The sequence below is a fragment of the Sphingomonas astaxanthinifaciens DSM 22298 genome (assembly GCF_000711715.1).
GTDB lineage: Bacteria > Pseudomonadota > Alphaproteobacteria > Sphingomonadales > Sphingomonadaceae > Sphingomicrobium > Sphingomicrobium astaxanthinifaciens_A.
The window spans coordinates 333,143-387,253 of record NZ_JONN01000002.1 but is presented as its reverse complement, the minus strand read 5'-3'; the positions used below and the strand labels follow the sequence as shown (position 1 = coordinate 387,253).

Annotated in this window: 47 protein-coding genes and 2 tRNA genes (1 of these 49 running past the window's edge); 16 read left to right on the top strand and 33 right to left on the bottom strand. The window is 67.9% G+C overall.

From position 1 onward, the window contains the following. Positions 1-121: 121 nt before the first annotated feature. From BS69_RS0112925 to BS69_RS0112915, 3 genes are all read left to right on the top strand, one after another. Complete coding sequence (locus tag BS69_RS0112925; RefSeq protein ID WP_029940781.1) at positions 122-598, top strand: hypothetical protein; 477 nt, start codon at positions 122-124, stop codon at positions 596-598. A 124-nt stretch (positions 599-722) separates the two neighbouring features. Next, positions 723-1,724, top strand: coding sequence for an LLM class flavin-dependent oxidoreductase (locus BS69_RS0112920; RefSeq protein WP_029942369.1), 1,002 nt, complete (start codon positions 723-725; stop codon positions 1,722-1,724). Positions 1,725-1,782: 58 nt separating this feature from the next. Beyond that, positions 1,783-2,595 carry a DUF4274 domain-containing protein gene (locus BS69_RS0112915; protein WP_029942368.1) on the top strand — a complete coding sequence of 271 codons (813 nt, stop codon included), beginning with the start codon at positions 1,783-1,785 and terminating at the stop codon, positions 2,593-2,595. A gap of 6 nt (positions 2,596-2,601) precedes the next feature. On the opposite strand, the gene mazG is transcribed toward BS69_RS0112915, so the two are convergent. The 10 genes from mazG to BS69_RS0112865 form a co-directional block, all read right to left on the bottom strand. Next, the gene (mazG, locus tag BS69_RS0112910) at positions 2,602-3,333 is read right to left on the bottom strand and encodes a nucleoside triphosphate pyrophosphohydrolase (protein WP_051676844.1); all 732 of its coding nucleotides are present in this window, start codon (positions 3,331-3,333) and stop codon (positions 2,602-2,604) included. A gap of 139 nt (positions 3,334-3,472) precedes the next feature. Continuing rightward, on the bottom strand, positions 3,473-4,063 hold the full coding sequence (locus BS69_RS13860) for a retropepsin-like aspartic protease family protein (RefSeq protein ID WP_169738092.1): 591 nt from the start codon (positions 4,061-4,063) through the stop codon (positions 3,473-3,475). 4 nt (positions 4,064-4,067) lie between these two features. After that, complete coding sequence (locus tag BS69_RS0112900; protein WP_029942365.1) at positions 4,068-4,655, bottom strand: retropepsin-like aspartic protease family protein; 588 nt, start codon at positions 4,653-4,655, stop codon at positions 4,068-4,070. 7 nt (positions 4,656-4,662) lie between these two features. After that, the gene (locus BS69_RS0112895; protein WP_029942364.1) at positions 4,663-5,427 is read right to left on the bottom strand and encodes an MBL fold metallo-hydrolase; all 765 of its coding nucleotides are present in this window, start codon (positions 5,425-5,427) and stop codon (positions 4,663-4,665) included. Then, positions 5,424-6,206: a TatD family hydrolase gene (locus BS69_RS0112890; protein WP_029942363.1), complete on the bottom strand. Its 783-nt coding sequence runs from the start codon at positions 6,204-6,206 to the stop codon at positions 5,424-5,426. Before BS69_RS0112890 ends, BS69_RS0112895 begins: the two co-directional genes overlap by 4 nt. Next, the gene (metG, locus tag BS69_RS0112885; RefSeq protein ID WP_029942362.1) at positions 6,206-7,711 is read right to left on the bottom strand and encodes a methionine--tRNA ligase; all 1,506 of its coding nucleotides are present in this window, start codon (positions 7,709-7,711) and stop codon (positions 6,206-6,208) included. The genes BS69_RS0112890 and metG overlap by 1 nt, the downstream gene beginning before the upstream one ends. A gap of 35 nt (positions 7,712-7,746) precedes the next feature. Beyond that, positions 7,747-8,724, bottom strand: coding sequence for an AAA family ATPase (locus BS69_RS0112880; protein ID WP_029942361.1), 978 nt, complete (start codon positions 8,722-8,724; stop codon positions 7,747-7,749). Further along, positions 8,721-9,341 carry a dTMP kinase gene (tmk, locus tag BS69_RS0112875; RefSeq protein WP_029942360.1) on the bottom strand — a complete coding sequence of 207 codons (621 nt, stop codon included), beginning with the start codon at positions 9,339-9,341 and terminating at the stop codon, positions 8,721-8,723. The genes BS69_RS0112880 and tmk overlap by 4 nt, the downstream gene beginning before the upstream one ends. Before the next feature lie 4 nt (positions 9,342-9,345). Further along, positions 9,346-10,524, bottom strand: coding sequence for a D-alanyl-D-alanine carboxypeptidase family protein (locus tag BS69_RS0112870; protein ID WP_029942359.1), 1,179 nt, complete (start codon positions 10,522-10,524; stop codon positions 9,346-9,348). Between the two features lie 128 nt (positions 10,525-10,652). Then, positions 10,653-11,822, bottom strand: coding sequence for a lytic murein transglycosylase (locus BS69_RS0112865; protein ID WP_245605166.1), 1,170 nt, complete (start codon positions 11,820-11,822; stop codon positions 10,653-10,655). A gap of 134 nt (positions 11,823-11,956) precedes the next feature. Here BS69_RS0112865 and BS69_RS0112860 point away from each other — a divergent pair. From BS69_RS0112860 to BS69_RS0112850, 3 genes are all read left to right on the top strand, one after another. Next, positions 11,957-12,046, top strand: a tRNA-Ser gene (locus tag BS69_RS0112860). A gap of 161 nt (positions 12,047-12,207) precedes the next feature. Continuing rightward, positions 12,208-14,256 carry a TonB-dependent receptor domain-containing protein gene (locus tag BS69_RS0112855; protein WP_169738091.1) on the top strand — a complete coding sequence of 683 codons (2,049 nt, stop codon included), beginning with the start codon at positions 12,208-12,210 and terminating at the stop codon, positions 14,254-14,256. 20 nt (positions 14,257-14,276) lie between these two features. Beyond that, positions 14,277-15,494, top strand: coding sequence for an acyl-CoA dehydrogenase (locus tag BS69_RS0112850; RefSeq protein WP_029942356.1), 1,218 nt, complete (start codon positions 14,277-14,279; stop codon positions 15,492-15,494). A 133-nt stretch (positions 15,495-15,627) separates the two neighbouring features. Here BS69_RS0112850 and BS69_RS0112845 read toward each other — a convergent pair whose 3' ends face one another. From BS69_RS0112845 to BS69_RS0112815, 7 genes are all read right to left on the bottom strand, one after another. Beyond that, positions 15,628-16,287, bottom strand: coding sequence for an ATP-dependent Clp protease proteolytic subunit (locus BS69_RS0112845; protein WP_029942355.1), 660 nt, complete (start codon positions 16,285-16,287; stop codon positions 15,628-15,630). A 136-nt stretch (positions 16,288-16,423) separates the two neighbouring features. After that, positions 16,424-19,318: a TonB-dependent receptor gene (locus BS69_RS0112840; RefSeq protein ID WP_037504877.1), complete on the bottom strand. Its 2,895-nt coding sequence runs from the start codon at positions 19,316-19,318 to the stop codon at positions 16,424-16,426. Positions 19,319-19,441: 123 nt separating this feature from the next. Continuing rightward, positions 19,442-20,671, bottom strand: a complete 1,230-nt coding sequence (locus tag BS69_RS0112835; RefSeq protein ID WP_029942353.1) for a glutamate-5-semialdehyde dehydrogenase — start codon at positions 20,669-20,671, stop codon at positions 19,442-19,444. After that, positions 20,668-21,762 (bottom strand): glutamate 5-kinase, encoded by a 1,095-nt coding sequence (gene proB, locus BS69_RS0112830; protein ID WP_029942352.1) that lies wholly within the window; start codon positions 21,760-21,762, stop codon positions 20,668-20,670. Before proB ends, BS69_RS0112835 begins: the two co-directional genes overlap by 4 nt. After that, on the bottom strand, positions 21,762-22,700 hold the full coding sequence (locus BS69_RS0112825) for a glycosyltransferase family 2 protein (RefSeq protein ID WP_029942351.1): 939 nt from the start codon (positions 22,698-22,700) through the stop codon (positions 21,762-21,764). The genes proB and BS69_RS0112825 overlap by 1 nt, the downstream gene beginning before the upstream one ends. 112 nt (positions 22,701-22,812) lie before the next feature. Further along, positions 22,813-24,408 (bottom strand): trigger factor, encoded by a 1,596-nt coding sequence (gene tig, locus BS69_RS0112820; RefSeq protein WP_029942350.1) that lies wholly within the window; start codon positions 24,406-24,408, stop codon positions 22,813-22,815. Between the two features lie 70 nt (positions 24,409-24,478). After that, positions 24,479-24,563 (bottom strand) — tRNA-Leu (locus BS69_RS0112815). Positions 24,564-24,652: 89 nt separating this feature from the next. Here BS69_RS0112815 and BS69_RS14355 point away from each other — a divergent pair. After that, the gene (locus BS69_RS14355; RefSeq protein WP_156957043.1) at positions 24,653-24,826 is read left to right on the top strand and encodes a hypothetical protein; all 174 of its coding nucleotides are present in this window, start codon (positions 24,653-24,655) and stop codon (positions 24,824-24,826) included. Between the two features lie 12 nt (positions 24,827-24,838). Here BS69_RS14355 and BS69_RS0112805 read toward each other — a convergent pair whose 3' ends face one another. From BS69_RS0112805 to BS69_RS0112795, 3 genes are read right to left on the bottom strand one after another with little or no spacing between them, the layout of a single operon-like run. Next, positions 24,839-25,462, bottom strand: a complete 624-nt coding sequence (locus BS69_RS0112805) for a hypothetical protein (protein WP_029942349.1) — start codon at positions 25,460-25,462, stop codon at positions 24,839-24,841. Between the two features lie 12 nt (positions 25,463-25,474). Further along, positions 25,475-26,686 (bottom strand): M48 family metallopeptidase, encoded by a 1,212-nt coding sequence (locus tag BS69_RS0112800; RefSeq protein WP_029942348.1) that lies wholly within the window; start codon positions 26,684-26,686, stop codon positions 25,475-25,477. Next, the gene (locus BS69_RS0112795; protein ID WP_051676826.1) at positions 26,683-27,471 is read right to left on the bottom strand and encodes a hypothetical protein; all 789 of its coding nucleotides are present in this window, start codon (positions 27,469-27,471) and stop codon (positions 26,683-26,685) included. Before BS69_RS0112795 ends, BS69_RS0112800 begins: the two co-directional genes overlap by 4 nt. A 232-nt stretch (positions 27,472-27,703) precedes the next feature. On the opposite strand from BS69_RS0112795, the gene BS69_RS0112785 reads away from it, so the two are divergent. Both BS69_RS0112785 and BS69_RS0112780 read left to right on the top strand, forming a co-directional pair. Further along, a complete protein-coding gene (locus BS69_RS0112785; RefSeq protein WP_156957042.1) occupies positions 27,704-28,375 on the top strand; it encodes a DUF6975 family protein in 672 nt (223 codons plus the stop codon). A gap of 29 nt (positions 28,376-28,404) precedes the next feature. After that, positions 28,405-29,247, top strand: a complete 843-nt coding sequence (locus tag BS69_RS0112780; RefSeq protein ID WP_029942345.1) for an AAA family ATPase — start codon at positions 28,405-28,407, stop codon at positions 29,245-29,247. A 24-nt stretch (positions 29,248-29,271) separates the two neighbouring features. Here BS69_RS0112780 and BS69_RS0112775 read toward each other — a convergent pair whose 3' ends face one another. Together BS69_RS0112775 and BS69_RS13855 are read right to left on the bottom strand one after the other, a co-directional pair. After that, positions 29,272-30,669 (bottom strand): methyl-accepting chemotaxis protein, encoded by a 1,398-nt coding sequence (locus BS69_RS0112775; RefSeq protein ID WP_029942344.1) that lies wholly within the window; start codon positions 30,667-30,669, stop codon positions 29,272-29,274. A 134-nt stretch (positions 30,670-30,803) separates the two neighbouring features. Further along, positions 30,804-31,982 (bottom strand): tetratricopeptide repeat protein, encoded by a 1,179-nt coding sequence (locus tag BS69_RS13855; protein ID WP_029942343.1) that lies wholly within the window; start codon positions 31,980-31,982, stop codon positions 30,804-30,806. A gap of 164 nt (positions 31,983-32,146) precedes the next feature. Here BS69_RS13855 and BS69_RS0112765 point away from each other — a divergent pair, with 164 nt between their 5' ends. From BS69_RS0112765 to BS69_RS0112755, 3 genes are all read left to right on the top strand, one after another. Beyond that, the gene (locus tag BS69_RS0112765; RefSeq protein ID WP_029942342.1) at positions 32,147-32,902 is read left to right on the top strand and encodes a YaaA family protein; all 756 of its coding nucleotides are present in this window, start codon (positions 32,147-32,149) and stop codon (positions 32,900-32,902) included. Positions 32,903-33,140: 238 nt separating this feature from the next. After that, positions 33,141-35,858 carry a DNA gyrase subunit A gene (gene gyrA / locus BS69_RS0112760; RefSeq protein WP_156957041.1) on the top strand — a complete coding sequence of 906 codons (2,718 nt, stop codon included), beginning with the start codon at positions 33,141-33,143 and terminating at the stop codon, positions 35,856-35,858. Between the two features lie 68 nt (positions 35,859-35,926). After that, positions 35,927-36,397: a host attachment family protein gene (locus BS69_RS0112755; protein ID WP_029942340.1), complete on the top strand. Its 471-nt coding sequence runs from the start codon at positions 35,927-35,929 to the stop codon at positions 36,395-36,397. Positions 36,398-36,485: 88 nt separating this feature from the next. Here the strand turns inward: BS69_RS0112755 and BS69_RS0112750 are convergent, their stop codons facing one another. The 6 genes from BS69_RS0112750 to BS69_RS0112725 all read right to left on the bottom strand — a co-directional run bounded on the left by BS69_RS0112750 (position 36,486) and on the right by BS69_RS0112725 (position 44,124). After that, positions 36,486-36,917, bottom strand: a complete 432-nt coding sequence (locus tag BS69_RS0112750; RefSeq protein WP_029942339.1) for a DUF488 domain-containing protein — start codon at positions 36,915-36,917, stop codon at positions 36,486-36,488. 36 nt (positions 36,918-36,953) lie between these two features. Then, a complete protein-coding gene (locus BS69_RS0112745; RefSeq protein ID WP_037504874.1) occupies positions 36,954-37,943 on the bottom strand; it encodes a sensor domain-containing diguanylate cyclase in 990 nt (329 codons plus the stop codon). A 63-nt stretch (positions 37,944-38,006) separates the two neighbouring features. Next, entirely contained in the window at positions 38,007-38,411 is a 405-nt protein-coding gene (gene apaG, locus BS69_RS0112740; RefSeq protein WP_029942337.1) for a Co2+/Mg2+ efflux protein ApaG, read from the bottom strand. 4 nt (positions 38,412-38,415) lie between these two features. Beyond that, on the bottom strand, positions 38,416-39,027 hold the full coding sequence (gene recO, locus BS69_RS0112735) for a DNA repair protein RecO (RefSeq protein ID WP_029942336.1): 612 nt from the start codon (positions 39,025-39,027) through the stop codon (positions 38,416-38,418). A gap of 2 nt (positions 39,028-39,029) precedes the next feature. Beyond that, a complete protein-coding gene (gene uvrC, locus BS69_RS0112730) occupies positions 39,030-40,976 on the bottom strand; it encodes an excinuclease ABC subunit UvrC (RefSeq protein ID WP_029942335.1) in 1,947 nt (648 codons plus the stop codon). 103 nt (positions 40,977-41,079) lie between these two features. Continuing rightward, positions 41,080-44,124, bottom strand: a complete 3,045-nt coding sequence (locus BS69_RS0112725) for a TonB-dependent receptor plug domain-containing protein (RefSeq protein ID WP_029942334.1) — start codon at positions 44,122-44,124, stop codon at positions 41,080-41,082. Between the two features lie 266 nt (positions 44,125-44,390). Here BS69_RS0112725 and BS69_RS0112715 point away from each other — a divergent pair, with 266 nt between their 5' ends. Both BS69_RS0112715 and BS69_RS0112710 read left to right on the top strand, forming a co-directional pair. Further along, entirely contained in the window at positions 44,391-44,846 is a 456-nt protein-coding gene (locus BS69_RS0112715; protein WP_029942333.1) for a GreA/GreB family elongation factor, read from the top strand. A gap of 72 nt (positions 44,847-44,918) precedes the next feature. Next, positions 44,919-46,019, top strand: a complete 1,101-nt coding sequence (locus tag BS69_RS0112710) for a phosphatase PAP2 family protein (RefSeq protein ID WP_084184660.1) — start codon at positions 44,919-44,921, stop codon at positions 46,017-46,019. Here BS69_RS0112710 and BS69_RS0112705 read toward each other — a convergent pair whose 3' ends face one another. The 3 genes from BS69_RS0112705 to BS69_RS0112695 form a co-directional block, all read right to left on the bottom strand. Then, positions 46,020-46,739 (bottom strand): aspartate/glutamate racemase family protein, encoded by a 720-nt coding sequence (locus BS69_RS0112705; protein ID WP_029942331.1) that lies wholly within the window; start codon positions 46,737-46,739, stop codon positions 46,020-46,022. A 171-nt stretch (positions 46,740-46,910) separates the two neighbouring features. Further along, positions 46,911-48,455 carry an NAD(P)(+) transhydrogenase (Re/Si-specific) subunit beta gene (locus BS69_RS0112700; RefSeq protein ID WP_084184658.1) on the bottom strand — a complete coding sequence of 515 codons (1,545 nt, stop codon included), beginning with the start codon at positions 48,453-48,455 and terminating at the stop codon, positions 46,911-46,913. Beyond that, entirely contained in the window at positions 48,455-48,736 is a 282-nt protein-coding gene (locus BS69_RS0112695; protein ID WP_029942329.1) for an NAD(P) transhydrogenase subunit alpha part 2, read from the bottom strand. The genes BS69_RS0112700 and BS69_RS0112695 overlap by 1 nt, the downstream gene beginning before the upstream one ends. A gap of 146 nt (positions 48,737-48,882) precedes the next feature. Between BS69_RS0112695 and BS69_RS13850 the strand changes: the two genes are divergently transcribed. Next, positions 48,883-51,171, top strand: a complete 2,289-nt coding sequence (locus tag BS69_RS13850; protein ID WP_051676822.1) for an EAL domain-containing protein — start codon at positions 48,883-48,885, stop codon at positions 51,169-51,171. A gap of 603 nt (positions 51,172-51,774) precedes the next feature. On the opposite strand, the gene BS69_RS0112685 is transcribed toward BS69_RS13850, so the two are convergent. After that, entirely contained in the window at positions 51,775-51,984 is a 210-nt protein-coding gene (locus BS69_RS0112685) for a hypervirulence associated TUDOR domain-containing protein (protein ID WP_029942327.1), read from the bottom strand. Positions 51,985-52,064: 80 nt separating this feature from the next. Here BS69_RS0112685 and BS69_RS0112680 point away from each other — a divergent pair, with 80 nt between their 5' ends. Beyond that, the gene (locus BS69_RS0112680) at positions 52,065-53,798 is read left to right on the top strand and encodes a cation:proton antiporter domain-containing protein (protein ID WP_029942326.1); all 1,734 of its coding nucleotides are present in this window, start codon (positions 52,065-52,067) and stop codon (positions 53,796-53,798) included. Here the strand turns inward: BS69_RS0112680 and alaS are convergent. After that, a protein-coding gene (gene alaS, locus BS69_RS0112675) for an alanine--tRNA ligase (RefSeq protein ID WP_029942325.1) crosses the window boundary here: on the bottom strand, positions 53,795-54,111 show its 3' end. The gene runs 2,341 nt beyond the window's last position; the window shows 317 of its 2,658 coding nt (coding positions 2,342-2,658); its start codon lies off the right edge, out of view; the stop codon is at positions 53,795-53,797. The genes BS69_RS0112680 and alaS overlap by 4 nt on opposite strands.

Sequence of the window (54,111 nt, the reverse complement as noted above, 5' to 3'; positions counted from 1 at the left end):
ATTTACGACATTCCAGTCGAGCGTCTGAGATCGGCCCATTGCGGCCCCTCAAGGCGCTTTAACGGTTCGCTGACGCCAGCGACGTATGCCAAACGAAGTCTAAGCGTCAGGCGTTTGCACAATGCATCTCAGCTTCTCCGAAACAACCATCACCAGCATCATGAAAATCTTCGTGATCGCAGCGGCGTTAACAGCTCTCGTCGGCATTATTCTCTTCTTTGGAAAAGGTGATCTTCAGGCGAGAGTGTTTGGCACAGGGTTGGCCGTCTTGTCCGCCTTGTTCCTCTGGGGATGCCTTCGACTGTCGTGGCTTAAGCGTACGAAGGCCGCCGCCGTGATTGCCACTGGGGAAGAGGTAGTCTTCAATTCGCCGCTCTGGAGGAAGCGAGTGCGATTTGAAGATCTTGTGTCCGTCAATCGATTGAGTGTCGCTCCACAAGCGGGCCCTGTGCAAGGCAAGCGTTCTATGGAGATCATTCGACTAACCCGTAGGTCGGGAGGAGTGATGCAGGTGCCGCTGAACTTGCTTTCTGACAACGATGCTGAGGTCGAGAAATGGATGCGCCTTGTCACTTCCAAGGTGAAAGCTCAGGCGTGAGCCAACGCAGGACCGTCAGCGCAATGTCTGCTTCCCACCCATAGCGGACATTCGCGATACGGCGGGGCGAACCAACATCGTCCGATCCCTTGTGAGACGGTGAGCGGGCACCCACTTCAGACCCATGCTTCCTCTCTCCGTTCTCGACCTCTCCCCCGTCCCCGAGGGGAGCGACCCCGGCGCGTCCTTGCGCAATTCGGCCGATCTTGCGCGCCATGCCGAGGGGCTCGGCTACACGCGCTACTGGATGGCCGAGCATCATTCGATGCCGGGGATCGCGAGCGCGGCGACGGCGGTGGCGCTGGCCTATGTGGGGTCGCAGACCTCGACCATCCGGATCGGGGCGGGGGGCGTCATGCTGCCCAACCATGCGCCCTTGGTCATCGCCGAGCAGTTCGGGACGCTGGAATCGCTCTATCCTGGCCGCGTCGACCTCGGGCTCGGCCGCGCGCCGGGGACCGACCAGGCCGCCGCCTATGCGATGCGCCGCGACATGGCGTCGAGCGCCGATCGCTTCCCCAACGATGTAGTCGAGCTGCAGGGCTATTTCGCGGGCACCAATGGCCGCGTGCGCGCGATCCCGGGGGAGGGGCTGGACATTCCCTTGTGGATCCTCGGGTCGAGCACCTTCGGCGCGCAGCTGGCGGCGATGCTGGGGCTGCCTTACGCCTTCGCCTCGCATTTCGCGCCGGCGCAGATGATGGAGGCGGTCGCCATCTACCGGCGCCAGTTCCAGCCCTCGGCGCAGCTCGCCGAACCTTATGTGATGCTCGGCTTCAACGCGATCGTCGCCGACACCGACGCGGAGGCCGAGCTGCTCGCGACCTCGGTCCAGCAGGCCTTCGTGAACCTCCGCACCGGCCAGCCGGGCAAGCTCCCGCCGCCGCGCGCTGGGTTCGCCGAGACCCTGCCGATCGAGGCGCGGGCGATGCTTCGCCAGGTGCTGAGCTGCTCGGCGATCGGCAGCGTCGCCACGGCCCGGGCGCAGCTCGCCGAATTCGTCGAGCGCGCCAGGCCCGACGAGCTGATGGTGACGTCGCAGATCCACGACCATCAGGCGCGCCTGCGGTCCTACGAACTGCTGATGGAAGCGGCAAAGCAGCCCGAGCCGGCGCTGGCGGGCTGACAGCATGGTTTAGAAGGACTTGCTTAAGTCCTTGGGTTCAGGATGATCGGCACGACCGATGCCCATCCCGCGCACCTATCACGACGGCAATCCCGAGGACCGCAACGCTGCGGCCGATTTCTGGGCGTGGCTCCGCGAGCAGCCGCAGGCGGCCTGGCTCTACTATGCCCGCGTCGCCAACCGGGACGACGGCGAGGGCATCTTCATGGAGATGGTCGCGCACCCCTCGTGCGACCGCGCGCTGGCAAGCTGGCTGTTCTGGAAGAGCGGCCCCGCGCATTTCCTTGCGCAGGGTGAGCGTCCCGGTCCGGATTCGCTGCTTGGCGCGATCCTCTCGCGGTCCGACGCCGGCGGTTTTGCGCGCGGCACCCTCCATTATGGGCGCGAGGAAGTGGCACTCGAGGCGTTCGCGGCCACCAGCGCGCTCGAAGGCCGGGAAGGGGCCCCTTTCGCCATCCCGCGCGACCTTTGCGCGGCCTTCGATGGGCGCAATCCCGACCTGCCGAGCTATGACGATGAGACCGAGCGCGACCTCGCCGACATCTTCCGCCACCTCGATGGCTGGCTTCCGCGCAGCGACGCCGAAGTCGCCGAGCGCGAGCGGCGCGGCGGCAACCGGTGGTATGTCGCGGCGCTGCGCTTGCCGGAGCGGCCGGAGGTCCAGCTGGGGATGAGCGACGTCGCGGCGATCGACGCGGTGTTTGGCGAGCATCGCGCGTCGCTCGACCGGATCGAGCAGGCCCGGTTGGCCGCGCGCGGTCAGCGCAGCAGCGACCCCCTGCCGCTGGTAAATCCCGATCCCGTGCAGCGGATGGTCGGGTTGGCGCTGGTCGCGCTCAGCGCCGCCGCGCTCTATTTCCTGCTGGGGTGAGGCCGGTCAGGCCGCCGGCGCCCGCTTCGCCGCGGTCCACAGCGCCTCCTTCTCGTCGAGGCTGAGACCCTCGAAACCGGGCGCCTGTTCGATGATGCGGAAGCGCTTTTCGAACTTGGCATTCGCTTTGCGCAGCGCCTCTTCGGGGTTGATCTTGAGAAAGCGTGCGAGGTTGGTGACGGCGAAGAGGAGGTCGCCGATCTCTTCCTCGCGATGCGCGTCGTCGGTGGCGCTGTCGACCTCGTCGAGCTCTTCGAGGATCTTGGCTTTCGCGCCCGAGGCATCGGGCCAGTCGAAGCCGGTGCGCGCGGCGCGCTTCTGGAGTTTGAGCGCGCGTTCGAGCGCGGGGAGACCCAGCGCGACGCCGGCGAGGACGCTCGGGTCGGCGTCCTTCTTCGCCGCGCGTTCCTCGGCCTTGATCTCTTCCCAGCGATGGTGGCCGCCGGTGGCGTCGTCGCCGAAGATGTGCGGGTGGCGGCGCTCCATCTTGTCGCTGATGCCGTCGAGGACCTGGTCTAAGGTGAACTGGCCGGCCTCGGCCGCCATCTGCGCGTGGAAGACGATCTGGAGCGCGAGGTCGCCGAGTTCGTCCTTGAGATCGGCCATGTCGTTGCGGGCAATGGCGTCGGCGACTTCATAGGCTTCCTCGATCGTGTAGGGCGCGATCGTCGCGAAGGTCTGCACCGTGTCCCATTCGCAGCCCGTCGCCGGATCACGCAGCCGCGCCATCACATTCATCAACCGCTCGAGCGCGGCCGAGGCATCGGGCTGGCGGTGCGAAATGGCGGCGGGGGCCTCGGAAAGCTGGCTCATTCGTCCTCGTCTGCAAGTCTGATAATATATATTATGTAAAGTACGGATGGTATTGGCGGGTTGATCAGCCCTCCAGCACCAGCCACCGCCCTTCGACGCTCCAGCGCTTGAGGCTGGTCAGATAGTTCATGCCGAGCACGTTGAGCTCGTCCTCGTCGGTGACGAACATGGCGACGTCGCGGCGCTCGATCCCGCCCAGTGACACGGTCTCCGCACTGCCGCGACCGACGCGGATGAGCCCGTTGCCGGTGCGGACGAGCTGGTCGCGCTTCTCACCGACGGGCACGCCCGCCAGCGCCGCGGTCTTGCGACCGATGGTCGTCATGGTCGCGCCGCTGTCGACGAGAAAGTCGACCGGGATGCCGTTGACCTCGGCCTGAACCCAGAAATGGCCGTCGATCGCGATCGGCACGCGGATGCTGCTGGCCGCGGTGCGGACCGGCCGTCCGGTCGCTTCGGCTTCAAGCCGCTGCGCGACATAGCTCAGATCATCGCGAAAGCTGAAGACGATGAAGCCCGCGCCGAAGATGACGACGAAGGCGAGCACCGAGGTGATGCCCTTGGCGACGGGCGAGCGCCGCCCGATGAGCGCGCCCGCCACCAGCATCACCGCCATCAGCAGGTAGAGCCCGCCGAGCTGGAGGTCGTTGGTCATCATCTCAAGGGGTCAGCACCAGCTGGTCGCCCTGCACGCCCCAGCTCGACAGGCTCGACAGGAAGTTCATGCCGAGCACGGCGGTATCGTCATTGGGGTGGAGGTTGACGCTGAGGTCGGTGCGGCGGATCGACCCGATCTCGACCAGGCCGGCGGTGACGCGCGGCATGAAGAGCTCGCCATTGGCGGTGCTGACGAAATCGCCGCGCATGCCGGCTTCGAGACCCGCGGCCTTGCCGAGCTCGGCGGGAATGGTGGTGGTGGTGGCGCCGCTGTCGACGAGGAAGCGGACGGTGCGGCCATTGACCTTGCCGTCGACCCAGAAATGGCCGTCGTCGCGCTTGGGGATGCGGATCGTCGTGCCGCTGACCACCGGGGCCGCCTCCCCCATCGCCTCGCTCTTGAGGCGTGCGCCCAGCGCTCCGAATTCGCCCCGGAACGAGAAGAGCGCGAAGATGCCGGCGAAGATGGCGATCCAGGCGAGCGCCATCCGAATTGTCTTCGACGCCGTCAGGCCACGGCCGAACAGGCTCGAGGCGATCAGGACCAGGAGCAGCAGCAGGTAAAGCGCGTTGGGAGCCTGGTCGTTCATGCCGGTATCAGATCTCGATCTCCAGTCCGTCCCAGGCCGGCGCGGCCCAGTCGGGTAGTTCGGCCACAAGTTGGGCGTGGTCCATGCTGTTGTCGAGATGGCTGAGGTAAAGCTGGCCGACGCGCAGCTCGCGGGCCCAGCCGAGCACCGCGTCGAGATGCGCGTGGGTCGGATGCGGACGGCGGCGCAGGCAGTCGGCGACCCAGACATCGGCGCCTTCGTAGAGTGACGTCATGGCGTCGGTCATTTCCACGAAGTCGATGGCGTAGACGAGGCTCCGCTCGCCCTCGTCGAAGCGGAGGCCGAGGCTGGTGATCCGGCCGTGGGGCTGGTCGGTGACGCGGATTCGGACGCCGTCCATCGCCCACTCGTCGGCGACCGCCTCGCCGTGGACCACCGCGGGATAGAGGGCATTGCCCTCGAACAGATAGCGGAAGCGCTCGCGGATGCGGCCGAGCACCTCGGCCCGCGCGAAGAGCGAAACGGGCTCATGCTGGTTGTGCGCGAGCTGGCGCAGGTCGTCGAGGCCGTGGATGTGGTCGGCATGATCGTGGGTGATGATGACCCGGTCGATCGTCGCGACCTCGGCGGCAAGGAGCTGCGCGCGAAGGTCGGGGCCGGCGTCGATCAGCAGGCGGGTGTCGCCGATCGTGGCCAGCGCCGCGGCGCGCAGGCGACGGTTCTTTGGCTCGGCGGGGTCGACCGTCCCCCAGTCGTTGCCGATCCGGGGCACGCCCGAACTGGTGCCGGAGCCGAGGATGCGGAACTTCACGCTCTCGCCGCGGCCTTGTCGAACAGGTGGAAGAAGTTGGCGGTGGTGGTCTCGGCCAGCGCCTCGGGGCTCACCCCGCGCAGGTCGGCGACGAAGGCGGCGGTGTCGGCGACATAGGCCGGCTCGCACGGTCTGCCGCGGTGGGGCACCGGCGCGAGGAAGGGCGAATCCGTCTCGACCAGCAGCCGGTCCTCGGGAATGGTCTTTGCCACTTCCTGCAAGGCTTTGGCATTCTTGAAGGTGACGATGCCGGAGAGCGAGATGAAGAAGCCGATCTCGAGTCCCCTGTCCGCCAGCCACTGGGTGCCGGTGAAGCAGTGGAGCACCCCCCTCACCCCGCCCTTGGTCGCTTCCTCGGACAGGATCTGCGCCGTGTCCTCCTCGGCGTCGCGGGTGTGGATGATGAGGGGCAAGCCAGCCTCGCGCGCGGCGGCGATCTGGGCGCGGAAGCGTGCCTTCTGGCTGTCGCGGTCGGACTTGTCGTAGAAATAGTCGAGCCCGCATTCGCCGATGGCGACGACCCTGGGGTGCGCTGCGGCCTCGACCAGCGCGGCCGTGCCGAGATCGGGATGGGCGTCGGCCTCGTGCGGGTGGACGCCGATGCTCGCCCAGACGTCGGGGTGGCGTTCGGTGGCCGCGACCACCTCGGCCCATTCGCGCTGGCGGGTCGAGATATTGAGAAAACCGCCGATTCCGCGCGCCCGCGCCCGCTCGAGCACGCCCGCCTCGTCCTCGACCAGGCCGGGGTAGTTGAGGTGGCAGTGGCTGTCGATCAGCATCAGGCGGGCTCGTCGGTGGTCACGAGGTCGAGACGCGGGAAGATGGGGGTCGGTTGCGCGAGACGGTCCGCGGCCCTCCCCTCCTCGAGATAGGCGCGCAGTTTCGCGATCGAACCGGGAACGACCGGTTCGACGCAGGCGCCCAGCCGCTCGACCGCAGCGGCAAGCGTGCCGAGGACAGCGGCCATGCGGGCCGGATCGGTCTTGCGCAGCGCCCAGGGCGCCATGGCATCGACATAGGCATTGGCGGCAAAGACCGCGGCCATCCACGCCTCGAGCCCGGCGGAGAAGTCATAGTCGGTGAAGCGCGCGGTCACCGCGGCCTCGGCTTCGGCCACCTTGGCCAGCAGTTCGGCGTCGGCGGGATCCTCACCGGCGGGCGGAAGAACGCCGTCCAAGTTCTTGACGATCATCGAGAATGTGCGCTGCGCAAGGTTGCCGAAGCTGTTCGCCAGCTCGGCATTGCAGCGGGTGACGATCGCCTCGTCCGAATAGCTGCCGTCCTGGCCGAAGCTGACTTCGCGGATCAGGAAATAGCGCAGGGAATCGACGCCATAGATGCGCGCCAGCTCCATCGGATCGACCACGTTGCCGAGGCTCTTCGACATCTTCTCGCCGCGCGCGAGGAGGAAACCGTGGCCGAACACCGCCTTGGGCAAAGGCAGCTTGGCGCTCATCAGGAAGGCCGGCCAGTAGACCGCGTGGAAGCGGACGATGTCCTTGCCGATGAGGTGGAGGTCGGCGGGCCAGAAGCGGTCGTAGTTGTCGCGGTCGTCGGGGAAGCCGACCCCGGTCATGTAGGTGGTGAGCGCGTCGACCCAGACATACATGACGTGGCCGGGCGAGCCGGGCACGGGGACGCCCCAGTCGAAGCTGGTGCGGCTGACGCTCAAATCCTTGAGGCCGCCCTCGACGAAGCGGACCACTTCGTTGCGGCGGCTCTCGGGGCGGATGAAATCGGGGTTGTCGGCATAGAGCTTCAGCAGCGGCTCGGCATAGCGCGAGAGGCGGAAGAACCAGCTTTCCTCGACGGTCCACTCGACCGGTGTCCCCTGCGGCGAGAGCTTCTCGCCATTGTCGCCGGTGGTGATTTCCTTCTCGTCGTAAAAGGCCTCGTCGCGGACCGAATACCAGCCCTCGTAGCGGTCGAGATAGAGGTCGCCATTGGCCTCCATCGCCTTCCACAAGGCGATGCTCGCTTCGTGGTGGCGCGGCTCGGTGGTCCGCACGAAGGCATCGTAGCTGATCGCAAGGCCGTCGCACATGTCGCGGAAATGGCCCGACATTTCGTCGGCGAACTCGAGCGTGTCGCGGCCCTGCCCGCGGGCGGTCTGGACCATCTTCAGGCCATGCTCGTCGGTGCCGGTGACGAGCCGAACGTCGCGCCCTTGCGCGCGCTGGAAGCGGGCGATGACGTCGGCGGCGATCGCCTCATAGGCGTGGCCGATGTGCGGACAGCCGTTGGGATAGGCGATGGCGGTGGTGAGATAGAAAGGCTCGGACATGTCGGCTTCGCCTTAGAGGCAAAGCGCGCCCTTCGTCACCCCTCCCCGACGCTCGCCATGATGGTCCCCAAGGCAAAGACGGTGGCCGCCGGGTCGAGCGACAGGCGGGGCGCGATCGAGGCGGTCTCGCGGGCCTGGTCGTAGGCGGCGAGCGCCCGCTGGCGGCGGAGGCCCTCGGCGGCGCGCGCCTCGGCGGCGAGCAGCGGGGGCACGATGTCGAGGAAGGCGGCGTAGCGCGGCCGGGCGGCCTTCAGGGCCAGGGCCGAGGCGAGGCGCGAACGACGGCTATTGTCGGGGTCGCCGCGGCGCAGGATCGCAAGCGCTTCCTCGGCGAGCGGCACGAGGTCGAGCTCGGCAAAGGCGAGCGCGCGGTCGGCCGAGCCGGCGGCGAGCGCGATCAGCCGGGCGCGCGCCTCGGGGGTGAGGCTCGGCTGGCGCTCGGCTAGGATGGTGTCCAGCGTCGCATCGTCGAGCGCGCCGAAATCGAGCCGCCGGCAGCGCGAGCGGATGGTCGGGAGCAACCGCCCAGGAACGTGGCTGACCAGCAGCAGCAGGCAATTGGCCGGCGGCTCCTCGAGGAGCTTCAGGAGCGACTGCTGCGCCTGCGGCTCGAGCTCGTCCATGCAGTCGATGATCGCGACGCGCCACGGGCTCAGGGCCGGCGCGGCACGGAACAGCTCCTGCAGCTTGCGGACCTGGTCGATGACGATGCCGCGGCGAAGCTCGCCCTTGTTGGTGCCGGTCTCATGGACCTCGCGCTTGATCAGGCGGAAGTCGGGGTGGCTGCCGGCCTCGACCAGCCGGGCGATGCGGTGATCGTGCGGCACGTCGAGGCCCGGGAGGTCGACCGGCGGGCCGGCGGCCTCGGCGAGCACGCGCAGCGCGGCGGCGCGGGCGAAGGTCCCCTTCCCCACCCCCTTGGGCCCGGCGAGCAGCCAGGCGTGGTGGAGCTGGCGGCTGTCCCAGGCCGCGCGAAAGGCGGCGACCGCGCGATCCTGGCCAAGCAGCGTCACAGCAGGTCGCCCAGCGCGGCGAGCAGGCGCGCGGTGACCTCCTCCGGGGTCCCCGAGGCGTCGATCAGGCGCACCCGCTCGGGCTCGGCGGCGGCGATGGCGCGGAAGCTCTCCTCGACCGCCTGGTGGTAGGAGGCCGGTCGGCCGCCGATCCGGTCGCTCGCCGCGCCGTCGCGGGCGCGGGCGCGTTCGGCGCCTTCAGGGTGGAGCAGGAGCAGGGTGCGGTCGGGAAACCACCCCTCGATGCCGAAGGCATTGACCGCGCGGACCGCCTCGATCCCGAGGCCGCCGGCGCCGCCCTGATAGGCGAGGCTCGAATCGACGAAGCGGTCGGAGAGGACCCACTGCCCGCCAAGGATCGCCGGACGGACGATCTTGTCGACATGATCGGTGCGCGCGGCGGCGAACAGCAGCGCCTCGGCTGGCGCGCTCCAGCGCTCCTCGCCGCCCTCGAGGAGCAGGCGGCGGATCGCCTCGGCGCCCTCGCTTCCGCCGGGCTCGCGGGTGGTGACGACGGTCAGGCCGCGCGCGCGCAGCGCCTCGGCGAGGGCGGCGAGCTGGGTGGACTTGCCGACCCCCTCCCCGCCTTCGAGCGTGATGAAGCGGCCGCGGGCCAAGGGCTCAGGCCATCCCCACGAGTTGCTTGAGGCCGAGCCACAGGCGCCCGAAGAAGCCGGCCTCGCCGACCGCCTCGCCGGCGACCAGCGGCATGCGCTGGGCGGTGCCGTCGGGGGTGGTGACGACCAGTTCGGCGACCTGCTGGCCCTTGGCGATCGGGGCCTTCAGCGGACCCTGGTAGGCGATCTTGAGCTTGGGCTCACCGCCGACCGCGCCGGCGGGATAAGTGACCGCGATCGGCCGCTCGGCGACAAGCGGCACGGTGGCGGCATCGCCCAGCTGGACTTCGGCCGAGCCGACCGCGGCATTGGCGGCGTAGAGCGGCTTCGACTGCCAGGCGTTGAAGCCCCAGTTCATCAGCTTGACCGATTCCTCGATCCGGCTGTTGTAGGTCGGCAGCCCCGCGACGACCATGATCAGGCGGCGGCCGTTCTGCTCGGCCGAGCCGGTGAAGCCATAGCCCGCCTCCTCGGTATGGCCGGTCTTGAGGCCGTCGGCGCCCTGGATCTTGCCGAGGATGGGATTGCGATTGGCCTGCGTGATGTCCTGGCCCGAGCCGAGGGTCTTGCCCCAGGTGAACGAGGGCTGGCCGTAGAATTGCTTGTAGAGCTTGGGGTGGCGCTCAATCGAGGCGCGGGCGAGCTTGGCGAGGTCGCGCGCGGTGACGAAGGTGCAGCCCTCGTCGGGCCAGCCGTTCGAATTGCAGAAGCGGCTGCCGGTCATGCCGAGCTTCTTCGCCAGCGCGTTCATCTGGGTGGCGAAGGCCTGCTCGGTCCCGCCGATGCACTCGGCGACCACGACCGACGCGTCGTTGCCCGAGAGCGTGACGATGCCGTGGAGGAGGTTCTCGAGGCTGACCTGCTCGTTGGGGCTGAGGAACATGGTCGAGCCGGCCGCCGGGCCATGCCATTTCTGCCAGGTGGCCGGCTGGACGGTGCAGGTCTTGGACAGCGAGAGCTTGCCGCTCTCGATCAGCTCGAAGGCGACCTCGGTGGTCATCATCTTGGCCATGCTCGCCGGCGGCATGGGGGTGTCGGCGCCCTTGTTGAGGAGCTCGGCGCCCGAGGACAGGTCGAGCAGATAGGCGACCCGCGCGGGCGTCTCGAACGGCGGCGCGGCGGCGGGCGCAGCGATGGTGGTGGCAAGCGCGGTGGCGGCGACGAGGGTGCGAAGGCGATTCATGGGCCGGTGGTAGCGCTGCCTTGCCCTCCCGTCATCCCGGGCTCGACCCGGGATCCGCCTTTTCTCGGCGGTTGCGACGAAGTGAAGGCGGACCCCGGATCAGGTCCGGGGCGACGGCACGGTCGAACCTAGCCTCCGGCGGCAATGCGATCGGCCAGCAACCCCACCGAGAGCGCGTAGAAGTTCGAGCAATTGTAATCGAGGATCGCGCGGTAGTTGACCGAGAGAAGATAGGCGGTCGCCCCCTGCCCGTCGGGCTCGATCAGAGTCGCCATCTCGCTGTCGGCAAGCGCGGTGCGCTGCGGCTGCACGCCGAGCGCGCGCCACTCGCGCATGGTCAGCCAGCGGCTGTGACGGCGGAAGACCTGGGGACAGCGCGGCGGATTGAGCGTGGTGCGGAGCGCCGCGCGGTTGAGGCTCGCAGGCACATTGACCGGGATCCCCCAATGGACTCCGCGCTTCCAGCCGGCGTCGCGCAGATAGGCGGCGATGCTGGCCAGCCCGTCCATCTCGCTGCCCCAGATATTGGCCTGGCCGTCGCCGTCGCCGTCGGTGGCGAGGCGGAGCACGTTCGACGGCATGAACTGCGGATAGCCGGTGGCGCCCGCCCAGCTGCCCTTGAGGCGGCTGCGCGGGGTGCCGCGGTCGATCAGCTGGAGGGCGGCCACGAACTCTTCCTCGAAGAAGGACCGGCGGCGGCCTTCATAGGCCAGCGTCGCAAGCACATCGAGCAAGTCGAAATTCCCCGTCACCCGGCCATAGCTGGTCTCGTGGCCGAAGATCGCCATCACCACCTGCGGCTCGACCCCGAAGCGCTGCTCGAGCCAGGCGAGCTGCGCGCGGTTGTTGCGGAAGCGCGCGGCGCCGCGGTTGATGAGGTCGGGCGTGACGTGCTCGGCCTTGTAGGGCGCGAAGGGCGGGATGTAGCTCGAATTCGGCGGACCGCCCGGTTGCTGGCGGTCGAGTGCGACCACGCGGGCATTCTGGGTGACGTAAGGGACGGTCGCGGCGATCGTCGCCTCGCGCACGCCGGCGGTCCGGGCGAGGCTCGCCAATCGCTGCTTGTAGCCCGCAAAGCCGCTGACCGCCCCGTATGTGGAGGCGGCGGGGGTGATGATCCGGATCGGCTCGGGCGGAAGCGTTCGAACCTGGACCGGCGCGGGCGCGGGCGCGGTCCGGGGCGGCTCGGCGGGGCGGTCGGGCAAGGGCGCAAGCGGATCGGGCTCGAGCCGCGCGCTCGCCGGGGTCAGCGCGATCGCCGACAGGCACAGAAGGGAAGCACTCCACCGAAACGCCACGTGCTGAAACTTCCTCCCGCTCATCACTCACCAACGCGCCAGGCACGAGCCCGTTCAGCCGCCTTGCGTCAAGCCATGCCTCAGGTCTAGGCGGGCAAAGCTGAACGGACGCCGACACGGGGCGTCCCGTGTCCGGATGGGTGGCCGAGTGGTTTAAGGCAGCGGTCTTGAAAACCGCCGTGCGGGGAACCGTACCGTGGGTTCGAATCCCACCCCATCCGCCAGCATCCGCCTCCGTCCGCCCTGCCGTTCGTCGCCTCGCCGAACCGTTCGTCGACCGGTCGAACCAGCCGCGCCACATTTGTCGCGCCGTCTTAGTCTGCTCGCACAGACAAGGGGAATGAATGTGACGAACTGGGTGCGGGCGACGGCGATTGCGGCGGCAATGATGACGTCGACGGCGGCAAGCGCGGGGGGTGGATCGGTCCAGGACCGGGTCACGCCCTATGACGCGAAATTCTTCGCCCAATATGCTCCGCGGACCGCGCTCGACATCGTCCAGCGCGTCCCCGGCTTCAACTTCGACCAGGGCAATAGCGATGTCCGCGGCTTTGCCGGGGCGGCGGGCAATGTCGTCATCAACGGCGCCCGGCCGAGCAGCAAGGCCGAGGGCCTGGCGACCGTCCTGTCGCGAATCCCGGCGAGCAGCGTCATCCGGGTCGAGGTCGCTCCGGGCGACCTCTACGGCTCGGACTATGCCGGCAAGAGCCAGGTCCTGAACCTCGTCCTGTCGGCGACCGGCGGGACCGAGGGCAATGTCACTTTGTCGGCCAACCGCCTCTACACGGGATACGTCAACACCGACGCCAAGGGCTCGGTCCAGTGGAAGCGGGGCGCCTCGACCATCAGCCTGTCGGGCGGCACCGGGCGCTCGCGCCAGGTCGAGGAAGGCCATGACTATGTCGACGCCCTCCCCTCGGGCGAACGGATCGAGACCCGCCGCAAGATCAACAGCTATTTCGACAAGAATCCCTTCATCAGTGCCAATTGGGCGCTCGAGCGGGCGCCCGACAAGGCGATTCGCGCCAACATCCGCTGGCAGCCGAGCCGCTTCGACCTGACCCAGCGCAACCGCGTCGACACGGTCGGCGAGCCGCTCCACGACGACAGCCTGGTCCAGCATTACAAATTGCCGGTGTTCGAGATCGGCGGCGACATCACCCGTCCGCTCGCCGGGGGCGCGATCAAGCTGGTGGCGCTGGCCACGCGGCGGAAGAAGGACAATTTCGACGCCTACCTCGGCCGCGACGGCCTGCTTTCCGACGATCCCGCGGTCATCGGCGGGTTCGAGCAGCGCCAGAAGGCGAAGCTCGACGAGACCATCGGCAAGCTGAACTGGAGCCGCGCCGACCTCGCCGGCTTCACGGTCGAGGTGGGCGCCGAGGCCGCGCTCAACAAGCTCGACAACCAGACCCGCCTGTCGGTGATCGAGGAGGACGGGACCCGCGTCCCCGTCGCGCTTCCGATCGCCAATGCGGTGGTCAAGGAGAAGCGCGGCCAGCTGACCTTCAACGCCGGGCACAATCTCTCGCCGACCGTCCGGATCGACGGCGGGATCGCCTATGAATTCTCGCACCTCACCGTCACCGGCGACACCGAGGCGTCGCGGACGCTGCGGTTCTGGAAACCCACGCTCAACCTCGACTGGCAGCCCAAGGGCGGCTGGCACGCGCGGCTGTCGGCACGGCGGACGGTGGCGCAGCTGAATTTCTACGATTTCATCAGCGTCGCCGAACTCAGCACCGACCGGGTCAATGCCGGCAATGCCGACCTTCGCCCGCAGCGGACCTGGGAATTTCGGGCACTGCTCGAGAAGAGTGTTCTCGGCGACGGCCAGCTGAGGATCGAGGCGGCCTATGATCGGGTGTCGGCGCTGCAGGACCAGATCCTGACGCCCGATGGCTTCTCGGTCCCCGGCAACCTCGGCACCGGCACGCGCCGCGGCATCTCGGCGCAGCTCGACACCCCGCTCGACAAGCTCGGCCTCAAGGGCGTGCGGGTGAAACTGAACGGCCAGGTCCAGAAGACCCGGGTCCACGACCCCATTTCGGGCCGGGTCCGGCGGTGGAGCGATTATTGGCCTGAGTGGGAGGTCGGCATGGAGCTGCGCCGCGATGTCGGGCCCTGGTCCTATGGGGTGAGCGTCAACGACCGCGACAGCTTCTATTTCTATCGCGCCGACGAGACCGACCGCAATTTCAACGACAAGCCCTATGGCACGGCTTTCGTCGAATGGCGGCCCTCGGCGCGGACTTCGCTCACGCTCGACATCGACAATGCCTTCGACACCGCGGGGGGGCGCGAGCGGTTGTTCTTCCTTCCCAATCGCTCGGTGGAAAATCCCGCTTTCCGCGAGCGGCGGATCCGCAATCGCCACGTCTCGTTCGGGCTGACCTTGAAGCAGAGCTTCGGCGGGGGTGGCGCGAAAAGTTGAGGGGCGATAAAGGGCGTTCCATGCTGAAGACGCCCGATCCCGCCCTCGCCCACGAGCCCCGCCTGCTGCCCTTCGACTGGGCCGATCCCCTCGGCCTCGAGGAGCAACTGACCGAAGAGGAACGGCTGGTCCGCGACACCGCCGAAGCCTTCGGCCAGGAGAAGCTCCAGCCGCGGGTGACAGAGGCGTTCCTCAACGAGGAGTTCGACCGCGAAATCCTGCGCGAGATGGGTGAGCTCGGCCTCCTCGGCCCGACCATCCCGACCCAATATGGCGGCGCCGGCCTCGGCTATGTCGCCTATGGCCTCATCGCCCGCGCGATGGACCGGGTCGACAGCGGCTATCGCTCGGCGATGAGCGTGCAGAGCTCACTCGTCATGTATCCGATCTTCGCCTACGGCTCGGAAGAGCAGCGCATGAAGTATCTCCCGGGCCTCGCCAGGGGCGAGCTGGTCGGTTGCTTCGGCCTGACCGAGCCCGACGCCGGCTCCGATCCGGGCGGGATGCGCACCCGCGCCGAGAAGACCGCGACCGGCTACAAGCTGACCGGCGCCAAGATGTGGATCACCAATTCGCCGATCGCCGACGTGTTCGTGATCTGGGCCAAGTCCGACGCCCATGGCGGCAAGATCCGCGGCTTCATCCTCGAGAAGGGGATGCCCGGTCTCACCGCGCCCAAGATCAGGCAGAAGCTGTCGATGCGCGCCTCGATCACCGGCGAAGTCGTGATGGACGGGGTCGAGGTCGGCGAGGACGCGCTGCTGCCCAACGTCGAAGGCCTCAAGGGTCCGTTCGGCTGTCTCAACCGCGCCCGCTACGGCATCGGCTGGGGCGCGATGGGCGCGGCGGAATTCTGCTACGAGGCGGCGCGTCGCTACACGCTCGACCGTCACCAGTTCGAACGGCCGCTGGCGTCGAACCAGCTGGTCCAGCTGAAGCTCGCCAACATGGTCACCGAGATCGCCTTGGGCCTGCAGGCGGCGCTGCGCGTCGGCCGGCGTCTGGAAGCGGGCGAGCTCATCCCCGAGACGATCAGCCTCATCAAGCGCAACAATGTCGGCAAGGCGCTCGACATCGCCCGGGTCGCCCGCGACATGCACGGCGGCAACGGCATCAGCGCCGAATATCAGGTGATCCGCCACCTGCTGAACCTCGAGACGGTCAACACCTACGAGGGCACGCACGACGTCCACGCGCTGATCCTCGGGCGCGCGATCACCGGCATCAGCGCTTTCTAGGTCCCACAAACACGTCGTCCCCGCGAAAGCGGAGACCTCAGGCATCGCGCTAGGCGGCCGAGGTCCCCGCCTGCGCGGGGACGACGAATAAGGTCAGATTGGTGGGCCCCGGCTTTCGCCGGGGCTCATCAGCTTACGACGGCTGGCCGTCGCCCGAGCCCATGCCCAGCCGCTCGAGGTCGGCCGCGTCGGGACGCTTGTCGAAGACGGCGTCGATCAGGCCGAAGGCCTTGGCCTCGTCCGCCTCGAGGAAGCTGTCGCGATCCATCGCCTTCTCGATCGTCTCGAGGTCCTTGCCCGTATATTTCGCGTAGAGCGAGTTGAGGCGGGTGCGCATGCGCAGGATCTCGCGCGCCTGGATCTCGATGTCCGAGGCCATGCCCTGGGCGCCGCCCGAGGGCTGGTGGACCATGATCCGGCTGTTGGTCAGCGCGACGCGCATCCCCGGCTCACCCGCGGCGAGGAGGAAGCTGCCCATCGAGGCGGCCTGGCCGATGCAGACAGTGCCGACGCGCGGCCGGATGTACTGCATGGTGTCGTGGATCGCGAGGCCGCTGGTGACCACGCCGCCCGGCGAGTTGATGTACATGAAGATGTCCTTCTTCGGGTTCTCGGACTCGAGGAAGAGCAGCTGGGCGACGATCAGCGAGGACATGTGATCCTCGATCGGGCCGGTGATGAAGACGATCCGCTCGCGCAGCAGGCGCGAATAGATGTCGAAACTGCGTTCGCCGCGGTTCGACTGCTCGATGACGATCGGAACCAGACCGCTGACGATATCTGCATGATCCATGGGGTAAGACTTGTCCTGTCGTTGCGTTCCCGGACTACATCGGGCGGTTGCCGGACAAGTTCAAGCCGCCCGCAACAGGAAGGGGCGACCGACGCATCCGCCGGCCGCCCCTGCCCCGTTCAGCCCTGCGGGCCGCTTACCACTTGTAGGCGATGCGGCCGTAGAAGAACTGGCCGGGCACGTCGTAGGTGGTCGGATCGTAATTGTTGATGCTGCAGGTGAAGCAGGCCGGCGGATCCTTGTCCGTCAGGTTGTTCCCGCCCACCGTCAGCATCAGACGCTTGTCCATGATCGGCGGGGTCCAATTGACCTGTGCGTCGACGTAGAAGCGGCTGCCGAGCTTGTTCGAGGTCGCGGTGGTGTTGAACAAGGGCGTCAGGCTGCTCTCGACCACGCTGTGGATGTAGCGCCCGGTGACCGAGGCGCCCAACCCGCCGAGGCTCCAGTCGGCCGTGCCGTTCCACTTGAACTTGGGGTAGGCCTGGTCGGGGCTGCCCCGCTCGGTGCCGCGGCGGTTGATCGTGAGGTTGCCGAGGCTGCCGTTGTTCTGGGTCACCTTGTATTTCAGCAGCCACGAGGCGTTGCTGGTGAGCCCGATCCGGCCCCACCCGCTCTCGGGTGAGCGGTAGCTGGCGGTGAGGTCGAACGAGCGGGTCTTGATGCTCGCCAGGTTCTGCAGCGTGCCGTCGATCTCGTTGACGAAGCCGTTGGCGGTGCGCACGACGAGATCGCAGTTGACCGCGGATAGCGCGCAATTGTTGAGCGTCAGGCTGGGATCGAGCGCGGCGATCGCGTTCTTGACCTTGATGTCGTGCCAGTCGCCCTCGATGCTGATGCTGTGCCCGCCGAAGCGATGGGCATAGACCGCGCCGAGGTTGATGCTCTTCGACGTCTCGGGCTTGAGGTTGCGATTGCCCTGCGTGATCACCGGCAGCTGGCCCGGATCCTCGGCATAGCTGCCGTCGGCGGGAACCCCGTCGGCGATGCAGTTGGCCTGCGCGGTCGGGCTGGTCTGCCACGGATTGCCGGTCTGGTTCGAGCAGGGATCGGCCACCGGAAGGTCGTAGCGCGACCGTCCACCATAGAGCTCGCCCAGCGTCGGCGCGCGGAAGCCGGTCGAATAGGCACCCCGGATGAGGATGTCGTGAACCGGCTTGTAGAGCCCGCTGACCGTGTAGGTGGTCTTGCTTCCGCTGGTCGAATAGTTCGAGTGGCGGATCGCCGCGTTGGCCTCGAGCGAATAGGCCATCGGCTGTTCCTTGAGGATCGGGACCCTCACTTCGCCGTAGATTTCGTCGACATTATACTTGCCCGCCGCCGGCTGGGCCGGAATGTCGGCGCCAAGGCCCGCCGAGACGATCGGGTCGGGCGTGAAGCGCGCGCTCTGGTAGCGATGCTCGACACCGACCGCGAAGGCGAGCGGGCCCGCCGGCAGGTCGGTGATGTCGCCGCTGAGGTTGGCGGTATAGTCCCACAGCTTCTGGTTGCTGCTGTCGTGCTCGGTGAAGGCGATGTAGTCGAGCATCGCCGGGGTGATCGAGCCCGCCCCGCCGAACAGGTTCAGCGGCACGCAGCCCGGCGTCGCGTTGCAGGCCGCGACCGGGCCCAGCGCCACGGCGACGCGGTCGGCGCGGACGTTGCCGGTGAAGCGCTGGTTCGCCTCGTTGATCCCGAACAGCGCGTTCACGTCCCAATACCAGTCGTGGCCGCCGACGTTGAACTTGCCGTCCAGCGTCGCCGCGCCCGAATAGGTGTTCACCTTCTGCGTGAAGTCGCGCTGACCGGCCTCGACCAGGCGACGGGCGACGAAGCTGTAGTTGGGCGTCAGGCCGTTCGAGGTCCCGTCGGGATTGAGGCCCGACTGCAGCGTCACGCCGAACGGGTTGAACGGATTGGTGACGTCGATCGAGAGCGTGTCGAACAGGCTGCCCGCGCCATTGCCCGCGTCGGGACCGATGAACAGGGGCTCGAACGCCGCGCGATTGTTCGAATTGCGGCGGTTGTAGCTGCCGCGCAGGCGCAGGTTGATCGTGTCGTTGAGCTCGGTCTTGGTGCTGAACCAGCCGCCGTAACGCTCGTTCGGGGTCAGGATGTACTGATATTGCGCGAAGTTGAAGCGGTCGGCGTTGGTGAAGGCGCGCAGCTCACCAAGCGTCGGCGTGCTGTCGGGCGGGTTGGAGATAGTCTGGCTTCCGTTGAAGGTCAGGAAGCGCCCGTTGACCGCCGCGCTCGAGCACCCGCTGCCCGGAATGGCGCAGGTGGTCTGCCCCGGATTGGGGAATTGCGAAATGTCGCGGTCGCGCGAGAAGACCGGCTTCTGCTTGCTGTAGAAGCCGCCGACCACGATGCTGGTCGCGGGGAACTGGAAGCCGTAGCTCGCCTGATAGTCCTGGGTCTCGCCGTCGCCCTGGCGATATTCGCCATATTGCGCCGAGGCGCGCAGCCCCTTCTGGCGCTGGACGGTGATGACGTTGACCACGCCCGCGATCGCGTCCGAGCCGTAGAGCGGCGAGGCGCCGGCCTGCAGCACTTCGATCCGCTCGATCATGTTGGTCGGGATGGAATTGAGGTCGACCGAGCCCGGGATACCGCTGGCGCTGGTGCCGTTGACGAAGCGCAGGCCGTCGACCAGCACGAGGGTGCGGTTGGCGCCGAGATACCTGAGGTCGATGGTCGCCGAGCCGGCGCCGACACCGCCGCCGTCGGGCGGGTTGCCGAGATTGCCGCTGGCATTGACCTTGGTGTTGAGCCCGCCGCTGGCGCTGGGCAGCCGCTGGAGGACGTCGGCGACCGCGGCGAGACCGGTCTTGGCGAGCGAATCCTGGTCGAGGACCACGACCGGCGCTTCCTGCGCGAGCGGATCGCGGCGGATGCGCGATCCGGTGACGACGATTTCCTCGCCCGGTGCCGCCGCTTCCGGAACCGCCGAGCTTCCCGGTTCGGCGGTCTGGGCGAAGGCCGGCGCGGCCAGCGCGCTGGCGAGGACGAAAGCGGCACAGCTGTTGTGCCAGCGCATCGATTGTCGACTCATTGAACACCCCCTGTTTAATCGCGGTTTTCCGCGACCGAAAAGGTGCGCTCATATTTGGGTTTGGAACAGCGATTTCTTGCTGTGGTATTTGCGACGTGAGCGATTGTTGCTTTGCCGTTACAGTCAGGACCGGGTCTGGCCGCTTCCCCGGACGACATATTTGAAGCTGGTGAGCTGGTCGGGCCCGACCGGCCCGCGGGCGTGGAGCTTGCCCGTGGCGATCCCGATCTCGGCTCCGAAACCGAATTCGCCCCCGTCGGCGAACTGGGTCGAGGCGTTCCACAGCACGATCGCACTGTCGACCTGGCCGAGGAAGGACTCGGCGACGTCGGCGTCCTCGGTGATGATCGCCTCGGTGTGGCCGGTGCCGTAGCGGGCGATGTGGGCGGCCGCTTGCCGCCAGTCGCTGACGGTGCGGATGCTGAGGACGGGTGCGAGATATTCGGTCCCCCAGTCGGCCTCGTGCGCGGGGAGCATGGGGACGATGGCGGCGGCCTCGGCGTCGCCGCGAAGCTCGCAGCCGCGAAGCGCCTCGGCGATGGCCGGGAGCATCGGCAATGCCGCGCGGTCGATCAGCAGGGTCTCGGTCGCGCCGCAGACCGAGACGCGGCGGAGCTTGGCGTTGGCGACGATCGCCGCCGCCTTGGCCGCATCCGCCGCTTCGTGGACGTAAGTGTGGCAGACGCCTTCGAGATGACCCAGCACGGGCACCCGCGCCTCGGCCTGAACCCGCTCGACGAGGCTTTTCCCCCCACGCGGGATGACGAGGTCGAGATTTCCCCCAAGGCCCTCCAGCAGCGCGCCCACCGCCGCCCGGTCGGTCGTCGGCACGATCTGGACCGCCGAAGCGGGCAGGCCGGCGTCCTCCAGTCCCTGCGCCAGCGCCCCGTGGATCGCCTGGCTGGTGGCGAAGCAGTCCGAGCCGGGTCGGAGGATCACCGCATTGCCTGAGCGGACGCAGATGGCGGCGGCGTCGGCGGTGACGTTGGGCCGCGCCTCGTAGATCATGCCGATGACCCCGATCGGGGTCCGGACGCGGGCAATGTCGAGGCCGTTGGGACGCTTCCACCGCGCCAGTTCGGCCCCGACCGGATCGGGCAAGGCGGCCACGTCCTCGAGCGCCGTCGCAATGGCCTCGAACCGGGCGGAGTCGAGCATCAGCCGGTCATGGTGGCGGGTCGCGGCGGCGAGGTCGGCGGCATTGGCAGCGAGGACCTGCGGCGCGTGTTCGCGCAGCCGGACCGCCATGGCGCGGATCGCGGCGCTGCGCTGCGCCGCGTCCGCCCGGCGGAGCGCCTCGGCACCGGCGCGGGCGTCACGGCCGAGCGCGATCATCTGCTCTTCGAGGCTCATCGGAGCACCATATCATCGCGGTGGATCAGTGCATCCCCGCGCGAATAGCCGAGGATCTCGGCAATGGCGCTGCCCCGCTTGCCCACCAGCCGCACCGCCTCGTCGGCGTCGTAGCGGGCAAGGCCGCGAGCAAGTTCGCGGCCGTCTGGTGATAGCACGACGAGGCAGTCGCCGCGCCCGAAGCGGCCCTCGACCGCCGTCACCCCGGCGGGAAGCAGGCTGCTGCCGCGGGCCAGCGCGGCAGCGGCGCCGGCGTCGATCCGGAGGCTTCCCACGGGCTTGAGCGTTCCCGCGATCCACGCCTTGTAGGCGCTCGCCGGGCTGCCGTGGGCGGCAATGGCCGTGTGGCGCGCGTCGCCGGCGATCAGGCGAGCGAGCGGGCGCTCCCCCGCCCCGCTTCCGATCAATGTCACGCAGCCCGCCGCGGCGGCGATCTGCGCGGCCTCGAGCTTGGTCCGCATGCCCCCGGTGCCGGGACCGGCGGCGTCCGTGTCGCCGGCCAGCGCGAGGATATCGGGGGTGAGCTCGGCGACATGCGGCAGATGCTCGGCGGCGGGGTCGCGGCGCGGGTCGGCGGTGTAGAGGCCGTCGATGTCGCTCAAGAGGACGAGCGTGTCGGCCCCGGCAAGCTGCGCGACGCGCGCCGAGAGCCGGTCATTGTCGCCGACCCGGAGCTCGGCAGTGGCGGTGCTGTCATTCTCGTTGATGATCGGCACAGCGCCCGCGGCCAGCAGCGCTGCGAGCGTGCCGCGAGCGTTGAGGTAGGCGCGGCGGTCCTCCGTGTCGTTGGCGGTGAGCAGGAGCTGCGCGGTGACGAGGCCGACGGGCGCGAAGGCTTGGCCCCACGCCTGCATCAGGAGCGGCTGGCCGGCGGCGGCGGCGGCCTGTTTCTGGTCGAGCCGGGGCGACTTCGGCAGCCCGAGGAGATCGCGGCCGAGCGCCACCGCCCCCGAACTGACGAGGATCACCTCGGTCCCTTGCGCGCGCAGCGCGGCGACATCGGCGGCGAGGCGCTCGGGAAACCCCTCCCCGCCCGTCACCAGCGCCGAGCCGAGCTTGACCACGAGCCGCCGGACGGGCGGCCCGGCCATCAGGCGTCGAGCCCCGGCGCGGGCTGCGCGAGATAGGCCAGCCGGCGGATCTCGCGGCGGCCGTGGGTGACGGTGTCGAGGATGAGGCCGGTGAAGAAGAAGAGCATGGCGACGATGACCATGCCGGTGACGAGGATTGCGGTCGGCACCCGGGGGACCAGCCCGGTGTCGAGATAGGTCAGCACCAGCGGCACCGACAGCAGCACCGCGAGCACCAGCATGAGCGCCGCGAGGATCCCGAAATAGAGGGTCGGCCGCTCGATCCGGTAGAGGTTGAGCATGGCCTTGAGGATCCGCCAGCCGTCGCGATAGGTCGAGAGCTTGGAGGCCGAGCCCTCGGGCCGCGCGCCATAAGCGGTGGCGACCTCGCCGACCGGCATCCGCAGTTCGAGCGCGTGGACGCTCATCTCGGTCTCGATCTCGAAGCCCGCCGACAGGACCGGGAAACTCTTCACGAACCGCCGCGAGAACACCCGGTAACCACTGAAGACATCAGTGAAACTGCGCCCGAACAGGCTCGACAGGAGGCCCGTGAACAGGCGGTTGCCCCAGACATGGCCGCCGCGATAGGCCTCCTTGGCCTCGTGCTGGCGCGTACCGACGACCATGTCGAGCTGCTCGGCGAGCACCATGTCGACCATCGCCGGCGCGGCGCCAGGGTCATAGGTGAGGTCGCCGTCGGCCATCACATAGACGTCCGCCTCGACGTCGGCGAACATCCGCCGGACGACATGGCCCTTGCCCTGCTGGCGCTCGGTCCGCACCACCGCGCCGGCAGCGCGCGCCACCTCGGCGGTGCGGTCCCGGCTATTGTTGTCGTAGACGTAGACGGTCGCGGTCGGCAGCGCCGCGCGAAAGCCCGCCACCGTCTGCGCGATGGCGGCTTCCTCATTGTAGCAGGGCAGCAGCACGGCGATGCGTGGCTGGTTCGCCGTCATCCCTTGTTCCCCTGTGCGTCATCCCGGCCCCCGAGCCGGGATCCCGCTTCTTCCTTCGAACAGAAGAACGAGAAGCGGGACCCCGGGTCAAGCCCGGGGTGACGAGTAGCGCTTAAGCCGAAGCCTTCTTGGCTTTCTTGGCGGGCGCCTTGGCCGGGGCGGCGTCCTTCACCGGCTCGGCCGGGACCGGCTTGTCGGCTTCGGCCTCGACCGCGCCCTTGGCGGGCTTGGCCGGCTTCTTCTTGGGCTCGGCCTTGGCTTCGGTGGCCGGAGCCTCCTCGGCCGCAGCGGCCTTCTTGCCCTTGGCGGCGGCCTTCTTCGCGGGCTTGGCCTCATGGGCATGGTCGTGGCCGCAGCCCGGACCATGGACATGGCCTTCCTCGGCCTCGAGATCGGCTTCGATCTCGGCGCGGGTCGCGGCGCGATCGGTGATGTCGGCCTTGGTGAAGAGGAAGTCGACGACCTTGTCCTCGTAGAGCGGCGCGCGCAGCTGGGCGGCGGCCATCGGCTCCTGCTGGATGTACTGGATGAACCGCTCGCGGTCCTTGGGCTGATACTGCTGCGCGGCCTGCGCGATCAGCCGGTTCATCTCCTGCTGGGTCACCTCGATGCCGTTGGCGGCACCAATTTCGGAGAGGAGCAGGCCGAGACGGACGCGACGCTCGGCGATCTTGCGATAATCGTCCTTGTCCTTCTCGATCTCGGCCTTGGCGGCTTCGGGATCGGCCTCGTGGCTGGCTTCATGCTCGAGCTGGGCCATGATGTTGGCGAACTCGGCATCGACCATCGAGGGCGGGACGTCGAACGAATGGGCGGCGGCCAGCTGGTCGAGCAGGCGGCGCTTCATGTGGGTGCGGGTGAGGCCGTTCAGTTCCTGGCTCTGCTGGTCGCGGAGCAGGCCCTTCAGCTGGTCGAGGCTCTGGAGGCCGAGGTTCTTGGCGAAGTCGTCGTCGATCTTGGTCTCGCCCGCGACCTTCACCGCGGTGACCTTGACGTCGAAGGTCGCCGGCTGGCCCTTGAGGTTCTCGGCCGGATAATCGTCGGGGAAGGTGACGTTCAAGGTGCGCTCGTCACCGACCTTGGCGCCGATCAGCTGGTCCTCGAAGCCGGGGATGAGCGTGCCCGAGCCGATCTCGACCGCCATGTCGGTGCCGGTACCGCCCTCGAAGGCGACACCGTCGGCGGTCTTGCCGACGAAGTCGATCACCACCTGGTCGCCGGTCTCGGCCTTCTTGCCCTTCTTGGCGTCCTCGAAGCGCTTGGACTGGCTGGCGAACTGCTGGACCTGCGCGTCGACCGCGGCCTCGTCGACCTCGGCGGTCAGGCGCTCGAGCTTCAGGCCGTCGATCTGCGGGGTCGGAACGTCGGGCAGCGTCTCGAAGCGGACCGTGACCTCGGCGTCCTTGCCGGGCTCATAGCCGTCCTTCAATTCGATCGCGGGCTGCATCGCCGGACGCAGCTTGTTGTCGGCCAGCAGCTTCTGGACGCCGTCCTGGATGGTGGTCGACAGCGCGTCCTGGTGCAGCGCCTCGCCATGCATCTTGCGGATGAGGTTGGCGGGGACCTTGCCGGGGCGGAAGCCGGGCATGCGGATCTGCGGGGCGATGCGCTTGACCTCGCCCGCGATCTTGTCGTCGATCTCGGCTGCCGTGAAGGTCAGCGTGTAGGCCCGCTTCAGGCCCTCATTCTCGATCTCGACGCTCTTCATGATGGCGAAAATTCCCGATAAAACGTTGAAAGGTGATGCGGATCGGCTCGCTTGGGGCGGCGGCGGAAACTGGTGCGGGCGAAGGGACTCGAACCCCCACATCTTGCGATACTGGAACCTAAATCCAGCGCGTCTACCAATTCCGCCACGCCCGCGCGAGCGTTCAGGGGCGGCCCTATAGCAGCCTCACCCCGGGGGGCAAGCGCGGTGGACCCGGCGGGGCCTTCCGTTCGTTCACGCCCCCATGCAACAGCTTCCCCCCTTCCCCGACGACGCCCCCGGTTTCGAGCCCAGCCAGCCCGGCCAGCCGAGCGAAGCCCCGCCCGAGACCCCGCCCGCCGAGGCGCCGGTTGACGTCCCATCGCCGCCGAGCCCGGGCAACGACCCCAATCCGACCCCGATCTCCCCGATCGGCTGAGCCGGCCGGCGACTATTTGCGGCGGCGGGCGCTTGCGACCATCGCCTCGAAGTCGGGCAGCACCTGCGCGAAATAATGCGAGCGGGCGGCGTCGACGTTGACGAGGTAGAGCTTGCCCTCGATCACCGCGCCGACCGCGCGGCCCTTCCGCCAGACCTCGTCGCCGTCGAGATGCTCATAGTCGAGCTGGAAGCCGGCAGCCCCCATGAAGGTCCGCGGCGCGAGGCCGAGCGTCCTAAAGTCGACCGCGCCGCCCTCGACCCGGTAGAGCGTCTCGAGCAAGGCGGCGATCTCGGGCGCGGTCATGTCGGAACGGAATTTCGGGACCTGCCGGTCGGCCTTATATTCCTGCCGGATCAGCCGTTTGTCGTTGGGCAGCCCGGCGACGAAGCTCATCGTGTCGAGATAGGGGCCGTTCAGCGTCCAGTCCTCGACCCAGCGGACGTCGGACAGGACGCTGCGCTGGGTGCGGTTCCATTCGCGCGGCGCGGTGACGCTCATCGCCCCCGAGCCGGTGTTGATGGTCTGCCCGGCGCGAACCAGCCCATAGGGACTGCCGAAGCCGCCCCCGCCCCCGGTCGAGGCGCAGGCCGACAGGGCAAGGACCGCGGCGGCAAGAACAGGCATGCGGGTCATCGGCGGCTTATCCTAGCTCTGGATCAACTGGCGGACGAAGGGCGCGTCGGGGGCGTTGGGGGCCAATGCGAGATAGCGCTGCAGCGCCTTCCGGCCCTCGTCCCTGCGGCCTTCCTTCATCAGCATGACGCCGTGCCAGCGCCAGGCATCGGGCGGCGCATCGGGATAGCGGACCGCGGCGGCATAATCGGCGGCCGAGGCGGCATGATATTTGTCGGCGTTGCGCAACCGGTTGACCTCGGCGCGGGTGAAGAGGAGCTGGCCGTTCCAGCCGTCCTTGGCGAGCGTCTCGACGATATAGTTGCTGGCGCCGGGGTCGTTGAGCTTGACCTGGTCGTCGAACAGCATGGCGCGAATGGGAGCGATGGCGCGCAGGTAGCGCTCGCGCCCGCGGTCGTAGCTGCGGCCCGCGACGGTCAGTTCGGCGGCGCTGACCCTGAGGTCGGCAAGCCGCTCGCGCGGGGCCGGGTGGGTCGCGAACAGGCTGTAGCCGCGATCGACCCGCTTGCGGCGTTCGCGCGCCGACCATTCGAGCTCGGTGATGAGCTGGTCCCAGGTCTCCGACATCGACAACGGCGCATAGCCCGCCTCGGCGATCAGCTTGACGCCCAGCGCATCGGCCTCGGCCTCGAGCTGGCGCGAATAGCGGAACAGGGTGAGCAACGTGCCAAGCTCGGCCAGCCGGACGAGATCGCCGGTATAGGTGCCGGTCGCGCCGCCCGCGAGCCCCGCGCCCATCGCCAGCACCGAGAAGATGTTGCTCTTGCGCTTCATGTCGCGCCACGAGCGAAGCTGGTGCTTGAGGAGGAAGTGGCTGCTCTCGTGGGCGATCACCCCGGCAAGCTGCGCCTCGTCGCGCATCCTGAGGAGGAGGCCGGTGAAGACCACGGTGAAGCCCGTCGGGAACATCATCGCGTTGAACTCGGGCACGCGCGCGAGATAGATGCGCATGTCCCTGGCCGCCGGCCCGCCGACCTTGCCGATCAGTCCTTGCAGATAGGCGTTGAGGCCGGGATCGCGGACGAGGATGTTCGAACCCGCGACTTCCTCCTCGACCCGCTCCATCTGCTGCCACAGGCCCTTTTCGTCCGTGTCGACGGCCTTGTAGCCGGGACCGATCAGAGGCTTGAGCGACCCGGGCGGGATGCGGGCGGCGGCGGGCCCGGCGAGGAGGGTCGCGCCCGCTCCGGCAAGCATCGCGCGGCGGCTGACCTCGGCGCTCACTTGGCGGCTCCGGCCTGGGCCTGGGCGCGGCGGACGTCGCGGCCCGGCTTCATCCGGCCGAGCAGGCGGTCGACCATCTGCGCGGCGCCCTGGGGCGTGCGGATGTCGCCCATCTTGATGCCCGCCACCTGGCTGGAGGCCTGGAGGACGTTGAACCAGACGACCTCGCCGGTGCGCAGGTCGACGAGGCTGGCATAAGCGACCTGCCCGCCGCCGCCGATGTTGGGCGCGCAGAAGCCGACCAGGCAGCCGGCGATCCCAAGCACCTGCATCGCGACCCGGCCATTGTCGGCGAAGCTGTCCTCGGCGTGGAGGAAGAGGGCATAATCATAGCCGGTCGCCTGGCCGAGCCGGACCGCGTCGGCGCCGAGCGTATAATCGAGGCCCTTGCCCCGCTTGGTCGGCAGCTCGGCGCCGAAGAACTTGTGCAACGCGATCGAGTTGCCGACCGCATTGTGGAGCCGCTCGAGGTCGGCGATGGTGTCGGCCGAGACCCCGGGGAAGCTGTCGCGCTTGGCGAGGATGCGGGTCTCCCCGCCCCGCCCGGCCTGCTGCGCGGCCAAGGCGGCGACGATGTTGGCGCGCGCGGCCTCGGTCCAGTCGGCCCGCGGTTCGGTCAGCCCGCCCGCCTTGACCGAGCCGACCGTCACGTCCGGCCGCATCACCAGCAATTTGTAATTGCCCTGCGGCGGCGTGAACTGGAGGTCGGCGACCTGCCGGGTCTGGACGCAGGCGCCGAGCCCCAGCGACAGGACGGCGAGCGCCGTGAGAGCTAAGTTCCGCATCGCCCCATTCCCTCGAAAACTGATCCGAGCCGTCTGCAAAAGCCCGCTTGTTCAGGCACTTGGTAACGGGTTTGCTAGGTTGCGCAAGCTGTCGTGCCGATGAACGGGGCGCAAATTCTGCTGTTCCGCCAGATGCTTAAGGCCGCGCTAACCTTGTCTTTACGCGGCTTGGTATAGCTTGCGCCCTAAGTGACGAGCCCACCTGATTGAAGTGGACACGAAGGGAAACGACATGGTGCAATCCGGAGCAGCACGGAAGACCGGCTCGGCGGTGGCCGAGGCGCATGCCGCGCGCCTGGATGCGGCGGGCAGCCACCGCCACGCCCATGCCGAAGACCTGTGCGGTCCGCTCGCCCCCTATCGGGCGCGCGACCTCGACGATTTCGTGCACCTGCTCTGCGCCGTCTATGGCCGCCAGCCGAGCGTGATCGAGCTGGCGCTTCACTCGGCGCCCCCGGCGCCGGTCCGCGCCTGGCTCGAGGAAGCCGCCAACGCCTTCGAGCGTGAGCGGCTCTATCTCGTCCGACTGACCGCCGCCGCCGGCCCGATCCCGAGCACGCCGGGCGCGGCCGAGACCGAGGCTGCGCTGCTCGCCCAGCGCCACGCGCTCGAGACCCTCGCGCGCTCCGAGCGGCAGGGTTGCGCGCTCGGCGCCGCGACCGCGCTGGTCGCCGACTGGATGGGCCTGCGCCCGATGCTCGACAAGGCCGCGCACCGCGTCGCGGTCGAGGTTCCGCCCTGCGCGCTTCCGGGCGAAGGCTCGATCGCCGACGTCCTCGTTATGGCCGCCGACAGCATGGCCGCCGAACGCGCCATCCGCTTCGGCGCCGAGCAGCTGCTTCTCCAGCACCGCGCGATGTTCGACCTGCTCGAAGCCCGCAGCGAGGCGCGGGAGGACTACTAAGCGCCCGCGCGGCCTGCTACGCGCGGGCCATGCGCTTCGAAGGCACCCATGATTATGTCGCGACCGACGACCTCAAGGTCGCGGTCAATGCCGCGGTCACGCTGCGGCGGCCCCTGCTCGTCAAGGGCGAGCCCGGCACGGGCAAAACCGTGCTCGCCCACGAGATCGCCCGGGCGCTCGGCGCGCCGCTGATCGAGTGGCACGTCAAGTCGACCACGCGGGCGATCCAGGGCCTCTACGAATATGATGCGGTGGCCAGGCTGCGCGATGGCCAGCTCGGCGATCCGCGGGTACACGACATTTCGAACTACATCCGCAAGGGCAAGCTGTGGGAGGCGTTCACGTCCCCGAAGCTCCCCGTCCTGCTGATCGACGAGATCGACAAGGCCGACATCGAATTCCCAAACGACCTCCTTCAGGAGCTCGATCGGATGGAATTCCATGTCTACGAGACCGGCGAGACGGTGAAGGCGGCCGAACGCCCGGTGGTGGTGATCACCTCGAACAACGAGAAGGAACTGCCCGACGCCTTCCTGCGCCGCTGCTTCTTCCACTACATCAGCTTCCCCGACCGCGAGACGATGGAGCGGATCGTCGAGGTCCATTTCCCCGGCATCCAGAAGATCCTCGTCGGCCGCGCGCTCGACCTCTTCTACGAGGTGCGCGAGGTGCCCGGGATCAAGAAGAAGCCCTCGACCAGCGAACTTCTGGATTGGCTCAAGCTCATCCTCCACGAGGACATGCCGCTCGAAGTCCTCCAGAACCGCGATCCCACCAAGGCGATCCCGCCCCTACACGGGGCGCTGCTCAAGAACGAGCAGGACGTGATGCTGTTCGAACGGCTGGCGTTCATGGCGCGAAGAAAGGGGTAGTCTCCCGTCTCGCCAAGTGGGCCCCTACTCCTCGCGGTAGGCCAGTTCGAAATTGCCCCAGCGGCGGCCGTTGATGAAGAGCGGCACGAAGACGTTCTTGACCGGGTAGGTCTTGTCGCCGAGCTCCATCCGGTAGGTCATCAGCATCGCGGCCTTGTCGCTGTCGATCGCGGCGCGGGTCTGTTCGTCCATGAAGATACGGCGGTTGCGGCAGTGGGCGTCGTTCCAGACAGGATCGGGCCCCGGGGCCTGGCAGCGCTCGGACAAATGGGTCGGCAGGAAGCCGTCGACGTTGGTGATCGCCGAGCCCAGGATCCGCGCGTCCTTCATCTTGAAGCGGTCGAGGATCGGACGGATGTGCTCGTCGGCATAGTCGCAGAAGCGATTGTCGTACTGTACCGGGTTGCGGCCGGGGATCGGCACGTAGGTCCGGTCGAAGACGTCATCCATCGAGATCTCGCCCTTGGTGATCCCGCGCTCGGTCGCCTCGGCGATGGCGCGCATGGCGTCCTGGGCGAGGATGATCATCGGCGTGTCGTCGATCTCGGCACCGCTGTTGGCGAGCGTGTCGAGCATGGTCGCCGAGAGCATCTCGAGCTTGGCGAGGCGCTGCTGGGCGACCCCGAGGGCCCCGCCATTCTCGCGCGCGTCCTCGGCGAAATCGGTGAGGCTGGCCTTCACCCGGTCGACGCTCGACTGGATGAGGCTGGTCGAATGGGCGATGCCCTCGGTCTGGCGGTCGACCATGCCGACGATCTCGCTCACCTCGCGGACGGTCTCGCTGATCTGGCCGAAGCCGCGCTGGGCGGCGCGGCTGCGCTCGACGCCCGTCTTGATCTCGGTGGTGACGGCGCCCGCCTCGCGGGTCAGCTCGCTGATGGTGAGGCCGATCTGGCTGGTCGCCGAGCGGGTGTCGTGGGCGAGCTTCTTCACCTCGGCCGCGACCACGGCAAAGCTGCGCCCGGCGTCGCCCGCGCGGGCGGCCTCGATGGTGGCGTTTAACGCAAGCATGTTGGTCTTGCGGGCGATCGCCTCGATGGTCGAGGAGACGCTCTGCACCTGGTTCATCGCCGCGGCGAAGCCGGCCATCCGCTCGCCCAGCTGGACGACCAGTTCGGTCAGGCCCTTGAAGCCGGCGATGGTCTGCTCGATCGCCTCGCGGCCCGCGTCGAGCTTGGCCTTCGCCTGCTCGGACAGGAGCCGCGCCTCGTCGGTCGAATCGCTGACCCGCGCCTGGTCGGCGAGGAGGCGGGTGGTGACTTCCTCGAGCCCGTCGAGCGCCTTCAGGTGCCCGCCGATGCGCTGCGAGACGTCCGCGACATAGCCGGCGACGTCGGAGCATTCGATCGACAGCGACCCGCAGCTGCGGGCGACGGTGCGGATCGCATCCTCGGTGACTTGTTCCAACCCGGCAGTCGCCATGAACTTCCTCGGCAAAGCTTGTTACGTCCGATTGCGATGTAACGGCGAGCTCCTACCGATCGGTTAACCACCACGCGAAAGGGGCGCCGGCCTTGCGACCGACGCCCCTTCCGTAGGGTCCGAGTGGATGCGGCTCAGGCGGCCGTCTGGAGATAGAGCAGCCACATGCTGGCGATGCCCGCGCGCTGGCCCTTGACCGACTGGAGCGCGGCGGTGGCGCCGGCCTTGTCGCCGCTGCGGGCGAGCGCGATGCCGAGCCGCAGGTTGGCGATGTCCGCCGCGGCCCCGCCCTTGGCGGCTTCGCTGCGATAGGCGGCCGCCGCCTTGGCGAAGTCACCACGGCCGAGATAGACGTCGCCGTTGGGTGCGCTCTTGTCCGAGGCGTCGCGCTGGGTCGCGGTCGCCAGCATTTCCTTCCAGAGCGGCTTGGTCTTGTCGAGCTTGCCCGCGGCGAAGGCCTCGGTCAGCACCGCCTTGGCCTCGCCCGGCAGGCCCTTGGTCAGGAGCCCGTCGACGTACGGATAGTAATCGCCCTCGCCGACGAGGCTGTTGGTCACCCGCTGGAGACGGAACAGGTCGAGCTTGTCGGTCGCCTGATAGTTGCCGAGCTGCTCCTGCAGCTTGATCGCGGCGCGCCAGTTGTCGGTGCTCGGCGCGGCCTTGAGCTGGGCGATGGCGAGGTCCTTCGCTACCGGCAGCTTGTTGTTGTAGGCGATGGCGAAGGCGCGCTTGGAGACGTTCGGATCGACGGTCTTGCCGGTGGCCTGGCCGACCGCCATCGCCTTTTGCAGCGCGGCGACCGCCTCGGGATAGCGCTTCTGCTTGTTGAAGATCTCGCCCGCGATGATGTGCGCGTCGGGATTGTTGGGGTCCTGCGCGAGGCTCTGCCCGATATAGGTCGAGGCCTTGTCGAGCGCGCCGGTGTTGTAGGCGAGGCGCGAGGCGTTGAAGGTGAGGTTGGCAAGGTCGCCGCCGGTCGGCACGCCGCTCGCGATCATGCCCTCGATCGCCGCCAGGGTCGCCGCTTCGTTATTGGCGGTGAGATAGGGCTTCAGCTGGAGCTGGTAGGCGAAATATCTGTCGGTCGGGGTCTTGGCGACCGCAAGCGCGGCCTGCGACAGCGCCGGGAGGTCCGCGACGCGATTCTCGTTCGCCGCCTTCTGCAGCGCGAGCAGCGCGGGCTGGGCTTCCTTCGACGGAACGAGCTTGGGCGCCGCCGCCGGGGCGGCCTGCTTCTGGGCGGCCAGCGCCGGGACCGGCGCGGCAGCGGTGAACAGGAAGGCAGCCATCAGCGCCTTGGCCTTGAACGACATTCGGATCTCCTCCGTTAGAAATGCTGACCGGCCCTTTAGACCGCTCGAACGATGCTCGCCAGCGCTTAGCCCATCCGATCGTGAACCTCATTTGAACCGCCTGTTTTCAGACAGTTAGCGGACGGTATGGACGGCAGGGCCAGGGCTTTGCTAGCCGCCGCGGCGTGATCATCCTCCTCTCCCCCGCCAAGACCCTCGATTTTGACTCGCCCGCCCCGGAGTCGCCGACCCCGCCCCGCTTCGCCCGCGAGGCGGCGAGCATCGCGCGCGCCGCGGCCCGGCTGAGCGCGGACGAACTGGCGGGGCTGATGCACATCTCGGACAAGCTCGCCGAGTTGAACCAGCGCCGCTTCAAGACCTTCCGCAAGGCGGAGGAGCGGCCCGCGATCCGGGCCTTCGCGGGCGACGTCTATTGCGGCTTCGACGTGAAGAGCGCCGATGTCGACACGATCGACTTCGCGCAGGACCACCTGCGGATCCTGTCGGGGCTGTACGGTGTGCTTCGGCCGCTCGACGCGATCCGCCCCTATCGCCTCGAAATGGGGACTCGCTGGAGCCCGAGCGGGGGCCGGCTGGTCGAGCATTGGGGCCGCAAGGTCGGCAAGGCCGTGCTGGACGACCTCAAGCAGGATGGGTCGGGTGTGCTGGTGAACCTCGCCTCCAACGAATATTTCGAGGTGGTGAAGCCCTTCCTGCCCAAGAAAGGCCTGACGCTGGTCAGCCCCGACTTCCGGGTCCGCACCGCCAAGGGCCTGCAGTTCCAGAGCTTCACCGCCAAGGTCGCGCGCGGGACCATGGCGCGATGGCTGTGCGAGGAGCGGATCGACGACCTCGCCGCCCTCCCCCGCTTCGATGCCGATCGCTGGGCCTATGACGCCGAGGGAAGCACGCCGGGCAAGCCGTTGTTCGTGAAGGGCTAGTTCGCCTGCAAAAGCAGGGGGCCATTGCCTTTGCCCGTCCAGGAAAGACCGGGCTCCTGCTCGCGCGGGAGAGCAAGGGGCAGGAACCGCAATAATCCCTCGCGCGTACGCGCGCGCGCTGCTAGGCCTCGTAGCACAAGCATAACCAATAACCTCAGGACATCTCTTGGCCACTGAAGCCCCGGCGGACACACCGCCCCCGAGCGACTCGATTCAGCCCATCTCCATCGTCGAGGAGATGAAGACCAGCTACCTCGATTACGCGATGAGCGTGATCGTCAGCCGCGCGCTGCCCGACGTGCGCGACGGGCTGAAGCCGGTGCACCGCCGGATCCTCTATTCGGCGAGCGAGAACGGCTTCTTCTACAATCGCCCCTACCGCAAGTCGGCCCGCATCGTCGGTGACGTCATCGGTAAATATCACCCGCACGGCGACACGGCGATCTACGACGCGCTGGCGCGCATGACGCAAGACTGGTCGATGCGGCTGCCGCTGATCGACGGCCAGGGCAATTTCGGCTCGATGGATCCCGATCCCCCGGCCGCCATGCGTTACACCGAGGCGCGGCTGGCCAAGGCCGCGGGCTTCCTGCTCGATGACCTCGACAAGGACACGGTCAACTTCCAGCCGAATTATGACGCGTCCGAGCGCGAGCCGCAGGTCCTGCCGGCGCGCTTCCCGAACCTGCTGGTCAACGGCGGCGGCGGAATCGCGGTCGGCATGGCGACCAACATCCCGCCGCACAACCTCGGCGAAGTGATCAGCGCCTGCCGCGCCTACATGGACGATCCGGCGATCACCTCCGAACAGTTGATGGAGCATGTGAAGGGCCCGGACTTCCCGACCGGCGCCACCATCCTCGGCACCGCGGGCATCCGCTCGGCCTATACCACCGGGCGCGGCTCGATCGTCGTGCGCTCGAAGTACAAGATTGAGGAAGGGCGCGGCGACCGCAAGTCGATCGTGCTGACCGAAATCCCCTTCCAGCAGGGCAAGAATGCGCTGGTCGAGAAGATCGCCGAAGCGGCGAAGGAAAAGCGGATCGAGGGCGTCTCGGACATCCGTGACGAATCCAACCGCGAGGGCGTGCGCGTCGTCATCGACCTGAAGCGCGACGCGACCCCCGAGGTCGTGCTCAACCAATTGTGGCGGCATACCCCGGCACAGGGGTCCTTCCCGGCCAACATGCTGGCGATCCGCTCGGGCCGGCCCGAGACGCTGACCCTCCGCGACTTCATCGAGGCCTTCATCAGCTTCCGCGAGGAAGTGATCACCCGCCGCTCGAAGTTCGAGCTGATGAAGGCGCGCGATCGGGCCCATATCCTGCTCGGCCTGGTGGTCGCGGTGACCAACCTCGACGAGGTCGTACGGATCATCCGCGGCTCGGCCTCCCCTGCCGCGGCGCGCGAGGCGCTGCTCGAGCGCAAGTGGCCCGGCGACGAGATCCGTCCCTACATCCGGCTGGTCGAAGCCGTCGAGGCGCAGGAAGTGGGCGCCGACTACCAGCTCAGCGAAGTCCAGGTGAAGGCTATCCTCGACCTTCGCCTCCACCGCCTGACCGCGCTCGGCCGCGACGAGATCGGCAACGAGCTCGAGGGGCTGGCCGCGACCATCACCGAATTGCTCGAGATCCTCGGCAACCGCGCGCGCCTCTACGAGGTGATGCGCGAGGAGCTCGACGCGGTCGAGGCCGAGTTCGCCACCCCGCGCCGGACCGAGCTCGCCGCCGCCGCCGACGGGATCGACGACGAGGATCTGATCGAACGCGAGGACATGGTCGTGACCGTGACCATGACCGGCTACATCAAGCGCACCGCGCTGTCGGTGTTCCGCGAGCAGAAGCGTGGCGGCAAGGGCCGCTCGGGCATGGGCACCAAGGACGAGGATGCGGTCACCAACCTGTTCGTGACCTCGACCCATAATCCGGTGCTGTTCTTCTCCAACCTCGGCCGGGTCTACCGGATGAAGGTCTGGCGGCTTCCCGAGGGCGGGCCGACCGCCAAGGGCCGGCCGATGATCAACCTCCTGCCGCTCGCGGCGGGCGAGGTCATCACCACCGTCCTCCCGCTGCCCGAGGACGAGGAGCAGTGGAACGCGCTCCACCTGATGTTCGCCACCGCCCATGGCGCGGTCCGCCGCAACAGCATGGACGCGTTCAAGAACATCCCGACCGCGGGCAAGATCGCGATGAAGTTCGGGATCGCCGAGGAAGGCGAAGGCGAGGAAGAGGATGTCTCCGACCGGCTGGTCGGGGTCGCGCTCTGCACCGAGGAGGACGATGTCCTGCTCGCGACCCGCAACGGCAAGGCGATCCGCTTCATGGCGACCGCGATCCGCGAGTTCCAGTCGCGCTCCTCGACCGGTGTCCGCGGCGTCCGCCTGCTCGGCGACGACGAGGTCATCTCGATGTCGATCCTGCGCCGTGCCGGCACCACGCAGGAGGAGCGCGAGGCCTATCTGCGCAGTCCGAAGTGGCGCGACAATGACGGGGCGGAAGGGATCGAGCCCGACCGCTACGCCTTCATCGCCGAGAACGAGCAGTTCATCCTCACCGTCACCGAGAACGGATTTGGCAAGCGCACCAGCGCCTATGAATATCGCCGCACCAATCGCGGCGGCCAGGGTATCACCAACATCGACACCAGCGAGCGCAATGGCGGCGTGGTGGCGAGCTTCCCGGTCCGCCAGGGCGAGCAGATCATGCTCGCGACCGACCAGGGCAAGATGATCCGCACCACCGTGGGCTCGATCCGGATCGCCGGGCGCAACACGCAGGGCGTGATGATCTTCCGCGTCGACAAGAGCGAGCATGTCGTCTCGGTCGCCAAGATCGACGAGGAAGACGAGGTTGCGGTCGAGACTCTGAACGACGGCGAGGTCGCGATCGACGATGGCGCCAACACCGGCGAGCAGGAGCTCGACAAGCCGGTCGATCCGGGCGTCAGCGAGGAATAAGGGCGCGGGCGGGGCGCAACCCTCCCCCGCCCCGCTTGTTCTCTTCCTGTCACAAGGAGGAGTGAAGAATGCCCATTCCCAATCGCGCGCTGGTGCTGGTGGTCGACGGCCGCAAGATGCTGTTCTTCCGCAACGAGGGCGACGCGAACCAGATCGATCTGCGCACCGAGGCGCATGAGGAGCGCGACGACGCCGCGCATGACGGCGACCTCAAGACCGATGCGCCGGGCACCTCGCACGGCAGCGTCGGAAGCGCCCGCTCGAGCATGGAAGAGACCGACTTCAAGCAGCAGGAGGAAGACGCCTGGGTGAAGGAAGCGGCCGAGAAGCTACGGCTGCGCGCGCTGCGCGGCGACTTCGACCACCTCTGCATCGTCGCCCCGCCCAAGGCGCTCGGCGTGCTCCGCAAGGCGCTTCACAAGGAAGTCGAGAAGCGCATCGTCTGCACCATCAACAAGGAGATGAGCGGGCGGCCGATCCCCGAGATCGAGAAGCTGGTCGAGAACGAGACCAAGGCGGCCGAACCCGCGGACGTGTGATCGTTCGTCGTCCCGGCGAAGGCCGGGACCTCAGGAGGTTCGCGTCAATCACCCGAGGTCCCGGCTTTCGCGGGGACGACGTTTCAAGTTACGAAAACAGGTGCTCGACATCGGCGTCGGGGAGGACTTCGCGGATGAGCAGGCTTCGGTGGCAGCCGGCGGGTTCGCGCTCGTAGCAGAGCAGCGCCGAGGGCTTCTCCTCGACAAGGCCCTTCAGTTCCTCGGCCTGGACCATCGCCTCGGGCAGCGCGAGCTGGCCGGCGTAGATCTCCTCGAGCTCGGCGACCCGGCCCTTGCGCGCGGCTTCGCGTCCGGCGGCGGGGGTGCCGAGCGCCTTCAGGTGGACGTAGCCGATCCCCTCCTCCGCGAGCGCGTTGCGGAGCGGGGTCTTGGAGAAGCCCGGACGCCGTGACAGCGGAAGCGCGCGAATGTCGATCACGCGAGTGACCCCGGCGCGCTTCAGGGCGGCGAGGAAATCGCCTTGCGTGGTCGCTTCATAGCCGATGGTGAAGAGTTTCATGCCTTCGAGATAGGCGGCGGCCAGGGGCCCACAAGGTCAGGCGGCCTCGCTCGTCTCCCCGCTTCCCGAATCGACCGAGCGGTTCCGGCCCTCGCGCTTGGCGAGGTAGAGGTTGGTGTCGGCTTCGGCCAGCGCCTGCTCGAGCGAGTGTTCGCTGTCGACATGCGCAAGCCCGATGCTGACCGTGGCGCGGGGCACGTCGGGCAGGTCGATCGCCTCTACCGCGCGGCGGATCCGCTCGGCGCAGCGCCACGCCTCGGCGCGGGTGGTGGCATAGAAGAGGATCCCGAACTCCTCGCCCCCGAGCCGACCGAAGAGGTCCGAGCTGCGCAGCTCGCGCCCGATGCAATTGCCGATCGCCTGAAGCACCTTGTCGCCGACCGGATGGCCGTGCGCGTCGTTGATCTGCTTGAAATGGTCGACGTCGAGCACCGCGACGGTGGCCGAACGGTTCATCGGGCGAAGCTGGCTGAGCGCGCGGACCGCGGCGTCGGTGAACGCCCGGCGCGACAGGGCGCCGGTCAGGAAGTCCTGGTGCGCGAGGGTCTTCAGCTCCATCTGGTCGACCACCACCTTGGCGAAGCGCTGGAGCAGCTCGACATCCCCGGGGGTGAAGTCGTGGCGGCGGCGGTGGATCGCGCACAGGGCACCGACATTGTAGCCGTCGGGGGTCGTCAGCGGGGCGCCCGCATAGGCGCGGATATGCGGCTCGCCGGTCACCAGCGGGCTGTCGGCGAAGCGCTCGTCCTGCTCGGCGTCGGGAACCACCATCGGGCCGGGACTGCGGATCGTATGGTCGCAGAAGGCCACCTCGCGCGCGGTATGCGTGAGGTCGAGGCCCTGGATCGACTTGAAGCGCTGCTCGTCGCTGTCGATCAGCGATACCGCGCAGATCGGCACGCCGAGGAGGTCCTGGACGAGCGACGTGATGGTGTCGAAATTGGGCTCGTTGACGCTGTCGAGCGCGCAATAGCGATGGAGTGCGAGGAGTCGCCCCGCTTCGTCGTTCGTGACCGGCTCTTTCATGCCGGTGCTTGTAAACGCGTCCTCTCTGGACGGGCTTACCAATCAGTCCGGAGCGGACCTTTCCTAGACCGGCCCGATCAGGGGGAAACTGGGAATGGCGATCTCGAACCCGGTGCCGTCCTCGTCGACCATCCGGTAGCTGCCCTGCATCCGTCCGGTCGGGGTCGGCAGCGGGCAGCCCGACACATAATCGTAGCTGGCCGAGGGGGCGATCAGCGGCATCTCGCCGACCACGCCTTCGCCGCGCACCTCGTGAATCGCGCCGCGCCCGTCGGTGATGGTCCAGGAGCGCGCGAGCAGCTGGACGCTTCGGGTCCCGCGGTTCTCGATCCGGATATGGTAGGACCAGAACCAGCGGCCGTTGGACGGGGCCGATTGCTCGGGCAGGAAGCTGACCGCGACGCGGACCACCATGTCGCCGGTCACCGCCTCGTGCGGGAAGAGGGTGGCGAGCATGCCGGGGGTCATGGAGTCACGCTACCAGCCCGTGGGCGCGGCGCAAGCGGGCGGTGAGCCGTTCACGCGCGTCCCACGCCGGTTCACCGGGACGCTGGAGGAGGTCGCGGCGCACCCGCCGCCCGGTGAGGTCGAGCCCGGCGAGCCAGTCCCCCGCCGCCCGTTCGACCAGCGCGGGCTCGAGCCCGAAGCCGAGCTCGGCAAGGAGCAGAAGCTCGTAGGCGAGCAAGGCCGGCCCCCAGCCGCGGGCCGCCGGGGCCGCGGCGATGGCGTCGAGCAGGCCGTCCAGCCCCTGGTAGAGCGATGGGTAGGGCTGGCGCTCGGGCAGGACCTCGGCGGTGACGGTGGTCGCCCACAGGATCCCCGCGGCGGGCAAGGGCTCGGTCATCAGCGGCGCGCGGCTGTGGGTGAGCTCGACCTCGGCTTGGGGCAATTGCGCGTCGGTCCGCGCCGACAGGCGCGCCTCGACCGCATTGCCCGCGACCAGCACCGGTCGCATCCGCCGCCCGCGCGCGCCGCGGACGTAAGCGGCGACGAGGCCGAGTTCGGGTGTCAGGAACCGCGCCACCGCGCCCGTCTCGCCATGGAGGCGAAGCGACAGCACGATGGCGGGGGTGGTCTGGCGCACCCCTACCCGCCCGGGTGGAAATAATCGTAGACCTGCCGGGCGGTGGCCTTGCTGATCCCCGGCGCGCGCTCAAGATCCTCGAGCGCCGCCCCCTTGACCGCGCGGGCGGTGCCGAAGTGCATCAGCAAGGCGCGCTTGCGGGTCGGGCCGATGCCGGGGACCTCGTCGAGGGTCGAGGTGGTCAGGCTCTTGGCCCGCTTGGCCCGGTGGGTGCCGATGGCGAAGCGATGCGCCTCGTCGCGCAGGCGCTGGAGGTAGAAGAGCAAGGGCGCATTGACCGGGAAGGTCAGTTCGCGGCCGTTGGGCAGGTGGAACACCTCGCGCCCCTCGCGGCCGTGGTGGGGGCCCTTGGCGACGCCGACCACCGGCACGTCATTGACCCCGGCATCCTCCATGATCTCGAGCACGGCATTGAGTTGCCCGCGCCCGCCGTCGATCAGGATGAGGTCGGGCCATTCGCCGCTGGAGCGGTCGGGATCGTCCTTCTCGAGCCGCTGGAAGCGCCGTTCGAGGACCTCCTTCATCATCGCGAAATCGTCGTCGGTGGCCGCCTTCTTGATGTTGAACTTGCGATAGCTGTTCTTGCGGAAGCCCTCGGGCCCGGCGACGATCATCGCGCCGGTCGCGGCGGTGCCCATGATGTGGCTGTTGTCATAGACCTCGATGCGCTTGGGAGGCTCGGGAAGTTCGAAGGCGTCGGCGAGCTCGCGCAGCAACTTCGTCTGCGTGGTGCTCTCGGCATGGCGGCGGTCGAGCGCCTCGATCGCATTGCGGCTGGCCTGGTCGACCAGCTTCTTGCGGTCGCCGCGCTGGGGCCGCTCGATCAGCACCTTGCGGCCCGCCTTCTCGCTTAGCGCCTCGGCGAGGAGCTCGGCCTCGGCCACCTCGCGGTCGACGAGGATGCGCTTTGGCGGCGGCATGTCCTCGTAGAACTGGATGAGGAAGCTCGACAGCACTTCCTCTTCCGGGACGTCGGCGGTGTGGCTGGGGAAGAAGGCGCGGTGCCCCCAGTTCTGGCCGCCTCGGATGAAGAAGGCCTGGATGCACATCGATCCGCCCTTGGCGGCGAGCGCGAAGATGTCGGCATCGCCCAAGCCTTCGGCGTGGACGGTCTGCGAACCCTGGATGTAGGTCAGCGCCCGCAGCCGGTCGCGGAAGATGGCGGCGAGCTCGAAGTCCATGCGCTCGGCCGCCTCGGCCATTTGCTTCGAGAGGCGCGCCTGGACCCCGGTCGACTTGCCCGCGAGGAAGTTCTGCGCATCCTCGACCAGTTCAGCATAGGCGGCTTCGTCGATCCGGCCCACGCACGGCCCCGAGCAGCGGCGGATCTGGTAAAGCAGGCAGGGACGCGAGCGATTGGCGAAGAAGCTGTCGCTGCACGAGCGGAGCAGGAACAGCTTCTGGAGCGCGTTCAGGGTCCGGGTGACCGAGCCCGCGCTGGCGAAGGGCCCGAAATATTGTCCCTTGGCCCGGCGCGCGCCGCGATGCTTCTGGACGCGGGGAAAGGCATGGTCCTCGCGCAGCAGGATGAAGGGGAAGCTTTTGTCGTCGCGCAGCAGCACGTTGTAGGGCGGGCGGAAGCGCTTGATGAGCTGCGCTTCCAGCAGCAACGCCTCGGCCTCGGTGCGGGTGGTGACCACGGTCATCGAGCGGGTCTGCGCGACCATCCGCTGCAGCCGTTTCGAGAGCCGCGCGACCTGCGTGTAGTTGGTCACGCGATTCTTGAGCGCGCGTGCCTTGCCGACATAGAGAACGTCGCCGCGCGCATCGAGCATCCGGTAGACGCCGGGGCGGACCGGCAGGGTGCGCACCACGTTGCGGATCGCGGCCACGCCCTTCTCGAGGTCGGGCGCCTCCCCGCCCCCCTGGACGGTGGTGGTCGCGGCCTCCTCGTTGAAGCGCTCGCTCGCGCGCGGATGTTCCGGTCGGTCGGCCGGGGTTCGGTTCATGGAGGCGATGTAGGGGCAAGGAGCCCGGCACGGAAGCGGGCCCCACACGCAAAAAAGGGCGGCGCCGGCTGGCACCGCCCTCCCTTTGCTTCGCTGCGACCGCTTAGAAGCGGAAGTTGAAGCCCGAGCGGTAGGTGCGACCCACCAGACCCGGGATGTGCCACGACGCCAGATAGTTGGGCTGGGTCGTGTAGAGCGTGTTCGCATAGAGCGGCGCACGCGTGTTGGTGACGTTGCCGACGAAGACGAAGAAGCTGAAGTCCTTGGTCACGTCGAGCGTCGCGTTGAGATCCGCATAGACGAAGGACTTGATGCGGCAGAAGCTGTTGCCGCCATTCGCGTCCTTGTAGATCGTCGCCGCGCAGCTCGTGTCGAGATTGCCCTGGTCGGTGGCAACCCCCTTCATCGCACCGACGAAATAGGTCGTCGCGGTGAGCGAGAAGCGACCGACATCGAGGGTGTTCTGCCAGTTGCCGCGCCACTTGGGCGTGCCACCGCCCGACGACAGGTCGGCCGGGCCGACGGTGCCGGTGAAGCGCTGGACGTCGCCATTGTCGAGGTGGCGATCATATTTGATCGTTTCCTGGACATCGAGGCGGCTGCGCAGCTTGATCGCGTCGGTGATCGGGACATTGGCCGCCGCGGTGAACTGCAGGCCTTCGACGATGTCGTAGTTGGCGTTCACGTAGGGCGCGTTCAGCACCAGCAGGCGCGGAAGGGCGTTGAGCGCGAAAGGATCGGCCGCGTCGATGACGTTGCACGAATAGCCCGCACCCACTGCGGCAACCAGGGCGCAACCTGCCGCCGCGGCGTCCGCCGCCGAGGCGAAGGTCTGGCCCGCGACCGAATAGTAAGCGTCGATCGCCTTGCCCGCGAGCGGGCCGGTCACGATCAGGTTCGACTTCTTCACGTGGAAATAGTCGGCCGTGAACTGCAGCCAGCGGGTCGGTTCGAACACGCCGCCGAGGGTGATGCTCTTGGCGGTTTCCGGCTCGATATTCGGATTGCCGACGTAACCGCGGCCGACCGAGTAATTGGCGTAATAGCCGGCATTGTTGATGTGCGCCGCCTTGAACGCCGGCGAGGCCGTCCCCGGATTGTAGCCGACGAAGCCCGAGAAGGAGCTGCGCGGATCGTTCTCGGCGAAGGTCGGTGCCCGGAAGCCTTCCGAATAGGAGCCGCGGAGCGCGATCTGCCGGATCGGCTGGAACTTGAAGCTGGCCTTGGGCGAGAAGTGGCTGAAGCCTTCCGAATAATCGTCGTAACGACCCGAGGCGGTCAGCTCGAGCGTGTCGAGCACCGGTGCGCTGATCTCGAAATAGCCGGCCCAGACGTCGCGGTTACCGAACGCCTGCGCGGTCGAGAGGCCGGGCACGTCGAGGTTCGGATTGGCGCTGCGGTTGTTGAGCTTCTCCTTGCGATACTGGCCGCCGACCGCGACCTGGAGCGGACCGCCCGGAAGCTCGAACAAGGAATGACGGACCGAGCCGTCGACCGTGAACTCGGTCGAATCCGACAGCGAGGTGATCGCCGGCAGCACCGAGTCGCGAACCGCCTGCGAGTTCAGCTCGGGGTTCACGAAGTTGTACGACCCCGTGTTGATCGCCTTCACCAGCCCGTTGAGATTGGCGAAGCCGGTCTGTTTGAGGTCGAGGTTGTCGCGCGAATAGCCGACGTCGACGCGCCAGTCCCAGTTCTGGGCGATGGTGCCGCGAAGCCCGCTGGTCAGGCGATACAGCTCGTTCTTGCGGACCGAGCCCGCCTTCACGTCGCCGAACAGATAGTAGATGCGCGCCGCGCCATTGGCGGGGTCGTTGGCATAAGCCGCCGCATAAGGGTTGTTCGGGTTGAGCTGGCGGTCGGCCGCCGTGGCGCAGTTTACGCCCGACGAGCAGATGTAGACCGGAAGCACGATGCCCGGGTTGGACGTCGAGGTCGTCGGTGAACCACCGAAGGCCTGCGTCTGGCGGATGCCGCGCGGGGGAAGCGTGATGTCGACCCGGTTGTGCGAGTAGCTGCCCTCGACATAGCCCTCGATCGAATCGCCGAGACGGACGCTGAAGCGGGCGACGCCGGCATAGCGCTCCTGCGGCGGCAGGATCTCGACATATTCACGGGTGAGGTCGTGGGCGCAGGCCGTGCCGACACGCGACGAGGTATTCTCCGAGAAGGTCCCGAAGCGGCACTGGTCGAGCGGGGTCAGCGAGGTGAAGATCGCCGGCGAGGTCGCATTGGCGACCGAGCCCGCGAGCGGGTTGTTGAGATCGGTCTGGGTGACCCGGGTGACCACCGCATTGGGGGTCGGCGTGGTCAGCGTGTCGTCGGCGCGATTGTTGTCGCGGCCGCCGATCGCGCGCAGGTCGAGGGTGTTGAACGGGAAGCCGCGCGAATTTGCGGTGATCTTGCCGTTCTTCTCATATTCGCCGCCGACGTAGAGGTTCCAGCCGCGATTGCCGTAGTCGCCGATGCCCCCGAGCAGCTTGACGCGATACTTCTCGCCGTCGCCCTTCTGGCTGAGGCCGCCTTCCGCGCCGCCCTCGATGCCGCGGAACTGCTTGCGGGTGATGATGTTGACCACGCCGCCGATCGCGTCCGCGCCGTAGAGCGACGAGGCACCGTCCTTGAGGACTTCGATCCGCTCGACATTGACCTGCGGGATGCTGGTCAGGTCGGCATAGCTGTTGTGGCCGTCGTCGCTCAGCGGATAATTGGCCGAGCGCAGGCCGTTGACCAGCAACAGGGTCGAAGAGACACCGAGGTTGCGCAGCGACACGGCCGAACCGCCGGCCGAGAAGCCGCTGGTGAAGCCGACGCCGATCGAGCCGGCGCCGTCGGCGGCCGCCTGGCGGACCGCGTCAGCGGTGTTGGTGATGCCCGCCTTGACGAGCGAGTCGCTGGTGATGACCGTCACCGGAAGCGCGGTCTGCGCATTCTCGCGGCGAAACAGCGAGCCGGTGACAACGATATCGTTGGCGCTGTCGTCCTCGGCGGTGGTCGGCGCATCGACTTCCGGGGCCGGCGCGGTGGTGGCGGCAGGCTCCTGCGCCGGCGTGGTGGCCTGGCTGTCCTGCGCGAAGGCGGGCGTTGCAAGCGCTGCAAAAGCCGCGGTGCCCGTCAGCAACCGCGCGATAATAAGACGTTGAGACAAACTGCTTCCCCTATCTGCACCGGGGGGACAGGACCGAGACTACAATGTGAATTAATGCCCCCGGGCAACAACCTGTTTGTGGGCAGGGAGGCTTGCCGGGTAAAGCGTCCCTTGGTCGAAAGACCCCGATGTTGCACTTTGGTGACAATGTGGACGGCGATCGGCGAATTTCCGCCACGGGTGGCGGCACAGGCCGGGCGCAACCTTCGCTTTCCCCCGCGGTTCGTCGAACCTATGATCTTTGAAATGACCAACGTCGTCCTGCCATGAGTGTCGCCTTTCGTCGCGAATCGGATGACGAGCATCTCGAACCGACCTTCGAGCTGCCGATCCCGCCGGGACCCAATCTGGTCACGCCCCGGGGTCTGGCCCTGATCGAGGCCAAAGCCGCCGAGATCGAAGCGCAACTGGCCGAGGAGCTGACCGAGGAAGCGCGCAAGAAGCTGCTTCGCGAAGCGCGCTACTGGCGCAGTCGCGCGGCAAGCGCCCAGCTCGCGCCCACCCCCGACGGCGAGGACGTGGCGGTCGGCACCCGCGTCACCTTCCTCCGCGACGGCAAGGAGCAGGTCATCACCATCGTCGGTCATGACGAGAGCGAGCCCGCCACGGGCCGCGTCGGCTTCACCGCGCCGCTGGTCCGCGCGATGCTCGGCGCGGTCGAGGGGGACGAGGTCGAGGGCCCCGGCGGGCCGGTCACGATCGAGCGGATCGAGGTCGCCTGAAGTCCCCGCACCGAACCGGTCAGGGCGTTAACCATTGCTTTAGCGGTTTTCCGCTATTTTTCATGCGTGTTGATGCGCTCCGCCTCCATGGATGCCACCAGCCAGCGGACGAGCATCGCCGCCGGGCTGGAATGGCTTGCGCTCATCATGAGCCTGACGGTCGGCACCTCGATCGCGGCGATCATCATGGGCAATCGCGTCGGCATCCCGGTGCTGTCGGTCTATTGGGAATATGTCGCGGCCGTATACCGGCTGGCGCCGCTGATCCTGGTGGCGCTGGCGATCGGGGTCGCCGCCTCGGTCGCGCTGCGCCGCGAAGCCCGGCCGATCGCGGCGATCGCGACCATGGCCCGCGCCCGCTTCCACAGCCGCGAGGAGCTGGCGGCGACGGTCGGCCCCGTGCTGCTGATGCCCCTGCTGCTCGGCGCCTTCGGAGCGCTCAAGCAATTGCTTCCGATCTACCGTCCCTTCGAGTGGGACGACACCTTCGCGGGTTTTGCGCGCTACATCTTCTTCGGCCGCCGCGGCTGGGAGGTGACCCACGGCCTCTTCTCCTCGCCCGAAGCGACCCTCGTGCTCGACCGGATCTACACCGCCTGGGTGCCGATGCTGTTCGCGGCGGTGCTGCTCTATGCCCTCTTCGCGCCGGCGGCGCTGCGCGCGCGCTTCTTCCTCAGCCTGACCTTGGGCTTCGTGCTCATCGGGGTAGTCAGCGCCTTCTTCTTCTCCTCCGCCGGCCCCTGTTACGCGCGGCTGATCGGGACCGCCTCGGCGCCGGCCTATGACGGGCTGATGGCGCGGCTCCACGCGATCGACGCGGCGGGGTATCACCTCCAGGCGCTCGAGTGGCAGAAGCAATTGTGGATCGCGCACGAACAGCGCGAATATGGTTTCGCCATGGGCATTTCGGCGATGCCCTCGATGCACAATGCGGTGAGCTTTCTCTATGTCCTGACCGCCTGGCGCGCGCGCCCGCTGGTGCGGATCGCGGCCTGGTCCTTCGCGCTGCTCATCCTGATCGGCTCGGTCCACCTCGGCTGGCATTACATCGCCGACGGGCTGGTCGCCTGGGCGATGATGGGGACGATCTGGATCGCGTCGTCCTGGGCCCTCAGGGTCTGGCGCCCCCTCCCCGCGCCCATCCGGCGCGAGACTGCCGTGCAGCCCGCCTGATCAGGCGGCGGCGCGGGCCTGTTCGGGCTCGCCGAGGAGCCACTCGACCGCAATGGCCGCGTGGATCTCGGTGGTGTCGTAGACCGGCAGCACGTTGGCGCGGGTGTCGACCGCGAGCACCAGCTCGGTGCAGGCGAGCACCACCGCCTCGACCCTCTTCTTGCCGAGCTCGGTGATGAGGGTCTTGAGCTTGCGCTGGCTCTCGCGGACCACGCGGCCGGCGGCGAGTTCCTCGTAGATGATCCGGTCGACCTCGGTGATCCAGGCGTCCTCGATCGGGGCGAGGCGGATCCCGCGCTTCTCGAAGGCCGAGCGGACATGGGGCTCGGTCATGGTCGTGCGGGTGCCGAGCACCGCGACCGAGCCGCGAGCGTCGGCGGCGACCCGCTCGGCCGCGGCATCGCCGATGTGGAGGACGGGGACGGCGACCGCGGCCGCGACCGCGTCATAATGCTTGTGCATGGTGTTGGAGGTGAGGATCAGCCCCTCGGCCCCCGCGCCAACCAGCCGCGTCACGGTGTCGAGAATGACCGCTTCGCCCCCGGCCCAATCGCCCTTGCGGTGAAAGGCGGCATAATCGTCCTCGCAGTCGAGGCTCTCGATCAGCAGGCGCGCGCTGTGCAGCCCGCCGAGGCGCCGCGCGACGCCCTTGTTGATATGCTCGTAATAGAGCGCGGTCGAATTCCAGCTCGCCCCACCGACCATTCCGAGCTTGCGCACTTCTGTCCGTCCCCTGCCCCGCCGCGTTCCGGTGCGGCGCCAAATAGTTAACGGGAGCGTTGTCGCTCAAGGCGGGATTTCGGACAAGCGCATGAACGTCAAATGTTGGCGCGATTAACGCGGCAAAGGCGAGCTGTTGCGAAGCGGCGACAGGGCGTTGCGGGAGCGTATCTACCCCAGCGCCTTGACGATCTCCTCGACCATCTTCTTGGCGTCGGCGAGGAGCATCATCGTGTTGTCGCGGTAGAAGAGTTCGTTGTCGACGCCGGCATAGCCCGCCCCGCCCATCGAGCGCTTGATGAAGAGCACGGTGCGCGCCTTTTCGACGTCGAGCACGGGCATGCCGTAGATGGGCGAGCTCTTGTCGGTCTTGGCCGCGGGGTTGGTGACGTCGTTGGCGCCGATCACGAAGGCGACGTCGGTCTGCGCGAACTCGCTGTTGATGTCCTCGAGCTCGAACACCTCGTCATAGGGCACGTTCGCTTCCGCAAGCAGGACGTTCATGTGCCCGGGCATGCGGCCGGCGACGGGGTGGATCGCGTATTTGACCTTCACCCCCTCCTTCTTGAGCATGTCGGCCATCTCGCGCAGCACGTGCTGGGCCTGCGCCACCGCCATGCCGTAGCCGGGAACGATGATGACCTGGTCGGCCTGTTTCATGAGGAAGGCGGCGTCCTCGGCCGAGCCGCGCTTGTACGGCCGGTCGATGACTTCGCCCGCGGGGCCGCCCGCGACCGCGCCGAAGCCGCCGGCGATGACGCTGAGGAAGGAGCGGTTCATCGCCCGGCACATGATGTAGCTGAGGATCGCGCCCGAACTTCCGACCAGCGCGCCGGTGATGATCATCGCGCTATTGTGGAGCGTGAAGCCCATCGCCGCCGCGGCCCATCCCGAATAGCTGTTCAGCATCGAGACCACGACCGGCATGTCGGCGCCGCCGATCGGGATGATCAGCAGGAAGCCGATGGCGAAGGACAGTGCCATCACGGTCCAGAAGATCCAGGGCGACTGGTCCTGCGTGAAATAGCCGATCAGGATCAGGATGGCGGCGAGCGTGCCGAGGTTGAGGAAATGGCGGCCGGGCAGCAGGATCGGCGCCCCGCTCATGTTTCCATTGAGCTTGAGGAACGCGATCACGCTCCCCGAGAAGGTGATCGCGCCGATCGCGACGCCGAGGCCCATTTCGAGGCGGCTCACCGGCAGGATGTTGACCACCGGCGCGGAAGCGATGGGCGAAATGATTGCGGCGATGCCGAACGCTTCGGGATTGAGGAAGGCGGCAGCGCCGACCAGCACCGCAGCGAGGCCGACCAGGCTGTGGAAGGCCGCGACCAGCTGCGGCATGTCGGTCATCTTGATGCGGCGCGCGGTGACGATGCCGATCACGGCGCCGATGGCGATGGCGGCGAGGATTTCGAGTAGCGCTATCTGGTCGAGCACGAGATAGCGCGTCTCGTCCGCGGGCCCGCCGAAAAAATTGCCGACCCCGAAAGCGACGAGCAAGGTCGTCACCACCGCGATTCCCATGCCGATCATGCCGAGGCGGTTGCCGCGTTGGCTGGTGGCGGGGCTCGACAGGCCGCGAAGCGCGAGGATGAAGCAGACGCCGGCGACGAGATAGGCGAGCAGCACCCAGGCGGGCTGAGCATGGGCTTCGACGGTGGGTGCCGCGGGGAAGGTCGCGGCGAGGATATAGTCGGTGTGCACCCCCGCCATCACTTGTCCTTCTTCTTGTACATGGCGAGCATCCGGCTGGTCACCGCGAAGCCGCCGAAGATGTTGATGCTGGCGAGCACCACGGCGAGGAGGCCGAGCCACTTGGAGGAGGCGCTTCCGGCCGCCGCGGCGGCGATCAGCGCGCCGACGATGATCACGCTGGAGATGGCGTTGGTTACCGCCATCAGCGGCGTATGCAGCGCCGGGGTCACCGACCAGACCACGTAATAGCCGACGAAGCAGGCCATGACGAAGATCGACAGGATGGAAATGAAGTCCACGCGCCCTCCCCTGTTGTGACGCCCTGCATGGCATGGCGGCCGGGCAAGGGCTAGCGGCAAAGCGGGCGGGTCCGCAACGGACCTTCTTGCCGTTCACCCCCGATCGGTTTCCAATTTCCTAACCTTTGTCGGGCAATGAACTCTGCATGCGCTCGGGAACCGACAAGCAGGGCGACGAACGACGGAGGCCGCACCGGCTGCTTCTGTGGTCGCTGGTGGCTGCCCTGGTGTTCTGGGGCCTGCAGGTCGGCCAACCGCTCGAGGATGCGCTGCGTACCGCGCGCAATGCCAGCCACCCGAGCAAGGCAAGCGGCAAGATCGTCTTCGTCGGAATCGACGACAAGAGCCTGCAAAAGATCGGTAGCTGGCCTTGGCCGCGCTCGACGCAGGCCAAACTCATTGACCGCGCGACGGCCGCCGGCGCGAAGAGCATTCACCTCGATCTCATCTACGATAGCCCTTCGCGTCCCGATGAGGATCGCGCACTTTCCTCGGCGATTGGACGGTCAGGCCGGGTCGTCCTGGCCGATCGGCAGGCGGTCGGTTCTGACAAGGCGCTCAAAACGCAGCTAACGCGCCCGCTACCGATCTTTGCCGATCATGCCTCCACCGCGAGTGCCACTACCTTATACGATTATTACAACGCAGTGCGTTCGAACCATGTCAGCGTAGAGGTGGAAGGTCAGCGGATGTCGACCTTCGCCGGCAGCCTCGCGCATCGAGCAAAGAACGACACGCGCTCCTTCTGGATCGACTATTCGATTCAGCCCGCTTCGGTCCCCTATGTGAGCGCAGCCGATCTGCTGAGCGGAAGAACTGCGCGCAGCGCCGTCGAGGGCAAGGACCTGATCATCGGCCTCAACGCCGACCAACTGGGCGATCAGTTCTGGCTTCCTGGCTATGGCAGGGCCGCCGGAGCCTATGTCCATGTGCTGGGCGCCGAAACACTGCTGCGCGGCACCCCGAGGGCTTTGGGAGGTCTTCCGGCCATCGTCCTGGCAGCGTTGCTCGCCTGGTTTGCAACGTCGCGCCGCGACCGCTGGTCCTTATTTAGCCTCGCTGGGGGCGTCGCAGTGCTTCTGTTTGCCCCCCTGTTCCTGGAACAGGCCTATGTTTCGATCGACATCGTGCCCGCGCTGGCCATGCTGCTGATCGTCGGTTGGCGGCTGGCGCTGATGCGCTGGAAGGAGCGCAGCCAGGTCAATGAGCTGACCGGCCTGCCAACCTTCGCCACGCTGCGAAGCAATCGCCTGATCGACCAGCCGCTTGTGCTGGCCAAGATCCACAATCACGCCGAGATCAGCAGCGCACTTCCCGAGGCCGAGCAGAAGGAAGCCTATCGCCAGATCGTCGCGCGGCTGTCGACCGGACACCAGGACACCATCTATCAGGGCGACGACGGCACCTTTGCCTGGACGGTCCCGACCACCGCTCCGATCGGCAATCACCTGGAGGCGCTGCATTCGCTGTTCCGCTCGCCGGTGCAGGTCGCAGGGCGCCAGATCGACATCGCGCTGAGCTTCGGCGCCGAACTCGGCTCGACCCGCTCGCTCGGCAACCGGATCGGCAGCGCCGTCCTTGCTGCCGACGAGGCCTGGATCGAGGGCCTTCGCTGGAAGCTCCACGACCCGGCGCGTCAGGAGGAAGTGAACTGGCGCGTGTCGCTGCTCGGCGAGCTCGACCAGGCGATCGACCAGGGCGAGGTGTGGCTGGCCTATCAGCCGCAATATGACATCCAGCGCGGCCGGATCGTCGGCGCTGAGGCGCTCGCCCGCTGGACCCACCCGCACAAGGGTCCGATCAGCCCGGCGGAATTCGTCGCCGCCGCCGAGAACAACGGCCGCATCGCCAAGCTCACCGATTTCGTCCTCGACCGCGCGATCGGCTCGGCCGCCGCGATCAACAAGCGCGGAGTGTCGTTCCAGGTCGCGGTCAACCTGTCGGCCCGCCTGCTGTCCGACCGCGAATTGCTGAGCCGGATCCGGGCGATGCTCGACACCCACGGCCTTGCGCCCGACAAGCTGACGCTCGAGCTGACCGAAACCGCGACGCTCCAGGATGCCGAAAGCGGGCTGGCGACGCTCGACGAACTCCGCCGCCTCGGGATCCGGGTCGCGATCGACGATTATGGCACGGGCCTGTCGACCCTCGATTACCTGAAGAAGATCCCCGCCAACGAGATCAAGATCGACCAGAGCTTCGTCAAATCGATGCGGGTCAACCGGTCGGACCTGATCATGGTCCAGTCGACCATCGCGCTCGCCCATTCGCTCGGCCGCACTGTGGTCGCCGAGGGGGTCGAGGACAAGCAGTGCCTCGACGAACTGACCCGCATGGGCTGCGACCTCGCCCAGGGCTTCGCGATCGGCCGCCCGATGGGCGTTCGCGAGCTGATCCAGCGCCTTCAGGTCCGCTCGGCCCGCCGGGTCGCCTGATCCCCGGGGGCCAGCCCCTTCCACCATCACCGTTTCTTAAACTGCCGCAAGTCCGGAGCGCGTTCTTCTGTCCTGCGCAGAAATATGCCTAATGAATATGCTTACTCATTTGCTAACCGTATCGATTAAGGTTAATAGTGACTCCTGGAACGGCGTCATGCCGTGGAACAGGGAGCAAGTGTCATGTGGAGTCTTTGGAACTGGCTCGTCGGTTCGGGCGCCGCCACCGCGGGTGGCCGCGGCTAAGCAGCCGATCGGCTTCGGCCGACCGATAAAGAGTTTGAAACATGCGCGTCGTGGCCTCTGCCGCGGCGCGCATTTTCTTTGTGGGGCAAGGCTTTAGCGCTAGCCCGACTGCGGGTGGAATGAGTCGCGGGCAACTGCGGAACAGCGGTGTCCGTCCTGCCCCCATGCGCCTTCCGCTAGCCTCCATTATCTGTCTGGCCGCCGGGCTGCGAGCAGCGCGGAAAGCTGGCGAATCGGTTGAGAACAGGCCCGAACCGGCGCGTTCGAATCGGGACCGCGCACGAAAATAGGGCCGCTCGCCCATCGGCGAACCGGCCCTATCCTGCCGGTCGTTCCCGGCACACGGTCCGTGGTGGTCTAGCCCTTCCGGAGCGATCCCGCCTTGTGCGCGGCTTCCTTCCCTTCCTCGGTCTTCACCAGATATTCCGGATTGTCCTTGGACGCCGCGACATGGTGGCCCTTGATGTCCATCGGCTTGGTGACCTTTTTCACGACATGACCATGGGCGGTCCCGCCGTGGCTCGACCAGCTGACCTTGTCGCCGGCCTTGAAGCTCTTCGTCGCCATCTTCTTTCTCCTGTCGGTGTGACGGGAAAACGGGCGGCCGCCGCTCTTGGCTCCTCACCCCGCCTACGGCACAAGGGCCTATGGCGGGCGAACTGGGCGGACAGGGACTGAGCGACGCGCTGGTGATCCTCGGTGCCGCCGGGGTGGTGATCCCCGCCTTCGCACGGATCCGCATCTCGCCGGTGATCGGCTTCATCCTCGTCGGCGCGGCCATCGGGCCAGCGGGCCTCGGGCTCCTGGCGCAGGCGCATCCCTGGCTCGACCCCTTCACCATCGACGACCGCAGCCGGATCGAGCCCTTCGCCGAAATCGGCATCCTGATGCTGCTGTTCGGAATCGGGCTCGAACTCAGCTTCCGCCGCCTGTGGGGGATGCGGCGGCAGGTGTTCGGGCTGGGCGGCGCGCAGATGCTGGCGACCGGGCTGCTGCTCGGCGCGGGGCTGGCGAGCCTCGGCGGATTGTCGCCGGTGTCGGCGCTGGTGCTCGGGATCGCGCTGGCGATGAGCTCGACCGCGATCGTCATGCCGCTCGCGGGAACGAGCAGTACCACCGGTCAGACCGCGCTCGCCATTCTGCTGCTACAGGACCTGAGCCTCGTCCCCATTCTCCTCCTGCTCGACGCCAAGAGCGGGACCGGGGCGCTGCTGGGCGTGGCGGCGGGCGGCGCGACGATGATCGCGGGGCTGCTGCTGGTCGGCCGCTTCCTCCTCCCCCGGCTGTTCGCGCAGGCCGCGCGGACCAAGAGCCCGGAGCTGTTCCTCGCCATCTCGCTGCTCGTGCTGATGCTCGCGAGCGTCGCCACCGGCGCGGTCGGCCTGGGCGCGGTCGCGGGCGCGCTCATCGCCGGGCTGCTGATCGCCGAGACCGACTATCACGCCGAGGTCGAGGTCATCACCGCCCCCTTGCGCGGCCTTGCGCTCGGCATCTTCCTCATCACGGTCGGGATGCGGCTCGACCTCCTCGCGCTGGCGGCGAACTGGCCCGCGCTCCTCGCGGCGACGCTGGCGGTGCTGCTGTGCAAGGCGCTGGTAGTGTTCGCGTTGCTGCGCTGGCGGCGGAGCCGGACCGGGACCGCGCTCGAGACTGGCCTCCTCATGGCAAGCCCGTCCGAGCTCACCTTGATCGTGCTGGCAAGCGCGCTCGCCGCCGGAGTGATCGGCGCCGGGGCGGCCGCCTTCTGGACGCTGGTGACCGCGATCGGGCTCACCCTCACCCCGTTGCTCGCCGCGGCGGGACGGCGAGTGGCGCGGCGGTTCGATCCGCAGGCGCTGAGCAGCGGCGCCTCAGTCGCCACCAACATGACGATCATCTTCGGCTTCGGGCGGGTCGGGCGGATCGTCGCCGACATGCTGGTCGAGCATCGCCGGCCCTATCTCGCGGTCGATGGCGACATCGATTGCGTCGCGGCCGCGCGCGAGGAGCAGCGGAACGTCCTGTTCGGCGACGTCGCGCGCGGTGACGTGGTCGAGCGGTTCGGCCTCTCGCAGGCCGCCGCGGTGGTGCTGACGATGGACGATCCGGTGCTGACCGTGCGGCTGACGCGCGACATCCGCGCCGCCTGCCCCGCCATCTCGATCATCGCCCGGGCCCGCGACGGCGCCCATGCCGCGCAGCTCTACAAGGCCGGCGCGACCGACGCCGTGCCCGAGACGATGGAGGGCTCGTTGCAAATGAGCGAGGCGCTGCTGGTCGACATCGGGGTGGCGATGGGCCCGGTCATCGCCTCGATCCACGAGAAGCGAAGCCAGCTCCGCGCCCAGATCCGCGAAGCGGGCGAGCTGGTCGAGGAGCCGATGCTCGGGCGACGGCGCTAGGCCGAGACCTTCGCCAGCTCGGCCTTGATCGCCTCGAGCGCTTGCGGTGCCTTCGCACCTTCGGGACCGCCGCCCTGCGCCATGTCGGGACGGCCGCCGCCGCCCTGTCCGCCCAGCGTCGCCACCGCCGCCTTGACGAGGTCGACGGCGCTCAACTGGCCGACGAGGTCGGCGGTGATCCCGGCGGCGACCGAGGCGCGGCCGTCGTTGACCGCGATCAGCGCGGCGACGCCCGAGCCCAATTGCCCCTTCATCGAGTCGAGCTCGGAGCGGAGGACCTTGGGATCGAGCCCCTCGACCACGCGGCCGAGGA

Coding starts and splice junctions, on each gene's coding strand:
- BS69_RS0112925 (WP_029940781.1), top strand. CDS start 122: ATGCATCTCAGCTTCTCCGAAACAACCATCACCAGCATCATGAAAATC.
- BS69_RS0112920 (WP_029942369.1), top strand. CDS start 723: ATGCTTCCTCTCTCCGTTCTCGACCTCTCCCCCGTCCCCGAGGGGAGC.
- BS69_RS0112915 (WP_029942368.1), top strand. CDS start 1,783: ATGCCCATCCCGCGCACCTATCACGACGGCAATCCCGAGGACCGCAAC.
- mazG (WP_051676844.1), bottom strand. CDS start 3,333: ATGAATGTGATGGCGCGGCTGCGTGATCCGGCGACGGGCTGCGAATGG.
- BS69_RS13860 (WP_169738092.1), bottom strand. CDS start 4,063: ATGACCAACGACCTCCAGCTCGGCGGGCTCTACCTGCTGATGGCGGTG.
- BS69_RS0112900 (WP_029942365.1), bottom strand. CDS start 4,655: ATGAACGACCAGGCTCCCAACGCGCTTTACCTGCTGCTGCTCCTGGTC.
- BS69_RS0112890 (WP_029942363.1), bottom strand. CDS start 6,206: ATGCTGATCGACAGCCACTGCCACCTCAACTACCCCGGCCTGGTCGAG.
- metG (WP_029942362.1), bottom strand. CDS start 7,711: ATGTCCGAGCCTTTCTATCTCACCACCGCCATCGCCTATCCCAACGGC.
- BS69_RS0112870 (WP_029942359.1), bottom strand. CDS start 10,524: ATGAATCGCCTTCGCACCCTCGTCGCCGCCACCGCGCTTGCCACCACC.
- BS69_RS0112855 (WP_169738091.1), top strand. CDS start 12,208: ATGATGACGTCGACGGCGGCAAGCGCGGGGGGTGGATCGGTCCAGGAC.
- BS69_RS0112850 (WP_029942356.1), top strand. CDS start 14,277: ATGCTGAAGACGCCCGATCCCGCCCTCGCCCACGAGCCCCGCCTGCTG.
- BS69_RS0112845 (WP_029942355.1), bottom strand. CDS start 16,287: ATGGATCATGCAGATATCGTCAGCGGTCTGGTTCCGATCGTCATCGAG.
- BS69_RS0112840 (WP_037504877.1), bottom strand. CDS start 19,318: ATGAGTCGACAATCGATGCGCTGGCACAACAGCTGTGCCGCTTTCGTC.
- BS69_RS0112835 (WP_029942353.1), bottom strand. CDS start 20,671: ATGAGCCTCGAAGAGCAGATGATCGCGCTCGGCCGTGACGCCCGCGCC.
- proB (WP_029942352.1), bottom strand. CDS start 21,762: ATGGCCGGGCCGCCCGTCCGGCGGCTCGTGGTCAAGCTCGGCTCGGCG.
- BS69_RS0112825 (WP_029942351.1), bottom strand. CDS start 22,700: ATGACGGCGAACCAGCCACGCATCGCCGTGCTGCTGCCCTGCTACAAT.
- tig (WP_029942350.1), bottom strand. CDS start 24,408: ATGAAGAGCGTCGAGATCGAGAATGAGGGCCTGAAGCGGGCCTACACG.
- BS69_RS14355 (WP_156957043.1), top strand. CDS start 24,653: ATGCAACAGCTTCCCCCCTTCCCCGACGACGCCCCCGGTTTCGAGCCC.
- BS69_RS0112805 (WP_029942349.1), bottom strand. CDS start 25,462: ATGACCCGCATGCCTGTTCTTGCCGCCGCGGTCCTTGCCCTGTCGGCC.
- BS69_RS0112795 (WP_051676826.1), bottom strand. CDS start 27,471: ATGCGGAACTTAGCTCTCACGGCGCTCGCCGTCCTGTCGCTGGGGCTC.
- BS69_RS0112785 (WP_156957042.1), top strand. CDS start 27,704: ATGGTGCAATCCGGAGCAGCACGGAAGACCGGCTCGGCGGTGGCCGAG.
- BS69_RS0112780 (WP_029942345.1), top strand. CDS start 28,405: ATGCGCTTCGAAGGCACCCATGATTATGTCGCGACCGACGACCTCAAG.
- BS69_RS0112775 (WP_029942344.1), bottom strand. CDS start 30,669: ATGGCGACTGCCGGGTTGGAACAAGTCACCGAGGATGCGATCCGCACC.
- BS69_RS13855 (WP_029942343.1), bottom strand. CDS start 31,982: ATGTCGTTCAAGGCCAAGGCGCTGATGGCTGCCTTCCTGTTCACCGCT.
- gyrA (WP_156957041.1), top strand. CDS start 33,141: ATGAAGACCAGCTACCTCGATTACGCGATGAGCGTGATCGTCAGCCGC.
- BS69_RS0112755 (WP_029942340.1), top strand. CDS start 35,927: ATGCCCATTCCCAATCGCGCGCTGGTGCTGGTGGTCGACGGCCGCAAG.
- BS69_RS0112750 (WP_029942339.1), bottom strand. CDS start 36,917: ATGAAACTCTTCACCATCGGCTATGAAGCGACCACGCAAGGCGATTTC.
- BS69_RS0112745 (WP_037504874.1), bottom strand. CDS start 37,943: ATGAAAGAGCCGGTCACGAACGACGAAGCGGGGCGACTCCTCGCACTC.
- apaG (WP_029942337.1), bottom strand. CDS start 38,411: ATGACCCCCGGCATGCTCGCCACCCTCTTCCCGCACGAGGCGGTGACC.
- uvrC (WP_029942335.1), bottom strand. CDS start 40,976: ATGAACCGAACCCCGGCCGACCGACCGGAACATCCGCGCGCGAGCGAG.
- BS69_RS0112715 (WP_029942333.1), top strand. CDS start 44,391: ATGAGTGTCGCCTTTCGTCGCGAATCGGATGACGAGCATCTCGAACCG.
- BS69_RS0112710 (WP_084184660.1), top strand. CDS start 44,919: ATGCGCTCCGCCTCCATGGATGCCACCAGCCAGCGGACGAGCATCGCC.
- BS69_RS0112700 (WP_084184658.1), bottom strand. CDS start 48,455: ATGGCGGGGGTGCACACCGACTATATCCTCGCCGCGACCTTCCCCGCG.
- BS69_RS13850 (WP_051676822.1), top strand. CDS start 48,883: ATGCGCTCGGGAACCGACAAGCAGGGCGACGAACGACGGAGGCCGCAC.
- BS69_RS0112685 (WP_029942327.1), bottom strand. CDS start 51,984: ATGGCGACGAAGAGCTTCAAGGCCGGCGACAAGGTCAGCTGGTCGAGC.
- BS69_RS0112680 (WP_029942326.1), top strand. CDS start 52,065: ATGGCGGGCGAACTGGGCGGACAGGGACTGAGCGACGCGCTGGTGATC.